We start from the raw sequence: 55422 nt of genomic DNA, 5'->3' as shown, positions 1-55422 counted from the left end.
TCGCGATGCGCCTGAAAGACCCGCTCCCGAAGGAACCCGGCCGCCCCTTCGACGTCACCGGAGCGGTGCTCTCCGCGCTCGGCCTGATCATCTTCGTGCTCGGCATCCTTGCCGCCGACAACAACCTGCTCTGGTCGATCGGCCTGATGTTGATCGGCGCCGCGGTGATCGTCGTCTTCTTCCGCTGGGTGCGCAGGCTGGAACGGCGGGGTCGCGAGCCTCTGTTCTCCACCGCGCTGTTCCGCAACCGAGTCTCCAACCTCGCCCTCGTGACACAGAACTTCCAATGGCTGCTGCTGATGGGCACATCGATGCTCGTCGCCAGCCATCTGCAGGTGGTGCGTCAGTACGACGCGATCGAGACCGGCGTCATCTTCAGCGCCGCCACCCTCGGCATCCTCGTGTCCTCGCTGTCCGCGTCCTGGCTGGTCCGGCACTTCTCGCAGCGCGCGCTGATCATCTCGGGCTTCCTGGTCACGGGCGTCGGCCTGCTCCTCCTGCTCCTCGTCGGCGCCGTCCCGGGCGCCTGGCCGTTCGCGCCGGGCCTGCTGGCGATCGGGTTGGGCCTCGGCGCGACACTCACGCCGAGCGTCAACATCGTGCAGTCCGCGTTCCCGGAGGAGACGCAGGGCGAGATCTCCGGGCTCTCGCGGAGCGTCTCCAACCTCGGATCCAGCTTCGGCACCGCGATCGTCGGCACCCTCCTCGCGCTCACCGCGGTGGGGCCGGCCGACGGCTACCTGGTGGCGATGATTCCGCTGCTCGCGGTCGCGCTCGGCGGCGCCATCGTCGCCGGGTTCCTGCCCGGGCGCTCGAAATCCCCCTCGAACACAGGAGCATCAGCATGAACCGCTACCCCTCGATCGCCGATCACGGTCTGATCGGCGATCTGCAGACGACCGCTCTGATCGCAACAGACGGCACGATCGACTGGTTCTGCAGCCCGCGCTTCGACTCGCCGAGCATCTTCGCCTCACTGCTGGACCACAGTCGCGGCGGCCACTTCAGCGCACACCCGCACGACGCCGTCTTCGAGACGAAGCAGCTCTACATTCCCGACACCGCCGTGCTCGTCACCCGATTCCTCACCGAGAACGGCGTCGGCGAGCTGATCGACTTCATGCCCGTCAGCTCCGAGTCGCCCAGCACCCGGCACCGCCTCTTCCGAGTGCTGCGCTGTGTGCGCGGCACCATCGACTTCGACATCGAGATCGCACCCCGCTTCGACTACGGCAGGCAGCAGCACGAGCTGAAGGTCGCCGACCATGGCGTGACGTACACGGCCGGCAACAGCCGGATGTCGCTCAGCCTCATCCGCGAGCCGGATGACGAACGGCTGGCGCGCTGGCAGGAGACGAGCGACGGCGACCTGCACTTCTCGCTGAGCCTGGTGGAGGGCCACATGCGCGGGGTGGTGCTGGAGACGGGCAGCGAGGCGCCCCCGCAGGACGTGCCGGTCTCGACGGCCCAGCGGATCTTCGATGACACCGTGTCGTTCTGGCAGGACTGGATCAGCCGGTCCACGTACAAGGGCCGCTGGCGCGAGGAGATCGACCGCTCGGCGATCACCCTTAAGCTGCTCACCTACTCCCCCTCCGGCGGGCTCGTGGCCGCGCCGTCCGCTGGCCTGCCGGAGCAGCTCGGCGGCGAGCGCAATTGGGACTACCGCTACACCTGGGTGCGGGATGCCTCCTTCTCCATCAACACCCTGGTGCGGCTGGGATTCCTCGATGAGGCGGCAGCGTTCGGTCGCTGGCTGCGCGACCGCGTGGTGGAGCCGCTGGACAGTGACACCGGCCCGCTGAACATCATGTACCGGGTCGACGGCGACCCGGACCTGGTCGAGGAGATCATCGAGGGCTGGGAGGGGTACCGCGGCTCGTATCCGGCCCGCATCGGCAACGGGGCGGCCGAGCAGCTGCAACTCGACATCTATGGGGAGGCGATGGATGCCATCTGGAGCGCGCATCTCGCCGGGATCGAGTTCGGCCAGGCGGGGTGGCAGGCCATCTGCGATCTGCTCGACTGGCTGGCCGACAACTGGGACCAGCCGGAGGAGGGCATCTGGGAGACCCGCGGAGGGCGCAAGAACTTCACCTACGGGCGGCTGATGTGCTGGGTGGCCTTCGACCGCGCCATCCGGCTCGCCGCCGCGTACGGCCGACCGGCGCCCGTCGCACGCTGGACCGTGGAGCGCGACGCGATCTACACCCAGATCATGGAGAAGGGGTGGGACCCGACGCGGCGAGCGTTCGTGCAGCAGTACGGCGAGCCCGTGCTCGACGCATCGCTGTTGAAGATGCCGCAACTGGGCTTCATCGCGCCGCGCGACCCGATGTGGCTGGACACGCTGGCGGCCATGGAGACGGAACTCGTGTCGGACAGCCTCGTCTATCGCTACGACCCGAGTGCCTCCCCCGACGGCCTGCGCGGCTCGGAGGGCACGTTCTCGCTCTGCACCTTCCTCTATGTCGACGCGCTCGCCCGCAGCGGTCAGCTCGCCAAGGCACGCATCACCTTCGAGAAGATGCTGAGCTACGCGAACCACCTCGGCCTGTACTCGGAGGAGATCGCGCTGACCGGCGAGCAGATCGGCAACTTCCCGCAGGCGTTCACGCACCTGGCGCTCATCGACGCCGCCATCACTCTGAACGACCGCCTCGATGAGGCGGCGGCTCGGGGCCGGCACTGACCCGCCCGCCTGCTCGGGCAGGCTGTGGTCATGACGTTCCGGAATCGCCTGAGGGATGCGCTGCTGCGGGCGATGAATCTCGCCCATCGCGGCGTGCTCGCGGCATCCGGCGGCCGTCTCGGGTGGACGATCGGGCCGATGCCCGCCGTCGAGCAGCACACGATCGGACGCCGCACCGGCAGGCGTCGCTCGACGATGCTGACGTCGCCGGTGCACGAGCACGGCCGGTACGTGCTCGTCGCGTCGAAGGGCGGCGACGACCGAAACCCCGAGTGGTACCGCAATCTGCAGGCGAATCCGGGCGTCGAGCTCACCGTGCGCGGCGAGGTCCTGCCGATGCGCGCCCGCACCGCGACCGCCGCAGAGAAGGCCGAGCTCTGGCCGCGGATCATCGCCGTGAACCCGGGCTATGCCGGCTACCAGCGGAAGACCACCCGCGACATTCCCGTGGTTATCTGCGAGCCGGGCTGACGCTTTCGCGCGATCGGCATGATGCGGTGCGGCGCGTTCGCGGATGCAATGGGCTTTCAGCGACGCTACCGCTCGCCTGACACCCACCGCAGAAGGTTGGAATTCTCATGACTGACAACACCGACGATGCCCCCGTCCTCGATTTGCTCGCCCGCATGACCGCTGACTCCGTGGAGTCCTCCAGCCTGGACCCACGGTCCCTGTTCATGGTTCGGGTCGCCGCGCTGGTCGCGATCGGGGCCTCGCCGGTGTCGTACGCACTGAACCTCGAGGTCGGCGAGGAGATGGGGCTGAGCGTGGAGGACATCCGCGGGGTGCTCACCGGCATCGCCCCCATCGTTGGCACGGCGCGGGTCGCAGCGGCGACCGGCAACATCGTCACGGCCCTCGCCGCCGAACTCGAGCTGCTCGACCTCGAGGTCGCCCTGCTCGACGACGAGGAGTAGCTTTCGCCATGGCGGGCGCCAGCGGGGCGGGCTTGCCCGATTGCGGGGCGCCCGCATGAGCGATCAGCTCACCGTCATCCTGGGCGGAATCTTTCTCGCACTGGACCTCGCGATTCGCATCGCCGCGCTCATCATCGTTCCGCGCGGGCGCAAACCGACGGCCGCGATGGCCTGGCTGCTGGCGATCTTCCTCATCCCGTACGTCGGCATCATCCTGTTCCTGCTCATCGGCAACGCCCGCCTGCCGAAGAAGCGTCGAGAGAGGCAGGCCGAGCTCAATCGGATGATCGCGGCCAGGGCCGGCACACTCGACCTCGCCGGGGACCGGTCGAGTTGGCCGGACTGGTTTGCCTCGCTCACCCGCCAGAACCAGGAGCTGGGGGCGCTGCCCGCCGTCGGGGGCAACACGGCGCTTCTCATCGACGACTACCGCGGGGGCATCGACGCGATGGCCGCCGAGATCGACGCCGCGTCCCGCTTCGTGCACGTCGAGTTCTACATCGTGTCGTTCGACAACACGACCCGGGGATTCTTCGCGGCGATGGAGCGGGCCGTGCAGCGGGGCGTGAAGGTGCGTCTGCTCGCCGACTATGTCGCCTCCCGGCGCACCGCCGGCCAGGAGGAGACCTTCGCCGAGCTGAGCCGCATCGGCGTGCAATGGAGCTGGATGCTGCCGGTGCGGCCGCTGAAGGGCGAGTACTCGCGCCCCGACCTGCGCAACCACCGCAAGCTCGTCGTCGTCGACGGGCTGGTCGCGTTCGTCGGGTCGCAGAATCTCATCGACCGCAGCTACAACTCGAAGAAGAACCTCGAGCGCGGACTGCAGTGGCAGGAGCTGATGAGCCGGGTGACCGGTCCGATCGTCAGCGCCGTCAACGTGGTCTTCCTCTCCGACTGGTACGTGGAGACCGGCGAGCTGCTCGGCGATGAGGAGCTCGTGCCCGCCACCGCGGTGGCCGCCGACAACTCGCCTGATGCCCTCGTCTGCCAGATCGTGCCGAGCGGGCCCGGCTACGAGGATGAGAACAACCTGCGCCAGTTCCTCACCCTCGTCACCTCCGCCCAGCGGAAGGTGATCATCACCAGCCCCTACTTCGTCCCGGACGAGGCGATGATGTACGCGATCACCTCGGCCTGCGCGCGCGGCCTGGACGTGCAGCTGTTCGTCTCCGAGATCGGCGACCAGGGCTCCGTCTGGCACGCGCAGCGCTCGTACTACGACAGCCTATTGCGAGCCGGTGTGCAGATCTGGCTCTACCCGGCCCCGTTCATCCTGCACTCCAAGCACCTGTCGATCGACGAGGACGTCGCCGTGATCGGCTCGAGCAACATGGACATCCGCTCCTTCGCGCTGAATGCGGAGGTGACAATGCTGGTGCGGGGCGAGGCCTTCGTCGCTCAGATGCGGGCGGTGGAGCAGCGCTACCGGGATGCCGGCCGGCGGCTCACTCGCGAGGAATGGCAGAAGGAGCCGGCATCCGCGACGTTCCTGGACGGCGTCGCCCGCCTGACCTCGGCGCTGCAGTAGCGCCGAGCGGATCAGCAGCGCCCCGCTGGAGCGACTCTCGCCCCACGCGACGGGCTGTCAGTACCGGTTCGGCGAGGACGAAACCTACTGAGCTTCCCGAAGCTCCATGTCGTGTTTCCGGAGCGCCGAGAGCACCGCCCCACGGATGATCGCCCACAGAATCAACAACGTGGCGATCCCAACGAGGAGCCCACCAGGCAACGCTCGCGATCATCATCGGCCAGAAGCGCGAGAGCGACCGCCGTTCCCGCGCCTGACCCGAGTACCACACGGGAACCCGCATTCCATGCCCCCACCGGGCGCCGTCTCATCGCGAGGCGGCGCCCGCTGGGGGCTTTTTTTGCGGTGCGTGCGGGCACCCACATGCCGATACCGGCATGCACCCCCAAACGGGGCACATCTCACCTAGAATGGGGGAAGGTTGCCCAGCTATCCTCGTCGGCCAATTCGCATCTGACTTGCGCGCAGACACTGCTCGGCCTTCTCGAAAGCCATTCGGCGCGAGGTTCAGGCGGCAGGGAGCGGGCATCATGGGGTCCATCATTTACGGCGGCGGCCGACGCATACAGTTCGACGATCGAACCCTCGCGCACTTGCAGCGGATTATCGTCGCCAAGCTGCGCCGGCAGGAGAGCTTTACTCTGTCCTGGCAGGCGGAGGATGGCAAACAAGGGCGATTCTCCCTCTGGATTCACCCATCGATCCCGCTGCAGTTCGAGTTCGACGAGGCTGAGCAACCCGACGTCAACCGGGAGTGGTTGACGAGGATGTTGGTGGACGCAACTGCATCCGGAGAAGTCCGACTCGCTCCTGAGCCCGTGGCCGTGTCGGCGTGACCCGCAACAAAGCGAGAGGCGCGTTCTTTCGCCCTGCGCCGGGCAAGCGGTTGCGTGACTCTCATGTGCGGACGCTTCCCGATGGACGACAAGGCGAACCGGCTGATCGAGGACTTCGTCGCCGATGACGGCGACCCGGCCGACTGGCTCAAGTCGTAGCAGTCGTCCTGGGATGTGAAGCCGACGCAGCAGATCCCCGTGCTGATCGAGTCCGCGAAAGGCACGGGTGAGCTGGCGTCCATCCACGACCGCACACCGGTGACGCTGCGCGCGGAACGGATCGGCTTCGGAAGGGGCCTGGTGGGCTTCTGGTGGCGGCGGAGCGCTCGGGGCGGCGCAGCAGCGAGGAGGGAGTCTACGCCGCCATGTGAAGGCAGACCCGCGGGCGTGGGCTTGTGAGGCGCGACGCCTGCAGCGGCTTTGCCGATTCGTTGAGTTTCCGTTGACTTCTCGACGGCGATCTCTTGAGCGACGGACCCCGCCACGTTCGATCCCATATTTCATATGGATCTTTGGTGCCCCTGGAGGGACTCGAACCCCCAACCCTTTCCTTAGGACGGAACTGCTCTTCCATTGAGCTACAGAGGCTGACCCAGAAAGTTTACCGGTTTCTCGATGGCCAGATCGGCACCCGCGGGAGCCCGGTGTGGCGGGCGCCCGCCGCCAACTGTTCGCGCATGCACTTGCCACGTCAGCTTGATGGATCTTTCGACCGAAGCCCCGAGCGGGCCTGCGGGTACAGAGCTTTCGCAAGTTTAGAAGGGCGGGGTGTCGGGGAAGCGAGCGGGCGGTTCGAGCGCGGATGCTGATTCGGCATCCGGTGGCCCTGCACGAGGTGGTGCATGTTGGATGCGGGACGGTACGGTCATGTACTCACGTCCGCCCGGTGAGGTCCATCTGAGGTTGCCTCTGCCGACCTGTTCCACCCGCCAGCGCGAGTTGTGCTTGAGCCGGTGGTGCTTCTTGCAGAGCACGGCCAGGTTGGCCTCGACGGTCAGCCCGCCGTTCTCCCAGGCCCGGGTGTGGTCGGTCTCGGAGCGCTCCGCCTTGCGGGTGCAGCCGGGGAACCGGCAGGTCTCGTCCCGGTAGAGGATCCAGCGCCGCAGCGACTTCGACATCCGGTACTGGGTCGGGTCCAGCTGCAGCGGGGTGCCGTCGAGCGGGTCGGTGAGGATGCGGTGCAGCGTGGGCGCCTGGGTGACGAGCCTCCGGGCGGTGTCGGCGTCGATCGGGCCGTAGCCGTGGAGCTCGGCCGGCTCCTCCGAGGTGCCGATGAGCGTGTCGATGCCGATGGTGAGTTTGGGGACGGCGACGAAGACCTCGGGGCGGGAGAACGCGAGCGTCGGGATGTGACTGCTCTCGCCGTCGGGTGAGCCAGCGGGCAGGCCGAGCAGCAGTTCGGCGGCGATGTCCGCCTCCAGCTGGGCGTGCGTGCCGCTTCCGAGGATGCCGTCCGCCGTCTCGCCCGTCACCTCTCCCGTCGCCTCGTCCGCCTCCGGCCCGGCGGCCTCGGCGGCCTCCTTCTGCGCCTCCGTGGCAAGGTCGCCCACCCGGGTGCTGATGGCGAGGGCCTTCTCGGCCTCGAGGTAGAGGTGCAGCCAGGCCATCCCGTCGGCGTCGGGCTCGAACACCAGCCGCCGGTCCGCCCGGGAGGTGGCGACCCGCTCGGCCAGGGCGTCCGGGTGCAGCCGGTCGCGGATCCGGGCCACGGCTTTGTGGAACGCGGAGACGTTCATGGTGCGGGCCTTGCCCAGCGCCTCCCGCTCGAACCGGACATGCAGGGCCGGCGGCAGGAAGACGGCCGCGGCGAGGATCTCGCGGGCGTGCCGCACGGTGATGGTGCCGCCGGATAGTTCGGCCAGGGTGTTGGTGAAGGTTCCGCAGAGCTGGCCGGCCTCGTAGATCAGTCCGACCATGGTCCGCTCATGCACCCGGAGGACCAGGGCCAGCTCGGCGGTGATGCTGCGCCTCGCGAACTGCTCGTCCAGGGAGGGTCGACCGCCCAGCGGGTCGGCGATCGCCACCGCCCGGCGCACGGCGGAATCGATCCGCCGGTAGCGCTCGGCCTGCAGCGCACACTCCGCGGAAGCCCCCGAAATCAGCTCGGCCAGGTCCGCGTCCAGCACCGGGTCGGACCCGGATTCTGAGGCCTGCGTCGGCTGCATTTCCATGACTGAAGCGTCTCACCGACCTCTGACACTCCAAGGCGAAAACAGGCCCGAATCGGGGCAATTGTGGACAACTTCGGCCGTCGTTACCTGATTGTGACCTTTGGGCGTCCGCGTGCGCGTCCGCAGCCGATCGTTGCGGGTTGGCTCCCGGGCTTCGCTCGTTCCTCGCTCAGCCGACGTGGGGAGGGGCGCTCTGCCGACGTGGGGAGGAACGAGGAACACCGAGAGCGGGACAAGGGGGCGGGTTGGCGAGGTCGGGTCGCCGGGTCTCGATACGGCGCTGGCGCGCCTACTCGACCAGCGGAGGTGTGCGCGGCATCCGGGCAAGCGAAGCGGCGCTATTGGCTTCGGTCGCAAGCTCCCTCGAGCCAACGGGATGCGATGTTGGCTTCGGTCGCAAGCTCCCTCGAGCCAACGGGATGCGATGCCGGCTTCGGTCGCAAGCTCCCTCTAGCCGACGGGTGCGGTCGCGCGCTCCCTCGGGCCAACGGGGCGCGGTCCAGGATTACGGCGGCGGGTAGAGGAAGAGGTCGACCTCGCCGATCGGCACGGTGCGCCGGTGGTACGAGTGGTCGTTGCCCCAGTTGTACTCCTCGAGCACGACGGTGCCGTCACCGGGCACGGACTGCACGTAGGCGACGTGGTTGGCGGTGAACCACGCGACGGCGCCCGTGATGGGCTCGTAGCTGGTGGTCCAGCCATTGCTGTTCCACGCATTGGCCCAGTTGTAGGCGTTGCCGCCGCTCGGGGTCAGTGTCGACCACACCCATTTGAACGGCCCGGTCGCACCGGCGTCGCGGTTCAGTCGCCAGGCGACGAAGTCCACACACTCGCGGTAGTAGTAGTTCATGGGCGAGAGGCCGCCGCCCTGGTCGTCGGTCGCCTCCCACGGCCACGGGTAGTCGTCGCCTTCCTGGCGCACGCCCGGGGTGGTGTTCGCGCCAGCCCGCACCCGAGCACTGGCAGCCTCGGCCGCGGCCAGCTCGGCGGCCTGCCGCTCCGCCTCGGCGGTGAGGCGCTGGATCTCCTCCGCGCTCACGGCGGTGAAGCCATCGTTGGTGACGCTGACCTCGGGCGAGAAGCTGGTGATCTTCACGCTCTGGGCGCCAGCCGTGCTCGCCTCGCGGGCGCTGCTCGCGCCAAAGCCCAGCCCGCCGTCTGCGCCGAGGGCATAGGCCGGCAGCGCCGCGGTCAGGAACAGCCCGGGTACGACGGCAAAAGTCACGAGCGAGCGCATGGCGCCACGACGGGCCTGCTGCGGGCGGCGCGGCGCGCTGAGCGCCCGCCGAAGTGGGGCGGATGCCGCGGCAGCCCGCTGCACGGAGTCGCGCACCGCGCGGCTGAGCTTCGGGTCCGCACGCGGGACCACGGGGTCGACGGGCGCGGCGGCGGCGACTTCCGGAGCGGAAACCACGGACTCGACCACCACGGGTTCAGCACCACTGGCGGCAGCCGCGGAGGCGGATTCTGCGGCGGCCTCGATCGCCCACTGCTCGCGCATCGCACGCCTGCTGGGCAGGGCGGCATCCGTGCTCGGCTCACCGTTGAGTCGGCTTGATGCGGGTTCCGTCACGCGTGGTCCTTTGCGGCACGCGAACCGCGACGGCGGGGCGCCGTATTGCGGTGCTGCTGTGCGTCGTGCTGGGGGCTTCGTACAGGTGGAGCCCGGGAGGACTCCAACCTCGCCCACATTACGGGAGCGTAACGGCCTTGTCACCCTTTATCTGGGCAACTCTCACCCGCCTGTTGAGGGTTTGCGGGCCCGTGCCTACTCGTAGGCGCGGCCCACTTCTTCGTCGAGCTCCTTGTCGTCCACGGCGAGATCCTTCACGGTCACCCTGGTGGCGTGCGTCAGCAGTTTCTGCACCCCGTCGCTCTCCGCCGGGTCGAGGACGAGCACGATCCCGGCGCTTCCGGCGTCCAGCGTCTCGCTGATCGCCTCGAGGTCCTTCGACGGCGTCTTGCGCGCGATGTGCCCGGCGATCGCGCCGACCCCGGCGCCGGATCCCCCCGCGACCAGGAGCGCCCCGCCCAGCGCGACGGCCGGGAACAGCGCGACGGCGAGGCCGCCGGCCAGCCCGATGCCGAGCCCCTTCCGCACCCCGTGGTGCTTGGCGCCGTCGTCGCGCTTCGGGATGGTGAGCTTGCCCTCCATGTCGCGGTTGATGACCGCGGCGTCGAACGAGCCGTGCTTGTCGGCCTCGGTGAAGTACTCATGGACCTTGTCGAAGTCGGCCACAGCCTCCTCCTCGCTCGCGTACTGCGCCGCAATCGCGATGTAGGTCTGGTCGGCCATGGCGAAGCTCCCGTCGTCCCCGGCCGGCGACGCGCGGAGGGCTCGCCGACCGCCAGTGTGAGTGGTCGTTGAGGCGACTCTAGGGTGGCCGCCCCGCGCCGCCATCACGCACATTGGATGACGCTGGCTACGCGGCAGGCTCCAGGAACTCGTCCCATTCGGGCAGCGTCCGCTCGGCCACGCGCAGCCGCCAGCCGCCCTCCCTGGGCACGTACGGCGCGAAGCGCAGCTGCCAGCCCATCTCGACGGGCGTCCTGTCGCTCTTGACGTTGTTGCAGCGCAGGCAGCAGGCCACCAGGTTCTCCCAGGTGTCGCGCCCGCCGCGCGATCGCGGCAGCACGTGGTCGATGGTGCTCGCCGAGCTGCCGCAGTACGCGCAGCGGTGCTCGTCCCGCCGCAGCACCCCGCGCCGGCTCACCGGCACCATTCGCCCCCGTGGGAGGCGCACGTAGCGGGTCAACAGAATCACCGACGGCCGATCCCACACTCCGGATGTCGCCCACACCGGGTGCCCCGTATCGATCTGCAGCACACGCGCCTTGTCGTTCATCACGAGCGCGAGCGCCCGCTTGAAGCTCACAACGGCGAGCGGTTCGTAGCCGGCATTCAATACGAGCGTATGCATGGTCTCCCTCTCGAAGCAGGCTGCACGGCTTGCAGCCATTCGACTCTCCGACGGCGGGGATGCCAGAGCGAGCATTCAAACAGAAAAGGACACCGTCATGATGACGGTGTCCTTCGATCCACGGCCGGAGCCGGGGCAAGTTTGACTGCTGTGCCTCAGGGCGAATAGGCGCTGGGCATCCGTGGTGTGGATGTTCCGTGCCCTGTCCATCGGCTCTCCGAGATTCCTCAACATGTCAGGGCTTCAGGCTAAACCACTTTTTCTGCAATGAGGCCCCGCAGCACGCCGCATTCTCCACTCGCTACCCAGAGTTCACCCGAGGGGCATGACAAAGGGGCGAACGGATGCCGCCGGCATCCACTCGCCCCTCCCCATCAGAGAGCCCTGACGGGCCTCGGCTAAATGCCGATGCGCACGATGTAGTAGTCGCTCGTCCAGATCGGCTGCACCCGCACTGAGGCGCCCTCGTACGGCGCGTGCAGGATGTTGCCGTTGCCGGCGTAGAAGCCGTCGTGGCCCTCCATGATCACGAGGTCGCCGGGCTGGGCGTCGTCGATCGAGATGCGGGTTCCCGCGGCACCCTGGCCGTTGGAGGAGTGCGGCAGCGAGATGCCGAACTGCGCGAAGACGTACATGACGAAGCCGGAGCAGTCGAAGCCGGCCGGGGTCGCGCCGCCGTAGACGTACGGAACACCCTGGTACTGCGAGGCCACGCTGTAGACGGAGCCCAAGTCGTAGCTCGGGTAGGCCGGGTTCGCGAGGAAGTCGCCGACCGAGGGGCCGGAGTACGACGCGGCATACGAGGTCATCTGAGCGGCAACCTCTGCGGCACGCTCGGACGCGGCCTGGGCTGCCGCGGCTGCCTCGATGTCGGCCTCGCTGACAGCGTCGTAGCCGTCGGCGGAGACGGTGATCTTGGCGGCATGCTTGTCGACCTTCACGTCCTGCGCCTCGGCCTGCTTGAGCGCGGTGGCAGCGGATGCCGCGAACTGCTGGTCTTCCGCGCCGGGCGCGAACGCGTAGGCGGGCAGCGCGATCGTGCCGATCATCCCAAAGGAGAGAGTGATGACGACTGCGTTGCGCAGGCCCTTGCTGCGGGGCTTGGAGCGCATCGCCTCCGGGGGCATGACCGCCCGGTTTGCGGCTGCAGTGCCGGCCGCGGGGACCACTGCACTGCCTGCTGAAGATCTTCTGACTCCTCGGGGGGAGCGCTTAGAACCTAATAGAGCCAAAGTTACCTCCGGCGCCCCAGCAGCACTAGGTAGCTGCCCCGTCCAATGCGCTTGCGCGTATTGTTTTCGATTGCAGAGACGGGTCTGGGGGACGTCTGCTCTCGAGTCCATCGACCGGCTTCTGGTCAGTGGGACTGAACCGAGGTTACCCGGTGACTGCCGCAAAGTCACATCCCGGAGTCGCTTTTCTAACAAGTAGATAACGCTTGTCCCGGCGAATACCGCGCGGTTACTGGGGTTGCGCGGTCACAAAAATGTGAATCGCGACCTCGTTCGGCAGCTCCAGTCCGTCGTCGAAACCGTCCACCTTCACCGATACGTAGGAGCCGGCTGCCGAGAATGTGCCCGTCGCACCGGGCATGACGCCGGACTGCTTGAGCTGCAGCAGCAGCTCCGGGTCGAACTGCACGGGCTCGCCGAGGCGGCGGAGCACGGCCTGAACCGGCTCGGGGTTGCGGCTGACCAGGTCGACGATGCTCTCGACATCCGTCATGAATGGGGCCGCGGGCGGCTGGCCGAGCTCTTCGAGCCCGGGAATCGGGGTGCCGTAGGGCGATTCGGTGGGGAAGTTGAGGATCTCGAGCAGCTTGCGCTCGACCTGCTCGCTCATCACGTGCTCCCAGCGGCAGGCCTCGTCGTGCACGAGTTCCCACTCGAGGCCGATGACCTCAGAGAGCAGCACCTCGGCGAGGCGGTGCTTGCGCATCACGTGCACTGCCTTGCTCCGGCCGGCCTCGGTCAGCTCGAGGTGTCGGTCGCCAGAGACGACGACGAGTCCGTCGCGCTCCATGCGGGCGATGGTCTGCGACACGGTGGGACCGGAGTGGCCGAGCCGCTCCGAGATGCGCGCACGCAGAGGAACGATGTTCTCCTCTTCCAGATCCAGGATCGTTCGGAGGTACATCTCCGTGGTGTCGATGAGATCCGTCATTCGCGCCTCCCCGTTTTTAACTCACGCAGGCGTGCGCGACAAGAAGACGCGCACGCAGGTAACAAGACTACCCGCCCGGCAGGGCGCACCTAGACTTGTTGCATGCCGCAGATCACGATTCCCGCTTCCCTCCTGCCCGCTGATGGTCGATTTGGATGCGGGCCGTCCAAGGTTCGCCGCGAACAGCTCGACTACCTGGCCGGCGCCGGGGCCTCCATCCTCGGAACGTCGCACCGCCAGGCACCGGTCAAGGACATGGTCGGCCGGGTGCGCTCTGGCCTCAGCGAACTGTTCCGCGCGCCGGAGGGCTACGAGGTCGTTCTCGGCAACGGCGGCTCGACCGCGTTCTGGGATGCGGCATCCTTCGGCCTCATCGAGCGCCGCAGCCAGAACCTGAGCTTCGGCGAATTCGGATCGAAGTTCGCCACCGCCGCCGGCGCCCCGTGGCTCGAGGCCCCGGACGTGCGCAAGGCCGAGGCCGGCAGCATCGCCAGCGCCGAGGCCGTCGAGGGCGTCGACGTCTACGCCTGGCCGCACAACGAGACCTCGACCGGCGCCGCGGCCCCGGTCACGCGCGTCGTCGGCGACGCGGGCGCGCTCACCGTGATCGACGCGACCAGCGCCGCGGGCGGAATCGACTTCGAGCTCTCCGAGACCGACGTCTACTACTTCGCGCCGCAGAAGAACTTCGCCTCCGACGGCGGACTCTGGTTCGCACTGTTCTCCCCCGCCGCCATCGAGCGGGTCGAGCGCCTGGCCGCATCCGACCGCTACATCCCCGAGTTCCTCAGCCTGAAGAACGCCGTCGACAACTCGCGCCTCAACCAGACGCTGAACACCCCGGCGCTCTCCACCCTGCTGCTGCTCGAGAACCAGGTCGACTGGATCAACTCCAACGGCGGCCTGAGCTGGGCCGGCGCACGCACCGCGGAGTCCTCCGGCGTGCTCTACGACTGGGCCGAGAGCGTCGACTACGCGACGCCGTTCGTGACGGATGCCGCGCACCGCTCCCCCGTGGTCGTCACCATCGACTTCGACGACTCGATCGATGCCGCGGCCGTGGCCAAGGCGCTGCGCGCCAACGGCATCGTCGACACCGAGCCGTACCGCAAGCTCGGCCGCAACCAGCTGCGCGTCGCGACGTTCACCGCCATCGAGCCCGACGACGTCCGTGCACTCGTCGTCTCGATCGAGTACGTGGTCGGCCAGCTGCGCTAGCCCGTCGAGCGGGCCGCGCCAACTTGACGGGCCCGGTCCGCTCGCCACAGACTGGCCGTGATGCGATTCTGGTTGAAAGACAGTGAGCGTCGGCCAGATCCCGCGCCGGCACGGGCCGATGCGCGCAAAGCCGTGCTCGCCGGAACAGGCCTCTGGCTGATCGCACTCGTGCTGTGCCTGGTCTTCCTGCCGCAGCTGGACGCCGCTGGCTTCGCCTGGTGGCTCGGCTGCGCCGGGTTCGGTGTCGCCCTGGGCGTCATCGGACTCGTCGTCGTGCAGCAGCGGCGGCGCTAGCCGGCATCACCCCCCTCGACTCAACAAAAAGTGTCCCAAGACTCTCGTCTTGGGACACTTTTTTGTGATTCGCCTACGCGGAGCGCGGGAGGACGTTACTTCTCCGAGTCGGACCGATCGTCGTCGTCATCGTCGTCGTCCGACTCATCATCGTCGTCGTCGTCGTCATCGTCGTCGTCCGACTCATCGTCGTCGTCGTCATCGTCGTCGTCCGACTCGTCATCGTCGTCGTCATCATCGTCGTCTGACTCGTCGTCGTCATCGTCCGACTCGTCGTCGTCATCATCATCGTCCGTGGCCGGGACGTCGAGGTGATCGATGTCCAGGCCGTCGATGTCGCCGGCGTGCCGCCGCTGCTGCAGATCGTCGGCGTAGTCGTCGTCGAAGCCGTCGTCGGTGTCGTCGTCACCCTCGGCGTCGTCGCCGAACTCGCCATCGAGCTCGTCGCCCTCGTCGTCGGAGTCGGTCTGCTCGTCGTCGTGCGACAGCTGCGCCGCCTGGTAGTCGGCCAGACGCTCAGACCACGGCACCCACTCGGGAGCGAGCAGCGCGTGCTCACCGGGCATGAGCTCGGACTCGAGGACGGTCGGCTTCGTCTCGTCGCCGATGCGCGAGAGCGTCACGGTCCAGTGCCAGCCCGGGTACCCCGCGAGGCGGCACTCGAACAGCAGGGAGAGCACGTGGTCTTCTTCGGCGACGTGGCCGATGACACGGCCGATCGTCGCCGGCGCGGTGAAGTCGAGCAGTGCGGCGCGGGCCATGTCGACGGCCGCGAGCAGCACGTCGTCGGCCACCGGTGCCGGGCGTTCCGCTTCGGGCTCGGCCTCAGGCTCGGCGGCGGGCTCGGCTTCGAGCTCCGCGGTCAGCTCGTCGCTCGTCGCAACGGCCTGCTCTTCCGTCCGTTCCTCGGTCCGCTCTGCGGCATCCGTCTCGCTGTGCATGTCGCCCACGCTATGCGTCGAGTTCGTCGGCAACACGGCGCAGCATGGCCGCCGTGGTGGTCGCCTTGTGCCCCTCGGGGTACTTGCCGCGACGCAGCTCGGAACCGATGCCGTCGAGCCACTTGATGAGGTCTTCGACGAGCACGGCCATATCGTCGGCCTTGCGGCGCGAGGCCTTGGCCAGGCTCACGGGGGCATCGAGCACGCGTACCGAGAGCGCCTGCGCGCCCTTCTTGCCGTCGGCGATGCCGAATTCCAGGCGCGTGCCCGGCTTGACAGTGACGCCAGCGGGCAGTGCCGAGGCGTGCAAGAAGACTTCTTGGCCGTCATCTGAGCTGATGAAGCCGAAGCCCTTCTCGTCGTCGTAGAACTTGACCTTGCCGGTAGGCATATTGAACCTCACTGAGTGAAAACGCGGGCACACCGAATCGCGGCGTCGTCCAGCTCTTAGCTTATTGGGTTGCGACGCCTCCTGCCCCGTATCCTAGAGATTGTGAGCCCGCAGACACCCGAACCATCTCAGCGCCTCGAGCGCGTATTCGCCTATATGGTCGCCGCTGTCGTCGGGGCCTCAATACTCGCCTTCATCGCCGTGATGATCGGCACAGCAGCCGGGGCCGGAGCCGATGACGGTTTCAGCCAGGGCGTCTGGCCGTTCGTGTTCATGTTCCCGCTCATCGGCCTGCCGATCGGTTTTGTCCTGATCATCGCCCTCATGGTGGTCTCCAGCCTTCGCCGCAGCCGTGCGGCTCGAGAGAACAAACGGTAGCGACCATGCTCTCCCTCGCCGCACGACTTCGCGCACTCACCGATGAGCAGTTGGCGGCGAGCCTCGCCCTGCGCGAGTTCCCCGTCACGGGGGTGCGTGACTACTTCGACCTCGCCGAGGCCCTGCTCGCCCCCGAGTCGGTCCACGCCGCCCTGGCCACGCTCGACCGCACCAGGCTGGCCGTGCTGGCGGTGGCGGGCGACCTCATCGCCGAGGCCATCCCGGCGACGGAAGCGGCCTCGAGCGCAGACACGGCCGGTGGCCTCCTGGTCGCCGCGGATGCCGCGGCATCCGCCTCGGCCATCGCCGCCCGCCTCTCCGAACTTGGCCACAGCGCCGTCGACGCCGCGGAGGTGCGCGCGCGGGCCGAACGCCTGCACGAACTGCTGCTCGGCACGTTGAGCGAGAGCGCCGACGGCGAGGTGCAGTTCGCGCCGTTCGCCGCGGTCAGCGAGCAGCTGCGTGTCTGGCCCGCATCCGGGCTGCCCGGCACCGCCGAGCTCGCTTCCCCGGCACCGGCCAACGCCGACGATTCCCTCGTCGCCGCGGCCAGCAAGCCGGGCGCCGAGACCGCACGCGACCGGCTCGCCGCCGAGCACGCATTCAGCTCCACCGCGGTCGTCGCCGAGCTCGTCGCCGCGCTCATCCTCGATCCGGCCCGTGAGCTCGCCCGCGGCGGGCTCTCACTGCCCGACGCCAAGCGCCTCGCCCTGGCGGCGGGGATCGCCTTCGAAGAGGTCCCGCGCTATCTCGGGCTCGCGGAGCGCGCGGCGCTGGTCGAGCGGGAGGGCGCCCTCTGGCAGCACAGCGATGCCGGCGAGGCCTGGTTGCACGGCAGCGCCGCACAGCGCTGGCGGACCCTGGCCGAGGCTTGGCTGGGCGGGCTCGCCACCGATGTGCGTGCCCTGCTGGCGGAGCGCGCGCACGGCCCGTGGGGCGACTCGTTGCAGACCGCGGTGAGCTGGATCTTCCCCGCCGCCGGCGACACGCTGCAGCAGCGCATCGATGACCGCACCGCCGAGGCGGAGCTGCTCGGCATCACCGCCGACGGCGAGCCGAGCGCGGCCGGCAGTGCCCTGCTCGAGCAGGACGGCGCCGCCGCCGAGCAGGTCGTGGCCGACCTGCTGCCGCCCGAGGTGGCCACCGTGTACCTGCAGCAAGACCTGACCGCGGTGGCTCCCGGCCCCCTGACGCAGAGCGTCGACGCGCGCCTGCGCACCATGGCCGAGGTTGAGAGCCGCGAGCTGGCCTCGAGCTATCGGGTCACCGCGTCATCCATCAACCGTGCCTTGGCCGCCGGCGAGACGGCCGAGAGCATCCTCGCCTTCCTCGCCTCGATCTCGCTCACCGGGATTCCGCAGCCGCTGGACTACCTCGTCACCGAGTCGGCGGCGCGCTATGGCCGGCTGCGGGTGGGCCCGGCCGACGACGAGCTGTTCCAGAGCGCGATCCGCTCCGAGGACGTCGCGCTGATTCACACGGTGGCCGTCGACCAGGCTCTCTCGGCCTTCGGGCTGCAGCAGGGCGGGCCGCACCGGCTGCTCAGCCGCTTCGCGCCCGAGCTGCTGTTCTGGGCTCTCAGCGACGCCCGCTACCCGGTCGCGCTCGAGGATGCCGCCGGCGAGGTCGTGCACCTCACCCGGCGCCGGCCGCCGCGCGCCGAGGTTCCGGCCCCCGTGGACCCCCTGCCCGGGCTGATCGCGGCGCTGCGCGACTCCGACGCCGACACGGCGCCGACCGGCCAGGCCTGGCTGGCCCGGCAGATCGACCTGGCCATCCGCTCCAAGCACGCCCTCGTGGTGAGTGTGCGGATGCCGGGCGGCGAGGTCTCCGACTACCTGCTCGAACCGGCCAGCGTCGCCAACGGGCGCCTCCGCGCCCGCGACCGGCGGGCCGACATCGAGCGCACCCTGCCCCTGTCCAGCATCGCCGCCATCACCACCGCCTGAGCGCGGTAGGCACGCACACTCAGCCGGGCCGCGTAGACTCGGCGGTTATGTCGGATGGCCCCCTGATCGTTCAAAGCGACCGCACAGTTCTGCTCGAAGTCGCGCACCCCCTCGCCGAAGACGCCCGGCACGACCTGGCGGTGTTCGCCGAGCTGGAGCGCGCGCCCGAACACATCCACAGCTACCGGATCACCCGGCTCGGCCTGTGGAACGCCCGCGCCGCCGGCCACGACGCCGAGGACATGCTTGCCACGCTCGAGCGGTACTCGAAGTTCCCCGTTCCGCAGACGGTCTCGATCGACATCGTGGAGACGGTCGGCCGCTACGGCCGCCTCGTCATCGAGCGCAACGCCGACGGCGAGCTGGTGCTGCGCTCCTCGGATGTCGCCGTGCTCACCGAGGTCGCGAACGCGAAGAAGATCGCCCCCCTCCTGATCGGCCACCCGAGCCCGGACACGTTCAACATCGAACCGTGGGCGCGCGGCGCCCTCAAGCAGGAGCTGGTCAAGCTCGGCTGGCCCGCGGAGGACCTCGCCGGCTACACGCCGGGAACGCCGCATCCGATCGACCTGGCCGAGGACGGCTGGGCGTTGCGCGACTACCAGCAGAAGGCGGTCGACAACTTCTTCGCCGGCGGCTCCGGCGTCGTCGTTCTGCCCTGCGGCGCGGGCAAGACGCTGGTCGGCGCCGGCGCCATGGCCACCGCCAAGACGAACACCCTGATCCTGGTCACCAACACCGTCAGCGCACGGCAGTGGCGCGACGAGCTGTTGCGGCGCACCTCGCTCACCCCCGAGGAGATCGGCGAGTACTCCGGGCAGGTGAAGGAGGTCAAGCCGGTCACCATCGCGACCTACCAGATCCTCACCGCCAAGCGGAAGGGCGAGTACGCCCACCTCGCGCTGCTCGACGCCATGGACTGGGGGCTCGTGGTCTACGACGAGGTGCACCTGCTGCCGGCCCCGGTGTTCAAGCTGACCGCCGAGTTGCAGGCCCGCCGCCGGCTCGGCCTGACTGCGACGCTGGTGCGCGAGGACGGCCGCGAGAGCGATGTGTTCTCGCTGATCGGCCCGAAGCGCTTCGACGCCCCGTGGAAGGAGATCGAGGCCCAGGGCTTCATCTCCCCCGCCAACTGCTACGAGGTGCGCATCGACCTGCCGCAGCACGAGCGGCTGAGCTACGCGGCGGCGGCGGATGACGAGCGCTACCGTCTGGCCTCGACGGCCCCGGCCAAGCTCGGCGTCGTCAAGCAGCTGGTCGCCAGGCACCCCGGCGAGCGCATCCTCGTGATCGGCCAGTACCTCGACCAGATCGACGAGCTCTCCGACGCCCTCCGGGCGCCGAAGATCACCGGGGCGACCCCGGTCGACGAGCGCGAGCAGCTGTTCCAGGCGTTCCGCGAGGGATCGATCGAGGTGCTCGTGGTCTCCAAGGTCGCCAACTTCTCGGTGGACCTGCCCGAGGCGACGGTGGCCATCCAGGTGTCCGGCTCGTTCGGCTCCCGGCAGGAGGAGGCCCAGCGCCTCGGCCGCCTGCTGCGACCGAAGGAGTCCGGCCTGACCGCGAGCTTCTACTCGCTGGTCGCGCGCGACACCGTCGACCAGGACTTCGCGCAGAACCGTCAGCGCTTCCTCGCCGAGCAGGGCTACAGCTACACGATCCTCGACGCGCACGCACTGGACGCAGCGGAGACCGACGCCGCATAGCGGACGCGGCCGCCGCTAGCTGGCGCGCTCGTAGCGCAGGAGCAGCAAGTCGTCGGCGGGGTAGGCGTGCAGCAGCCGCATCCGTCGTGGGGCCTCGACCACGCCCCGGGCGATGCGCCCGGCCTCCCCGCCGAGCAGCAGCGGGCTGAGGCTCAGGCAGAGCTCGTCGACGACGTCCGCGGCGATGAGTTCGCCGAAGAGGTGCGGCCCGCCCTCGCAGAGGATCTGCGGCATCCCCCGCTCCGCCAAGGCCTGCACGAGCAGCTCCGGCTCGACCGAGACCTCGCCGCAGTCGATCACCTCGGCGACCTCGGCGAGCGCCCGCCGCCGCTCGGCCGGGGCCGCCGCGTGGGTCAGCACCAGCGGGCGCACCACGGCCTCGGCGAAGAAGGGGTGCTCCGGCGGCAGATCGAGCGACGACGACACGACGGCAAGCGGCGGCTGCTCGCTCAGCCAGTTCTCCTCCCGCCAGGCGATGGCCTCCGCGGGGAGCTGCATGCCGCCGTAGCCCTCTGTCCTCACCGTGCCGGCTCCAACCACGATGACGTCGGCGAGCGTGCGCAGCACCGTCATCGCCGCCCGGTCTGCCGCATTGCCGAGTCCGCCGCTTCGCCCCCCGCGAGTCGCCGCCCCGTCCAGGCTCGCCACGAAGTTCACGCGCAGGCGCGGTGCCATCCGCTCCGGCAGCGCGTAGGCCTCGAAGAGCTGTCGGTTCGACGGCCCGGTCACGTTTCCTCAATCATGAACATTGAACTCCCCCAAGTTGTGCTTCAGATGGTGTGGCGCCCGTAGGCCCAGTATGGCCTCAGTCATCCGCACGGAGGCGACACTTTGGGTAACGTTATGCATCCGCACGATGCGGGCGCCGGCCAGGATGCAGGCGACCATCGCCGCGAGGGAGCCCTCCACCCGTTCCTCCCGCCGGGCGTTGATGCTCTCGCCGATGAAATCCTTGTTCGAGACGGCGACGAGAACCGGGTGTCCGAGTGCCGTCAGCTCGCCGAGCCGCCGGGTGATCTCCAGGCTCTGCAGCGTGTTCTTGTTCAGGTCGTGGCCGGGGTCGATGACGATGCGCTCCTCCGGCACCCCGAGGGAGATCGCCAGGTCGACGCGTCGCAGCAGGAAGTCGGCGACCTCGGTCATCACGTCGTCGTAGTGCGGGCGCGGGTACTGCGTGCGCGGGCTGGCCAGGCTGTGCGTGATCACCAGGGTGGCGTCGCTGTCGGCGACAACCTCGGCCAGCTTCGGGTGGTGCAGGCCCGTCGTGTCGTTGACCACCGTCGCCCCGGCCGCGATACCACGCCGGGCGACCTCGGGATGGAAGGTGTCGACGGAGATCACGCAGTCGGATGCCGCGCGGAGCGCCTGCACGACGGGCAGCACGCGCGCGCACTCCTCCTCGACGGGCAGTTCCGGCCCGGGCGAGAACGGCACCCCGCCGATGTCAACCCAGTCGGCGCCGGCCGCCACCGCCGCCAGGGCGGCCTGGACGGCGCTCTCCAGCGCGAAGGTCGCGCCCCGGTCGTAGAACGAATCCGGTGTGCGGTTCACCACCGCCATCACGGCCACCTGGCGCGAGAAGTCGAAACGCCGGTCGCCGATCTGCCGCAGCGGATGCCGCAGCGTCGGCTGCGGGAAGCCCGAGCCCGCCGGCGGGGCGGGGCGGACCCCCGGGAGGCTCACGCCGTGACCCCGGCGACGCCGGGCACCCCGGCCCGCAGCGAATCGAGCGGCACGGCGGGGTCGGCCAGCCGGACGGCGTCCACCTGCACCTCGTCGCGGATCAGCGCCTGAACGGTCTCGTTCACGTCCCACACGTTGACGTTCATGCCGGCCACCACCCGGCTCTCCCGCAGCCAGAAGGCCAGGAACTCCCGCTTCTCGAGGTCGCCGCGCAGCACCAGCTCAGCCCCATTCATCAATATGCCGTAGCCGGAATACTCCATGCCGAGGTCGAACTGGTCGGTGTAGAAGTACGGGATCTTCATGTACTCGACCCGCCTGCCCGCCATCGATCCGCCGGCGGCGAGGCCGGCGTCCCTGGCCGTGGCCCAGTGCTCGACCCGCAGCGAGCGTGCGATCACGGGGTGGAACACATTCGCGACGTCGCCGGCCGCGTACACGTCGGGGTGCGAGCTGCGGAAGCCCTCGTCGACGACGATGCCGTTCTCCACGGTGAGGCCTGCTGTCTCCGCGAGCTCGGCGTTCGGCAGCGAGCCGACCCCGACGACCACGACGTCTGCCGGGATCAGCTCGCCGCCCTCCAGCCGCACCCCGGTGGCCACCCCGTTGTTGCCCTCGATAGCCACCACCGAGCTGGAGTTGCGGAGATCGACGCCGTTGGCCCGGTGCAGCGCATCGAACACCATGCCGATCTCCGGCCCGATCGCGTACTGCAGCGGCACGGCTTCCCGCCCGAGCACCGTGACGTCGTTGCCGTAGCCGCGGGCAGCAGATGCCGTCTCCAGGCCGATCCAGCCGGAGCCGATGATCACCACCCGTCGGCCGCCGGGCGCGAGTGCCGCGGCGAGCGCCTCTGACTCGCCGACCGTGCGCAGGTAGTGCACGCCGGCCAGCTGCGCGCCCGGGCCGGGGAAGCGGCGGGAGCGGGCGCCGGTGGCGAAGAGCAGCTTGTCGAATCCCACGACGCCGCCACCATCGAGGGTGAGGCTGTGCGCCTCGATCGAGAGCCCGGTCGCCGCTTGCCCGCGCAGCACGCGGATGTCGTGCTCCTCGTACCAGCCGTCGTCGTGCACGAAGATGCTCGAGCGCTGGGCGCTGCCGATCAAGTACTCCTTCGAGAGCGGCGGGCGGATGTACGGGTACTCCGCTTCCCCGGCGATGATGCTCACGCGGCCGGTGAAGCCGGCATCCCGCATGCCCTCGGCGGCACTCGCGGCGGCCAGGCCCCCGCCGATGATCACGAAGTGGTCCCGCTCGCCGGAATCCAACATGCTCATGATCAGTTCCCTTCCTCCAGGGCGGCCCCGATGCCGCTCAACGTCAGAAACTCGGCCCTGGCCGTGCGGTCGCTGCGCAGCTCGCCGTGCCAGGCGCTCGTCGTGGTGCGGGTGCCGGAGACCCTGACGCCCCGTGCCGCCATGCACTGGTGCTCCGCCTGGAGCACAACGCCGACCCCGCGCGCGCCGAGCTCCTCCTGCAGCCAGTCCGCCACCTGCTGGGTGAGGCGCTCCTGCACCTGCAGCGCGTGGGAGAAGTACTCGAGGATTCGCGCGAGTTTGGAGAGGCCGATGATGCGCTCCCCCGGCAGATAGCCGATGTGCGCCGTGCCATGGAAGGGCAGCAGGTGGTGCTCGCAGAGGGAGGTGAATGGGATGTCGCGCACCAGCACAAGCGAGTCGTAGCCGGCCTCGTTCTCAAAGGTCGTCGCGGTGAACTCGCCCGGCGTGAGCATCTCGATGAGGGCGTCCGCCACCCGGCGCGGGGTGTCGGCGAGATGCGGGGCATCCGGGTCCCGGCCCAGCGCCTGCAGCAGTTGAGCCACCGCCGCTATCGCCAGTTCGCGATCCGGCGCGGGCCGGGCCGCGACCGCGTGCACCATGCCGCGCTCCGGCGAGTCCTCGTCATCGAACGCGGTGACGAGAGCGGCATTCTGTCTGGGCATCGTGTCCCTTTCCCTGCGTAGGGCCTCGGGGTGAGGCTAGATCGCTCGGTGGCACTCGTCAATGGCCCGCGCATGCTGCTGCCTGCCGACCACGGCGCACCCGCCGTCTATAACCGTCTGTCCCGAGAATAGATCGCCAAAAGTCTTGCGTCAAGATCTATTTGTTTTAGAATTGGGGCATGCCACCACCGCCCTCACCCCTGCCCGAGCGCATCAGCGCGGTCGCCGCGCTGGATGACCCGGCCCGCCGGGCGCTCTACGAGCTGGTCACCCAGGGCGCGCAGCCGATCGGCCGCGATGCCGCGGCCGCGGCGCTCGGCCTCAGCCGCAGCACGGCGGCCTTCCACCTGGACAGGCTGGCCGAGGCTGGCCTGCTCGCCGTCGAGTTCCGGCGCCTCAGCGGCAAGACGGGCCCGGGCTCCGGCCGCCCGGCCAAGTTGTACAGCCGCGCCCCCGGCGAGCTCAGCGTCAGCCTGCCGGCCCGCCACTACGACCTCGCCGGGGAGCTCATGGCGGCGGCCATCGGCGAGTCCAGCGCGAGCGGAGAGCCCGTGCTCGAGGCGCTGGCCCGCGTCGCCTCGCAGGCCGGGCGCGCGATCGGGGCGGCATCCGGCGACCTGGGCAGTGCGCTCGAAGCGAACGGATTCGAGCCACAGGAGCAGGGCGATGGCGGGATCGTGCTCGGCAACTGCCCGTTCCATCGGCTCGCCCAGGCCCACACCGCGGTGGTCTGCTCGCTGAACTACCAGCTGCTGTGCGGCGTTGCGGAGGGCGTCGGCGACGCGCGCCACACAATCATCGCCGACCCGGATGCCGGCGAGTGCTGCGTCCGCGCGGTCCCCGTCGCGGACTCCCCCTCAATAGACACACAGGAAAGCTACAGCTAACGCGCAGATACTGTGACCATGACCGATGGACCTCGCATTCTCATTGTTGACGACGAGCCCAACATCAGGGATCTCCTCACCACCAGCCTGCGCTTCGCCGGCTTCGCCGTGCGTGCCGTCGGCAACGGCGCCCAGGCGATCTCCGCGGTGCTGGAGGAAGAGCCGGACCTGATCATCCTCGACGTCATGCTGCCCGACATGAACGGGTTCGGCGTGACCAAGCGCCTCCGCTCGGCCGGATACACGGCCCCCATCCTCTTCCTCACCGCGAAGGACGACACGGAGGACAAGATCACCGGCCTCACCGTCGGTGGCGATGACTACGTGACCAAGCCGTTCAGCCTCGACGAGATCGTGGCCCGCATCAAAGCGATCCTGCGACGCACCATGCACGCGGAAGAGGACGCCATCATCCGCACCGGCGAGCTCACCATGGATCAGGACACGCATGAGGTCCTGGTCGGCGACGAGCCGATCGAGCTCTCCCCCACCGAATTCAAGCTGCTGCGCTACCTGATGCTGAACCCGAACCGCGTGCTCTCCAAGGCGCAGATCCTCGACCACGTCTGGGAATACGACTTCAACGGCGACGCCGGCATCGTGGAGAGCTACATCTCCTACCTGCGCCGCAAGCTGGACCAGCACTCCAGCGAGCCGCTGATCCAGACGAAGCGCGGCTTCGGCTACATGCTCAAGTCCAAGGGCTGAGACCTGCCCGGCCCGTTGCCCGCGCCGAGCGGCCTGAGGAGCAGCCCGGCTGTTGCTCAGGCTGTCTTCATAGACTGAAGGCCTCATGCACCAGTCACTCTCCGAACGTTGGAACCGCGTCTCGTTGCGCACCAAAATCACCGGTGTGACGGTCTTGATGCTCACACTCGGCCTGCTGGTTGCCGGCATCGGCACGATGACGATGCTGCGCGTCTACGTGCTCGCCCAGATGGATGCCCGGCTCGCCACGACCGCGGCGTCGCAGAGCACCATCGAACAGCTCGTCACGGTCAGCTGCGAGCCGACGCTCAACACCACGCGCGAGCGCATGTCCTCCGAGTACTTCGTCGCGATCTTCGACGACACCGGAAAGCTCTGCAACTACAACTGGAAGGACCGCCCGGCCGACGAGCTGCCGGTTCCCACCTTCCCGCTCGACCTGGCGACCATGATCAAGGCCGAGGGCCGGGTCTTCGACCTGACCGACAAGCTGGACAACACCACCTTCCACGCCGTCGCCGTGCCGGTGACCCTCAGCAACGGCCCAGACGGCACCATGGGGGTGGCCCTGGTCGCCGTCTCGCTCGCGGAGACCGAGAAGACCCTCGCCACGTACCTGTCGATCTTCTTGGGCTTCGGCGTCGGAGTCATCATCCTCGGCGCCCTCATCACCCGGATGCTGGTGACCAGCACCTTCGCGCCACTGCGCGAAGTGGAGCGCACCGCCGCCGCCATCGCCGACGGAGACTTCAGCCAGCGACTCGGCGGGGCCACCCCGAACACCGAGGTCGGCCGGCTGAACCGCTCGCTGAACACCATGCTCAACCGCATCGACCGGGCGTTCAAAGACCGCGCCCGCACCATCGACCAGATGCGTCGTTTCGTCGGCGACGCCAGCCACGAGTTGCGCACCCCGCTCGTGTCGGTGCGCGGCTACGCGGAGCTGTACCGGATGGGCGCACTGCAGACCCCGGAAGAGGTCGCGCAGGCTATGGAGCGCATCGAGAAGGAGGCCATCCGCATGGGCGGGCTGGTCGAGGACCTGCTCGAGCTTGCACGCCTGGACGAGACCAAGCCGCTGGCGCTGGCCCCCGTCGACCTCGTGCCGCTGGCCAGGGATGCGGCGCTGGACGCGATGGCGTCCTCGCCCGGCCGCACCATCACCGTGCTCACTCCCTCGCCGGCCGAGCGGGCCAACACCGGCGAGGTCGCCCCGGTGCTCACCCACCCCGCCGCGCCGGAGGGGGTCAGCAACGCCACCGGCCCGATCGCCTTCGCCGGCGCCACCCTGGCCAGGCTGCGCAGCCGCAGGCCCCGGCGCCCCGGCGCCGAGACCCCGCTCAGCGCGGCCATCACGGCGGGACCGATCGAGGACGAACGCTCCGTCATGGTTTTGGCCGAGGAGAACAAGATCCGCCAGGTCTTCACGAACCTGCTCGGCAACGCGATGCGCTTCACCCCGGTGGAGAGCCCCATCGAGATCAGCGTGAGCCTGGACCGCAACACCGAGCGCGCCTCGTTCGCGATCATCGACCACGGTGAGGGCATCCCGCCGCAGATCCGGGAGAAGATCTTCCAGCGCTTCTGGCGTGCCGACACCTCCCGCGCCCGGGAGACCGGGGGCAGTGGCCTCGGCCTGGCCATCGTGTCCTCGATCGTGGCGGCGCACAACGGCACCGTCGACGTCGTGGAGACGCCGGGCGGCGGCGCCACGTTCCGGGTCAACCTACCGTTGGCCGATTCGGCCGCCGCGCCGAAGACGGTCACCCCCGCCGAGACCCGCTAGCCCGGCCGCGCCGCTGCCGCGACCCGCGCCGCTGTGCACAGCGGCGCCAGCGGCGTCCGTTCTGCACAGCGCCCGCTGCGGGCACCCGGCACCCCCTGCGCCCGCCTAGCCTCGCTGCAGGGCGGCCCTCCGGTGCCGCCAGGACAGGAGCAGAACATGTCGCAGTTCAGCGTCGACAGCGAGCAGATCATCGCCACCTCGAACGTGGTGCAGGCCGGCATCGAGCGGCTGCGGGCGGAGGCACACAGCCTCACAGCGCAGGTGACCAACCTCCAGGGCGCGTGGGCAGGGCAGGCCTCGAGCGCGTTCCAGGCCGCCGCGGGCGACTGGCGCACCATGAACCTGCAGGTCGACGCGACGCTCGCCGCCCTGGCCCAGTCGCTGGGCTCGGCCGGCGTGCAGTACGCCGAGATCGAGCAGGCCAACGCCCGGTTGTTCCTGCGCTAGCCCACCGTGCCGTTGAGGTTGGCGACGATGGCCGCCGCGAAATCGGCGATGTTGTCGCGGCCCACACGGATGTCAACACCGTCCGGATACATGATCTGCTCCGGCAGGTAGGCCGTGAGGCTCAGCTGCACCCAGTTTCCGCCGAACCGGATGTCGGCGGTGCAGGCCTCCTCTGGCACCCCGCAGCGAATGACTGCTGCGTCCCCCGCCCGCAGCCCGGGGACGGTGTCGGCCGTGATCGAGCCGGCGGCCTTCCACCTCTCGTTAAGCGCGTCGAACCCCCACCCGCCGCCCGGGAGGTAATCGAAATAGCCGATGCCGCTGTCGGAGTCCGCCATGTTGAGATGGCAGCGCTGCGCGCCGGTCTCGTTCATCCCGTGGTTGAACTGCCCGACGCGCGGCCCGTCCCAGAAGACGCCGACCGAGAAGGGCGCCGCCGCCGCGAACTCCTCCGCCTGGGCATCGCTGAGGAAGTCGGTGCACTGGTCGGGCAGCGGCAGTACCGTTGTCGGCACCGTCCAGCGCGGCGGAGCCTCGGGTTCGGCGGAGAGCGTCTGGACGAGGGCGTCCGTCAGCGGAGTGATGAGCTCGACCAGCTCGCCGTCATTCGACGTTTCAGCGGCCCCGACCCCGGTGATGGTGAGGTCGACCCACGCCGTGCCGACAAGGGCCTGGAAGAAGCAGGACTCGATTTCGGCGACACAGCGCGGCCCCAGCGCGTTCTCGCTGTGGGCAAACGGAATCTCCTGCCCGCCGCTGTACGTCTCCGCATAAGCCTGCCACGGGGTCTCGCCGTCCGGCACAACCGTCAGGTGCACACCGCGGTAACCCTTCACGCTGGCGGACTCCCACGGCTGCAGGGTCTGCTCATTCGCCCAGACGCAGTTCACGGAGCCCAGCTGCAACAGGGAGACGGCAACGGGACCGTTGGAACTGTGATCGAATCCGATCGGCCGCAGCGAGACCTCCTCGGCGAACACCGGTGCGAGGAGCGCGGGCGGCACCAGCTCGTCGCAGTCGGCCGCCAACCGGGCACTCGGCGCCGACTCGATCGGGGCCGCGGAGGGGGATTCGCTCGGCTGTGGCCGTTCGCTCGGCGGGGCGGTCGACCCAGGCGCCGGTTGTCCGGCGCAGGCTGACAGGAGCAGCGCGATCCCGAGCGCAGCACCCGACATCGACCAGCGCCCCACGCGCGTGTAAGCGCCATTCTGTGATCCAGCTGACTGCCTCATGCGCGAACTGTATCGTTCGCGCGCGACCGCCGCCAGTGTGTGCCCGAAACCGGCTGGAACGCAGAAGCCGGGCGCCTCCCGAAGGAGACGCCCGGCTCAGTTACTGCGAGGTTGTTGCGCGGGGACTTAGAAGTCCATGCCGCCCGACGGGTCACCCATCGGGGCCGGGTTCTTCTCCGGCTTGTCGGCAACGACGGCCTCGGTGGTGAGGAACAGACCAGCGATCGACGATGCGTTCAGCAGCGCGGAGCGGGTGACCTTCACCGGGTCGTTGATGCCAGCAGCGAGCATGTCAACGTACTCACCGGTTGCGGCGTTGAGGCCGTGACCGACGGGCAGGTTGCGCACCTTGTCCGCGACAACGCCCGGCTCGAGGCCGGCGTTGAGGGCGATCTGCTTGAGCGGGGCGTCGATTGCAACGCGCACGATCTGGGCACCGGTTGCCTCGTCACCCGTGAGGGCGGCGATGGCAGCGCCTTCGAAGGCGGTCTTGCCGGCCTGGATCAGGGCGACGCCACCACCGGCGACGATGCCCTCTTCGACGGCAGCCTTCGCGTTGCGAACGGCGTCCTCGATGCGGTGCTTGCGCTCCTTGAGCTCAACCTCCGTTGCGGCACCGGCCTTGATGACTGCAACGCCACCGGCCAGCTTGGCCAGGCGCTCCTGCAGCTTCTCGCGGTCGTAGTCGCTGTCGGTGTTCTCGATCTCGGCGCGGATCTGCGCGACGCGGCCAGCGATGGCCTCGACGTCGCCGGCACCCTCGACGATGGTCGTCTCGTCCTTGGTGATGACAACCTTGCGGGCCTTGCCCAGCAGGTCGAGGGTGGCGTTCTCGAGCTTGAGACCGACCTCCTCGGAAATGACCTGGCCACCGGTGAGGATGGCGATGTCCTGCAGCTGCGCCTTGCGGCGGTCGCCGAAGCCGGGGGCCTTGACGGCAACCGACTTGAAGATGCCGCGGATCTTGTTGACGACGAGCGTCGCGAGAGCTTCTCCGTCGACGTCCTCAGCAATGATGAGGAGTTGCTTGCCGGTCTGGATGACCTTGTCGACGATCGGCAGCAGGTCCTTGATGTTGCTGACCTTGCCGTTGACGATGAGGATGTAGGGGTCTTCGAAGACCGCTTCCTGACGGTCGGGGTCGGTCACGAAGTATGCCGACAGGAAGCCCTTGTCGAAGCGCATGCCCTCGGTGAGCTCGAGCTCGGTTCCGAAGGTGTTCGACTCCTCGACGGTGACAACACCCTCCTTGCCCACCTTGTCGATGGCCTCGGCGATGATGGCGCCGATCTCGGCGTCTCCGGCGGAGATGGAAGCGGTCGCGGCGATCTCTTCCTTCGTCTCGACCTCCTTGGCGTTGGCGACGAGCTCGGCGATGACCGCAGCGGTCGCCTTCTCGATGCCGCGCTTGAGGCTGATGGGGTCGGCGCCGGCTGCGACGTTGCGCAGGCCCTCGCGGACCAGGGCCTGTGCAAGCACGGTGGCGGTGGTGGTTCCGTCGCCGGCGACGTCATCGGTCTTCTTGGCGACCTCCTTGACGAGCTCCGCGCCGATCTTCTCGTACGGGTCGTCGAGCTCGATCTCCTTGGCGATGGAGACGCCGTCGTTGGTGATCGTGGGGGCGCCCCACTTCTTCTCCAGAACGACGTTGCGGCCGCGCGGGCCGAGGGTCACCTTGACGGTGTCGGCCAGAATGTTGAGGCCACGCTCAAGGCCGCGACGGGCCTCTTCGTTGAAAGCAATGATCTTTGCCATGTGTGATTCTCGTCCCTTCCCGGACGTTCCCAAGACTTTGGATTTAGCACTCAGGTGTTGCGAGTGCTAAGCCAATTCTGGCACTCGGATGCCGAGAGTGCAAGCGAGCCGGGGGCACTCCCGGCGACCGCTAGGGAATGATCTCCACGCCGCCGGAGCTCGGCACCAGCTCGACCCAGGTATTCCCGGGCGCCAGTGTGATCGGCGTGCCCAGATCGCTGACGAGCCGGATGCTCCCGGCCGGGGAATCCTTGCGCCAGACGCCGTGCACGGTGCTTCCGCCGCTGGACACCCAGGCCTCCCCCGCGCCGATCATCAGGGTGCGCGGGATGTCCTCGAAGCTGTACTCGTCGATCTCGACGAGCAGCGTCACGACGTTGCTCGCCCGCAGCTGTGCGCCGGCTGCGTCCAGGTCGGGCTCGCCCTCCTGCGAGCGCAGCCAGCTGGCGCCCGCGGCGTCCCAGCCCCAGCTCGGCCACCGGGCGTCCGAGAAGCGCAGCTGCACGACCGAGTTGGCGGTGCCCTCTGTCACGGATGTCGGCACGCCGGCGCCCTCTGCGTACTCGAACTGCGCCGCCGGCGGCGGGAGCAGGGCGTTGCGCCGCACCAGCTCCGCGGCGTGCACAATGACGTCGTGCGGCGACTCGTGCACGTCGTCGCGGTAGAACAGGCCCGTGTCGTCGAAGTCGAATACGGCGTTGACCACGGGGGTGTTCATCATCATGTCGACGAAGACCTCCTGGCCGCCGGAATAGGCGATGATGCCGCCGAAGGGCGTGACGATGTCGGGGTCCATCGGGCGCACCGAGCGCACCGGGCCGATCTCGTCGGGCAGATCGGAGTGCCAGATGGCGACGTAGCGGGTGAGGCCGCCCTCGACGAGCTCCTCGAACACGATGTCGGTGCGCTCGAGGCCCAGCTGCGGCCGCGCACCCTCGTGGTTGTCGATCTTCGCGGCCAGCGCCGGGCGCTCGTCGGCGCCCTCGGCCGCGATCGTGCCGCGCAGCGGGGCCAGCACGGCCGGTGGCGGCGTCGGCCGTGCGGTCTGAGTGGGCCGGGGCGTCGGGCCGGGCGCCGCGAGCTGTTCCTCGGCGGCGCAGCCAGCGGTGCCGAGCAGCAGGCCGGCGGCCAGGGTGGCGGCAGCCCAGCGTGCTGCGGTCGGCATCCGGAATAGCGTGGCGATACTCACCCTGCACAGACTAGGGCCGTGCAGCAGGGCGGCGCCGGACGCCAGGCCCGGTGTGTCGCCGGGCCGCTGCTACTCGGCCGGCTCGTCGATGGCCGGGTAGTTGGCGCCGATGACGACGACGAGCGAGGCCTCGCCGAGGTCGACGAAGTCCTGCGAGAGCGCGATGCCGGCGCCGGGGATCGACAGTGCGGCGCCGAGGGCCGCCCCCTCCAGTGACGGGTCGCTGTAGTAGACGGTCGACACGGCCACGTCTTCGGTTGCGGCGTTGGAGCGGGTCGTCACGTTCCAGCCGGCGGCGGCGAGGGTGTCGCCGGCCGCGGCGGCGAGCCCGGCCCGCTCGGTGCCGTTCAGCACGGTCACGGCCAGGGCGGGGTCGACGGTGGGCTGCACGGCGGGAACCTCGGACTCGACGGGTGCGGGCTCAGAGCTCTGCGGGGAGGCAGCGGGGCCGGTGCCGTTCGCGAGGTTGCCGTTCAGCACGAACAGCGCGACGACTCCGGCACCGACCAGGACGACGGTCGCCAGCGCCGCCCAGGCGAAGGCAACCCAGCCGCGGCCCCGCTTGCGCGGCACGCGGTGGGCGCCGACGCGCTGCAGGTTGCTGGGGATCTCGTCGAAGCGATCGTGTTGGAACGAAGTTGCCATAGTGAGTGTGCCTGGCCTGATCTCTCTGGGTTGCTTCCGTCTGGTGTGATTCGGTCTGGTGTGGTTCGGGGCCGCGCCGGAGCGGCTGGCCGGCCTGCGTGCTGCCGGGTTTTGCCCGCGCGTGCGCTGGCCGCTACACCGTGCCCTGCCCGCCGAGGGAGCGCCGGGCCCGGGCCTCGGCCCTGGCCGTGCGCATGCGCAGCAGGCGCTTGACGAGCATCGGATCGTGGGCGAGCGCCGCAGGGCGGTCGATGATGGAGCCGAGCACTTGATAGTACCGTGCCGCCGACAGGCCGAGCTCGGAGCGGATCGCCTGCTCCTTGGCGCCGGCATGCTTGAACCAGTGGCTCTCGAAGGCCAGGATGGCCAGTTCGCGCTCGCTCAGTGCCTCGCCGTCGGCACCCGGGTCCGAGGCGGCGTCGTGCGGGGCCGAGCCATCCGACTGATCCATCGCCGTGCCCCTCTCTGCCGCGCCTCGCGCGGTCAATCCGCCTCAAGCTTTGTCGGGCCCATCATAGGCAGTACAGATTGGAACTCCCGTTGAGGCGATGGGCGGTTCGTCATCCGGAATGTCGCAGCCCCGCAGGGTGTTGCATGGAGAGCGGATGACGGCGGACACCGGAGCGGGCGGTCCTGCCCGCTCGGGCACACTGCTTAAAATGTCCTCGGGGCCCCGCGGCCCCGCATGAACGAGGAGGAACGCCATGGGCTACGAAGTGAACAAGAGCGATGACGAGTGGCGGGCCGAGCTCGGCGAGGAGGAGTTCGCCGTGCTGCGCCAGGCAGCGACCGAGCGTCCCTGGACCGGCCAGCTGCTCGATGAGGAGCGCGCCGGCGTCTACACCTGCGGCGCGTGCAACGCCGAGCTGTTCCAGAGCGGAACCAAGTTCGACTCCGGCTGTGGCTGGCCGAGCTTCTACGAGTCGGTGCGCCCGGAGGCCGTCGAGCTGATCGAGGACGACACCCTGGGCATGAGCCGCACCGAGGTGCGCTGCGCCGCCTGCGGCTCCCACCTCGGCCACGTCTTCCCCGACGGCTTCGGCACCCCGACCGGCGACCGTTACTGCATGAACTCGATCGCCCTCAACTTCACCGCCGCCGACACTCCCCCCACCGCGTAGCTCCGCATGTCGAACTCGCTCGACTCCCCCGTTCCCCCGCCCGTGCTCGCTGCGGCCCAGGCCCGGCGTTCCCACTCCAAGGTCACCGAGGACGCGCCGAGCACGGCAGAGCTCGAGCGGTTGCTGGGCGCGGCCGGCCGCGTGGCCGACCACAGTGCGCTGCACCCGTGGCGCCTGATCGCGCTGCGCGGCGAGTCCAGGGCGCGTCTCGGGCGGGCGCTGGCCGACGCGGCGGGGCTGCACGGCTCGGGCGCCGCGTCGCTGGCGGCCAAGCCGATGCGTGCACCGCTGCTCATCGCCGTCGTGTCGAGCCCGCAGCCCAGCCACAAGGTGGCCGAGTGGGAGCAGGAGGCCGTCGCATCCGGGGTCGCCCACATGCTGAGCCTGCTGCTGCACGAGGCGGGCTGGGGCGTGATGTGGCGCACCGGGCCGCACACCCGCAGCAAGGCGGTGGCGGCCATGCACGGTCTCGCCCCGGGCGAGAAGCTGCTCGGCTGGCTCTACGTCGGCGGCATCCCGGACCGGCTGGGCAGCTCGCACGACAAGCGCGCGCCCCTTGAGCACCGGCTCAGCACGCTCGAGAGCTGAGCGGCGGCGACTGCGGCGGCGCAACCGCGGTCAGCGGCGGCGCGCGAAGCCCCCGCTGGCGATGACCACCGCGACGAGGGCGAGCGCGGTCCCGGCGATCGTCGAGAGTGCGACGTCCTGGCCGTGCAGCACCAGGTCGATCGCGAGTGCGGCGATGAGCTGGCCGGCGATGGTGGCCAGGCCGAGCAGCAGCACGCCGGTCACCCGCACCAGGGCCGCCTGCACGGCGATGAAGATGCAGCCGAGCGCCCCGCCGATGTACAGCCACGGCTCGCTCGGGTAGCTGCTCGGCCAGCCGGCCAGCACGTTGTGCACCAGCGCGATCGCGACGAGGGCGATGCTGCCGATGAGGAAGTTGATCAGGGTCGCCGACAGGGCGCTGCCGGCGACGGCCCGTACCCGGCCGTTGACGGCCTGCTGCCACCCGACGAAGACTCCGGCGACCAGCGGCATCAGGAGCATCCAGATCGGCACCTCGCCGCCCAGTTGCGCCGAGACCGCCCAGCCGACGGCGACGAGGGTGAGCACCGATCCGATCAGGCGGCTGAGCGTCAGCTGTTGCCGGCCACCCGGGCCAAGCCCGATCCGGTCCAGCACGAGGCCGCTGACGGTCTGCCCGGCGACGATGGCCACCGTGAACAGGGCGACGCCGAGCACGGCAGCGGTCAGCCCCTGCGAGGCGACGAGGAGCGCGCCGCCGAGACCGCCGAGCACCATCCAGGGGCGCAGCACCCGCTCGCCCTGCTCGTTCCGGCGGAGCGCCCGCACCACCCGCGCCAGGCCGACCCGGCCGGGGCGCCAGAAGCAGAGCACGACGAACATGATCAGGAAGCCGGAGCCGAACGAGATTGCCGCGGCCGTGAAACCGTCGTCGAGGCGGAGGCCGAGCTCGCCGTTGATGCGCGACTGCAGGGCGATCAGCGCGCCGCAGGCGGTGCCGACCAGCATGGCGAGCCAGGTGGGGACGTGGCGGTGCGTCGGGGCGCCGGAGTCGGGGCGGGCGGGGGCGCTGGAGGCGGATTCCGCAGTCGTCGGCATCCGGGAAGAACTCATCGCTCCAGCCTAGGCCGCGCCGGAGTCGGCACTAGACGCAGCAGACTTACGCCGCCTTGGCCCTCCGCCACGAGTTCAGCCAGCCGCTCGCGACCACGACGGCGATGAGGGCGACGAGCGTGCCGCCGATCGTGGAGAACGCGACCGCCTGGCCGGGCACGGCGAGGTCGAGAAGCAGCGCGGCGACGAGCTGGCCGGAGACCGTCGCCAGGCCGAGCAGCAGCACGCCCGTCACCTTGACGAGCACCGTCTGCACGGCGATGAGCAGGCAGCCGATCGCCCCGCCGATGTAGAGCCAGGGCTCGGTCGGGAACTCGGCCGGCCAGCCGACCACGGCGTTGCGCACCAGCGCGATGGCGATCAGTGCGGCGCTGCCGACGATGAAGTTGATCAGCGTGGCGCTCTGCGCGCTGGCCGCCACCGCCCGCACCTGGCCGTTGACGGCCTGCTGCCAAGCTGCGAGCGCGCCGGCGATGAGCGGCATGATGAGCATCCAGAACGGCACGTCGCCGCCCAGCTGCGCCGACACCGCCCAGACGACGGCGGCCAGTGCCAGCAGCGATCCGATCAGGCGGTCGGCGGTCAGCGGCCGGTGCCCGCCGGGCGCGAGGCCGACGCGGTCGAGCACGATTCCGCTGATCGTCTGGCCGGCCACGATCGCCACCGTGAAGAGGGCGACGCCGAGCACGGCAGCGGTCAGGCCCTGCGAGGCGACGAAGAAGGCGCCGGCGAGACCGCCGAGCAGCATCCACGGCTTCAGCTCCCGCTCCCCCCGCTCGTTCGGGCGCAGCGCCCGCGCGACGCGGCCGAGCCCGACCCGGCCCGGCTTCCAGAAGCAGAGCACGATCAAGAGGATCGCGAGGCCGGAGCCGAAGGAGATCGCCGCCGCGGTGTAGCCGTCATTGAGTTGCCGCCCGAGCTCGCCGTTGATGCGCGACTGCACCGCGAGCAGCGCGCCGCTCACCGTCGCGGCGACGATCGCCAGCCACATCGGGAAGCGCCGGCGGGCCCGACCCTCGGTGGACGAGCCGGGCTCGGAGGGGCCGGGCACGGGAACAGGCTCTGACGTCACCGCCCAAGCCTAGATCCGATCACCCGGAGGAGGCGTGAGGCATTCCCCGACACCTCGAGACGCCGCGACGGCGCGCACTACCTTTGTGCCATGAACGCGGGGTTCGGAGCGACCTGGCTCTCCATCGTCACGTGGGTGTTCACCGCCCTGCTGCTGGCGCTCGCGCTGGTGTCGACGCAGGCCGGGCTGCAGACGCCAGCACCCGGGGTAACGCGGCGCGGGCCTGCGCCGGGTCTGCCGATGTCGATCCATCGGCAGCTCTCACGAGTGCCGCATCGACGTGCAGAGCTCGATCAGTGCGGAGCGAGAAGGTTTCGAGGGTGGAATTGCGTACAGGGCCGGCTGCGGGACTTGAACCCGCAACCCCCGCTTTACAAGAGCGGTGCGCTACCAATTGCGCCAAGCCGGCGTGAGTGTTGTGCTCCAGCTGGAACACGACTCGGACTAACAATAACCGCTCGCCGCCCCGGGCAAAAATCTGCCGGGGCGGCGAGCGGTGACGGGCGGAGCGGCTGCGTGCCTAGCCGGCCGGGGCGGGCGTCGGAGTCGGCGTTGCGGTGGAGTAGGTCTCCCCCATCGCCTGCTGCACGAATGCTGCGAACTCCTTCGGGTCGTCCAGGGAGCCGGCGTACTGCTTGCCGTTGACGAGGACGGTCGGCGTGCCCTTGACCTTGGGCAGCTCGGTGTTCGGGAGCGGGCCGGTGAGGGCGCGGTCCGTGGCATCCAGCACCCACGCCTTGAACTGCTCGTCGTCGATGCACTTGTTGATCTCGGAGGTGTTGGCGACACCGGCATCCTTGATGCGCTGCTTGAGCTCGGTGTTGTTCAACGCCGGAGTGTTCTCCTGTGGCTGGTCGATGAACATGGCCGAGTTGAAGGCGAAGAAGTCGTTCGGCGAGAAGTTCGCCACGCAGCCGGCCGCGTTCGCCGCGCGCAGCGAGTACTTGGTCCCGGCCGACTTGCTCACCAGGGTGGCGATCGGGAAGGTCTCCAGCGTCGCGGCACCGGACTCGAGCCAGCCCTGGATCTGCGGCCCGTTGGTGCGCTCGAAGTCGCCGCAGTAGGGGCACAGGTAGTCGACCCAGACGCGGATGTTGGCGACGGAGCCGGTCTCGTCGGGCTGCGACGGGATGGGCACGGCGTTGGCGGGCAGCGCCGGGGTCTCCACCGCGACGAGGCCCTCGCCGATCAGGATGCCGTCGCTGGCCATGTTCTTGGGGCCGGGGCCCTCTGGGCGCACACTGTTGACGACGATGAGCAGGATCACGGCGACGACGGCGACGATGCCGAGCACGATGCCGCCCTGCAGCATCATCTTGTTGCGCCGGTCCTTCTTCTTCTGCTGCACGCGCAGCTCACGGGCCTTTTCGCGCGCGGCTTCGCGACGCTGGTTCTTCGTGGGCCGGGGCTCGGGGGATGCGCCGAAGGTCATGTAATCAGTACTCCGAAGTGTGAAGGGCGCGCAGTTCATGCAAACGCAGTCAAAATAGTAGGTCTGTTGCCTGTGAAATGACCAGAAGCGACGCGGCGACTCGAAAATCCGACGGATTCGTCCGCGCGCCGCGCGATGCCCGTCCGCCGCCGCGCTCGTGCCATACTGGATGCGGTCGTCGCTGACCAGCAGTGGCACCATCCATCACAACGGATCGTCCGGCACGTACCTGCCGGTGAAGGAGATATTTCCATGGCATCTGTAACTTTCGACAAGGCAACGCGCGTTTACCCCGGTGGTACCCGCCCGGCCGTCGATGCCCTCGACCTGCAGGTCGCTGACGGCGAGTTCCTCGTCCTCGTCGGCCCCTCCGGCTGCGGCAAGTCCACGTCGCTCCGCATGCTCGCCGGCCTCGAAGAGGTCAACGGCGGCAACATCTTCATCGGCGACCGCAACGTCACGGACGTTCCGCCGAAGGACCGCGACATCGCCATGGTCTTCCAGAACTACGCGCTGTACCCGCACATGACCGTCGCAGAGAACATGGGCTTCGCCCTGAAGATCGCCGGCGTCAACAAGGACGAGCGCGCCGCCCGCGTGCTCGAGGCCGCCAAGCTCCTCGACCTCGAGGCCTACCTCAGCCGCAAGCCGAAGGCCCTCTCTGGTGGTCAGCGTCAGCGTGTTGCCATGGGTCGCGCCATCGTGCGTCAGCCCCAGGTCTTCCTCATGGACGAGCCGCTGTCGAACCTCGACGCCAAGCTGCGCGTGCAGACCCGCACCCAGATCGCGTCGCTGCAGCGTCGTCTCGGTGTCACCACCGTCTACGTCACGCACGACCAGACCGAGGCGCTCACCATGGGTGACCGCATCGCCGTGCTGAAGGACGGCCTGCTCCAGCAGGTCGGAACCCCGCGCGAGCTGTACGCGTCCCCGAACAACGTCTTCGTCGCCGGCTTCATCGGCAGCCCCGCCATGAACCTGTTCAACACCGACATCGCCGACGGCGGCGTCAAGTTCGGCAGCGCGCTCGTCGCCGTCGAGCGTCAGGCGCTGGACTCCGCGACCGGCTCGAGCGTCACCATCGGTGTGCGCCCCGAGGACATCATCGTCTCCACCACCCCCGGCCAGGGCCTCGAGGTTGACGTTGACCTCGTCGAGGAGCTCGGCGCCGACGGCTACCTCTACGGCCACTCCACCCTCAACGGCAAGCGCACCGACGTCGTCGCTCGCGTTGACGGCCGCTCGCACCCGAACGCCGGCGAGAAGGTCTGGCTCATGCCGGCACCCGACCACGTGCACGTGTTCGACGCCGAGTCGGGCGAGCGCCTGCTTAACAAGGCGATCGCGATCTAAGTAGTTCGCACCGCTGTCATTCGCACAGTGGCAACGGCCGGCGGGGCAACCCGCCGGCCGTTGTTGTTTGTGCGGATGCCGGTGCAGCCGGCATCCGCACCCCGTCAGCTCCCACCCCAGACGACTAGGCTCACAAATCATGAGTGGCTCCCTCAACATCACCTCGGCGATGGCCGACCCCGCCCTGCTCGACCTGCCCTGGCACCTGCCGCTGGACGCCTGGCCGAACGAGAACATCGCCTCGCTGCCCAAGGGCATCTCGCGCCACCTGGTGCGCTTCGCCCACCTCGGCGGGCACGTCGTGGCGATCAAGGAGACGACGGCCGAGATGGCCAAGGGCGAGTACGAGATGCTGCGCACGCTGCAGCGCATGGAGATCCCGTGTGTGGAGCCCATCGCCGTCATCACCAACCGCAGCGACGGCGAGGGCGAGATGCTCAAGCCGGTGCTGGTGACCCGCCACCTCAAGTTCTCGATGCCGTACCGGGCCCTGTTCTCGCAGTCGCTGCGGCCGGACACGGCGACGCGCCTCGTCGACGCCCTCGCCGTGCTGCTCGTGCGCCTGCACATCGCCGGCTTCTTCTGGGGCGACGTCTCCCTCTCCAACACGCTGTTCCGCCGCGACGCGGGCGCCTTCGCCGCCTACCTGGTGGATGCCGAGACCGGCCAGCTGTACACGGGCGGCCTCTCCAACGGCCAGCGCGAGAACGACCTGGAGATCGCCCGGGTCAACATCGCCGGCGAGCTGATGGACTTGGAAGCCGGCGGCCGCGTGGCCGACGAGCTCGACCCGATCCGCATCTCCAACGGCATCGTCGACGCCTACCGCAACCTCTGGAAGGAGCTCACCGGCTCCGAGTCGTTCCACTCCTCCGAGCGCTGGCGCATCAGCGAGCGCGTCGACCGCCTGAACAGCCTCGGCTTCGACATCGAGGAGCTCGCCATTAAGACCGACGACACGGGCGCCACCGTGCGCATCCAGCCCAAGGTGGTGGATGCCGGGCACCACCAGCGCCGCCTGCTGCGCCTGACCGGACTCGACGCCGAGGAGAACCAGGCCCGCCGCCTGCTCAACGACCTGGACTCGTACCGGGCCAGCTACGGCAAGACAGAGTTCGACGAGGACATGGTCGCCCACGAGTGGCTGATGCGCGTGTTCGAGCCCGTGGTCCGCGCCATCCCGCTCGACCTCAAGGGCAAGCTGGAGCCGGCCGAGGTGTTCCACCAGCTGCTCGAGCACCGTTGGTTCATGGCGCAGAAGCAGGGACACGACATCCCGCTGGCCGAGGCGCTCAGCTCGTACATCAACGACGTGCTGCGGCACCGACGCGACGAGGCGACGATGATCGCCCCGGACACCGGCCTCATCACGATGGCAATCGGCACGGTGCCCGACGACGAGGAAGAAACCGACTGGCGCCTCAAGGTCTAGCCCCACCGGTTCTCCCTGAGCCGAGAGTGCAGAAAATGCGCAGGAATCGCCGATTCCTGCGCATTTTCTGCACTCTCGGGCGCTGCCGGGCGCGGAACTGGCGCGGTGCTCAGCGCGCCAGTTCCGCGCGCCGCGCCGTCAGAATCGTGCGAACGCGCTCGATGAACGCGTCCAGTTCTTCGCCGAGGTCATCGGCGGTGACCCGGATCACGCGCCAGCCGGCAGCCTCGAACTTCTCGCGTCGGCGGATGTCGGCCCGGAAGCGCCGTTTGCTCTCGCGGTGTTCGTCGCCCTCGTATTCGAGGACAAGCCGCAGATTGGGCCACGCGAGGTCGGGATGCAGCAGCAGCGTGCCGTGGTCCACCAGCACCGGGAGCCCGATCACCGGTTCGGCGAAGCCGTGCGCCACCAGCGTCAGACGCAGCCGGGTCTCTTGCGGGGAATCGACGCCGCCCCGCACGTGTTCCAGCGCCCAGCGCAGTGCCGTCGCCCCACGACCGGCACTATGGCGGGATGTCGCAGCACGGAGCTGCTCGAGCGTCGCCAGCGAGCCGCTCCGGCCGCCGCCAGACTCGCGCCTGCCAGAGAGGATGAAGTCACCCGCAGCCGTGAGCTCCTCGCGGCTGAGCACTGTCGCGAGCTGACACCAGGTGCTCGCTGCATCCGTCACGGTGAAGCCACCGATCGACTCCACGCACGGTGTGTCTGTCGGCAGCCGGTGACCGACGACACCCGCACGTCGCGGTCCTTGGCCGCCCAGCGCACCCACGTGGAGCCGAGTGTCAGCACGGACGGGCAGGGGCAACGGCAAGCCGAGAAGTGCCGCCGCCGTCTGGGCGCAGAAGACATGGTTGCGGGCGAGCAGCGGTTCGTAGCTGAGGCAACGATCGAAGACGTTGTCAGCCCGAATGCCGAGGGTGCGCACACCGTGGAACGGTGCGTCGAGTTCCCGCGAACGCAGCCTCCCGGGTGTCAGCCCGTGGTGCCCGATCGCCGCCGTGCGGAAGGCCGCACCGCGCAGGTATGGCTGAAACGGCCACTGCTCCGGCATGCACACCATGCTGCCGCATTCGCCGACCAGCCATCAGAAGTTATCCACAGCACCTCGAGAGTGCAAAAATTGCGCAGGATCCGGGGATTCCTGCGCAATTCCTGCACTCTCGACGGGCGGATGCCGCGGCATCCGCCCCGCGAGCTACTTCTGGAGAGCGCGCAGGCGCGAGATCTCGTAGAGGGTGACGGATGCCGCGATGCCGGCGTTCAGCGACTCGGTCGCCGCGCTGATCGGGATCGACACGACGGCGTCGCACGTCTCGGTGACGAGGCGGGACAAGCCCTTGCCCTCGCTGCCGACGACGACGACGACCGGGCGGTCGGCGAGCTCGAGGCCGGGCAGGGAGACGTCGCCGCCGCCGTCCAGGCCGAGCACGAAGACGCCAGCCGCCTTGAACGCCTTGAGCGTCTGCGTGAGGTTCGTGGCCATGGCGACGGGCGTGCGCGCCGCGGCGCCGGCCGAGGTCTTCCAGGCGGAGGCGGTCAGGCCGACCGAGCGACGCTGCGGCACGATCACGCCCTGGCCACCGAAAGCGGCCGTCGAGCGGATGATGGCGCCGAGGTTGCGCGGGTCGGTGATGCCGTCCAGCGCGACGAAGAGCGGGGTCTCGCCGCGGGCGATGACCTGCTCCAGCAGCTCGGTCGGGTGCGCGTACTCGTACGGCGGCACCTTGAGCGCGAGGCCCTGGTGCACGCTGTCGCGGCCGGCGAGGCGGTCGAGCTCCGGGCGCATGACCTCGAGGATCGGGATGCCGTTGCTGGTGGCCAGCTTGAGGGCCTCCTTGACGCGGTCGTCCATCTCGACGCGGGTGGCCACGTAGAGCGCGCTGGCGGGGATCTTGGCGCGCAGCGCCTCGACCACCGAGTTGCGGCCGGTGACGATCTCGATCTCGTCGGCCGACTTCGGCTTGCGTCCACCGGCCGGGCGGCCGGAGACGGCGACGTTGCGCGGGGCGCCGTCGGGGCGACCGGCGTCGCGGGGGCGACCGCCATCACGGCCGCCGTCGCGGGGTCCCGCAACACGGCGCTTGCCGCCGCTGGCCGCCTCGTAGCGCTCGTTGGCCGCCTTGCGCTTGCCGGCGGGGTGGTACGGACGGTCTTCGGCCTTGGGGGTGGGCTTCTTGCCCTCCAGCGCCTGACGGCCCTGGCCGCCGGAGCCTACCTGTGGGCCGCGGGCACCCTTTCGGACGGCGCCGGCGCGGGGCTTTCCAGCTGTGTTCTTCATGATTCCAGACTCCAATGTGCACCCGTCTGGGTGTCTTCGAGGGTGATTCCCGCCGCCGTCAGTTCGGCGCGGATGCGGTCTGCTGCCGCATAGTCTTTGTTGTCGCGCGCGGTGGCGCGATCGTCGATCAGCCGGGTGACGAGCGCATCGAGGGCGGCGCGGGCCGCGGTGTCCTCGTTCGACGCCCACTCCGGCGAGAGCGGGTTGATGCCGAGCACCTCGGTCATCGCGACGACCTCGGCCCGGGCGGATGCCGCGGTCTGCAGGTCTTCGGCGTCGAGCGCTGCGTTGCCGGCCCGCACGGTCTCGTGCAGCACGGCGAGGGCCTGCGGAACCGCCAGGTCGTCGTCGAGTGCGCTGGCGAAGGCATCCGGAACCTGCGCCAGGCCGCTGCCGGCGAAACGGGTGCCGGCCAGGCGCCGGTCGACCCGGGAGAGGAAGCTTTCGATGCGCTCGAGCGCCGCCTCCGCCTCGGGCAGCGAACCGGCCGAGTAGTCGATGGTGGAGCGGTAGTGCGCCGCCGCCAGGTAGTAGCGCAGCACGAGCGGCCGCGCCTGCTCGAACAGCTCGGCCGCGTAGACCGAGTTGCCGAGCGACTTGGACATCTTCTGGCCGCCGGTGTTGACCAGGCCGTTGTGCACCCAGTAGCCGGCGAAGGCGTGGCCGGCCGCACGCGACTGGGCCAGCTCGTTCTCGTGGTGCGGGAAGCGCAGGTCGAGGCCGCCGCCGTGGATGTCGAACTGGGTGCCGAGGTAGCGCTCGGCCATGGCCGAGCACTCGATGTGCCAGCCGGGGCGGCCGGGCCCCCACGGGCTGTCCCAGCTGGCCGAGGCGGGCTCGCCCGCCTTCTGCCCCTTCCAGAGGGCGAAGTCGCGCGGGTCGCGCTTGCCGCGGGGGTCGGCGTCGGCCGCCGCCTCCATGTTGTCGCGGTTCTGCCGGGTGAGGGCGCCGTATTCGGGCCAGCTGGCGGTGTCGAAGTACACGTCGTGGCTGGCATCCGCCGCCGGGTAGGCGTGCCCGCGCTCGATCAGCGAGGCGATGATCGCCTGCATCTGCATGATGCTGGCGGTCGCCCGCGGCTCATAGGTGGGCGGCAGGATGCCGAGGCGGTTGTACCCGGCGGTGAACTCGAGTTCGATCCGGTAGGCCAGGGCCCACCACGGCTCGTGCGCGCTCGCATTGGCGAGCACCTTGTCGTCGATGTCGGTGACGTTGCGCACGAAGGTGACGGCGTGGCCGCGGTAGTTCAGCCAGCGGCGCAGCAGGTCGTAGACGAGCGCGCTGCGCAGGTGGCCGATGTGCGGGCTGGACTGCACCGTGGGTCCACAGACGTACATGCTGACCTGCCCCGGTGTGAGGGGGATGAAGTCGCGCAGGGCCTGGGCCTGGGAGTCGTAAAGTCGCACTGTCACCCGACGAGTCTACCGGCGCGGGGCTGTACCCTACCTCAGCGCCCGGCTCGGGCCCGCCGCCGCTCAGGCGGGCAGCAGCAGCGCCGTCGCGATGGCGGCGACGCCCTCGCCCCGGCCGGTGAAGCCGAGGCCGTCGGTGGTGGTGGCGGCGATGCTGACGGGGGCGCCGAGGATGCCGCTGAGCAGCGTCTCCGCCTCCGCCCGGCGCGGCGCGAGCTTCGGCCGGTTGCCGAGCAGCTGCACGGAGACGTTGCCGATGCCGAAGCCGGCCCGCTCGACGAGACGCTTCGTCTCACGGAGGAACACCTCGCCGTGCGCGCCGGCCAGCCGCGGGTCGTCGGTGCCGAAGATGCCGCCGATGTCGCCGAGGCCGGCGGCGGCCAGCAGCGCGTCACAGACGGCGTGCACGGCAACGTCGCCGTCGCTGTGGCCGGAGAGCCCGCGCTGGCCCGGCCAGAGCAGGCCGGCGATCCACAGCTCGGGCGCGGCATCCGCCGCATCGTCGCCCTCCGGGGAGAAGGCGTGCACGTCGACGCCGGTGCCGACCCGCGGGGCGGATGCCGCCGATGGCATGTGCGCGCCGGATGCCGTCTCGGCGAGCAGCCGCTCGGCCCGGGCCAGGTCCCACGGGGTCGTGATCTTGAAGGCGCGCTCGTCGCCGGCGACCGTGCCGACGGTGTGGCCGAAGGACGCCAGCAGCGCGGCGTCGTCGGTGAAGTCGGCGGCCGGATCGGCGTAGGCCTCGTCGAGCTCGGCGCGCACGAAGCCCTGCGGCGTCTGCACCGCGGCCAGCTCGGAGCGGTCCACCGTCTCCTGAACGGCCCCGGCCGCGTCGACCCGCTTGATGGTGTCGACCACGGGCAGCGCCGGGATCACCGCGGCCCCGGTCCGGCGCACGGCGGCGATCACGGCGGCGAACAGGGCGGTCGGGGTCAGCGCGCGGGCCGCGTCGTGCACGAGCACGGTGCCGACGCCGGGCGCGACCGCCGCGAGGCCGGCCGCCACCGACTGCTGCCGGGTCGCTCCCCCGGCCACGACGCTGGTGTATCCGAGCGCGGGGCCGGCGGATGCCGCGACGATCGCGCGGGCCTGCTCCAGCTCAGCCGCCGGCGCCACCACGATCAGGTGCACGGGCTCGGCCAGCGCGAGGATGCCGTCGAGGGCATGTGAGAGCATCGGCCGCCCGGCCAGCGGGGCGAAGGCCTTCGGCTCCGGCCGGCCGAGCCGGCTGCCGCTGCCGGCGGCCACCACGATCACCGCCGCCTGGACCGACTCCGCCGCGCTGTGCTCGCCCGAAATGTTCATGCTCCGAGGCTATCGCGGGCGCCGCCCAGCCGACGCCTGCGACAATGAGAGGCGTGTAACTGAGCGCCTTTGCGGATGTGTGTCTGCGCACCCTGATGCTGCTCGGGTCGCGCCAGGGCGAGCAGCTCACCACTCGGGAGATCGCCGAGCAGATCGGCGTGCCGTACAACCACGTCGCCAAGGCCGTGCTGGAACTGCGCAACCGCCGGGCGATCGATGTGGCCAGGGGGCGGCACGGCGGCTCGCAGATCACCGCCACGGGGCTGCAGCTGAGCGTCGGCACCCTGCTGCGCGAGCTCGACGTGCGCGATGACGTCGTGGACTGCGTCTCCGAGGCGGGCGTCGCCTGCCCGCTGCTCGCGCAGTGCCGCCTGCGCTCCGCCCTCCGGCGCGCGCGCGAGGCGTTCTACGCCGAGCTGGACCAGCTCCGCGTCGAGGATCTCGGCGGGCCGGCGGCCTCCACGCTGCTGCCGTTCCCCGTGCTGCGCTGAGCCCGGCGGGTCGATTTGCGCCCGAGTTCTACACGGCGTAGAACTTAAGCGTCAATCTTGCATATTCTCCTGCGCTCGCAGGCCATCGACGCCGGCATCCCGGCGACACACATCCACTACGAGGTGTTCGGCCCCGACCTCTGGCTCGCCGCCTAGGCCGCCCCGGGCGGGATGCACGAAAGCCCCGGCCATGGGGCCGGGGCTTTCGGATGATGCGGGTGGCGCGAGGGCGGCCTAGGAGGCCAGAACCTCGTCGAGCACGGTGGAGGCCTTCTCCTCGTCGGTCTTCTCTGCGAGCGCGAGCTCGGAGATCAGGATCTGACGGGCCTTGGCCAGCATGCGCTTCTCGCCAGCGGAGAGTCCGCGGTCCTGGTCACGGCGCCACAGGTCGCGGACGACCTCGGACACCTTGATGACATCGCCGGACGCCAGCTTCTCCAGGTTCGCCTTGTAACGACGCGACCAGTTGGTGGGCTCCTCGGTGAACGGCGCGCGCAGCACCTCGAACACCTTGTCGAGCCCCTCACGGCCGATGACGTCGCGAACGCCGACGAGATCGACGTTCTCGGCGGGGACCTCAATGGTCAAGTCACCCTGGGTGACGTTGAGCTTGAGGTAGAGCTTCTCTTCACCCTTGATGACACGGGTCTTGATTTCGATGATCGTTGCAGCACCGTGGTGCGGGTAAACGACGGTTTCGCCAACCTCAAAAAGCATGAATTGATATCCCTTCAGCAACCTCTATGATACCACAGCCGCAATAGTGGTAAGGTTCGCCTTGCTTCCGCGCCGGTCCCGCAGCGATAGGCTAAACTCTGGAGCGATATTTCGCACGCGTTCCCCCGCTCACCAGCCGTTCGGCCGGTGAGGGAGCGCAATTTTTTTGGAGGTCTTGTGAAGGCGCGTATTGCGGCATCCGTTCTCTTGGCTGCCGGCCTTCTGGTCGGCACCGCTGGTTGCAACCTGGTGGCCCCGCAGGCCACGACCAAGCACTATGACGCGAGCGATGGCGTGAGCGCCAACCTCGACGGTGTCGATGTGCGCAACGCGCTCGTGATCACCGAGGACGGCGAGCTGGGCAACCTGGTCGTGACCTTCGTGAACACCACCGCCGAGAGCGCCAAGGTCACCGTGCAGTACGAGTCTGACGGCAGCAAGGAGACCGAGACGGTCACCCTCGAGCCGTCCTCGAGCACCCCCTTCGGACTGCCCGACGGCGAGCAGATCACCCTGGTCGACATGGGCACGCAGCCCGGCGCACTGCTGCCGGTCTACTTCCAGTCGGGTCAGAGCGAGGGCAAGCAGCTGCTCGTGCCCGTGCTCGACGCCTCGCTGCCGGAGTACGCCGACCTGGTGCCGACCGCACCGAGCAAGTAACACTCAGCCAGCACCACACGAAGAGGCGCACCCGCGGGTGCGCCTCTTCTGCGTTGTCCGGGCGGATGCCGCCGGCTCAGGCCTCGAAGCGGTAGCCGAGCCCGCGCACCGTCAGCAGCATCGCCGGCTCCGACGGCACCGCCTCGATCCGCGAGCGGATCCGCTTGATGTGCACGTCGAGGGTCTTGGTGTCGCCGAAGTAGTCGGTTCCCCAGATCCGGTCGATCAGCTGGCCGCGGGTGAGCACCCGGCCGGCGTTGCGCATGAGGTACTCGAGCAGCTCGAATTCCTTCAGCGGCATGGGCGTGAGCTCGCCGTTCACGCTCACCGTGTGGCGCTCCACGTCCATCCGCACGCTGCCGGCCTCGATGACGCTGTCGTCCGGGGCATCCGCCTCGACGTGGCGGCGCAGCACGGCGCGCACGCGGGCCAGCAGCTCCCTGGTCGAGTACGGCTTGGTCATGTAGTCGTCGGCGCCGAGCTCAAGCCCCACGACGATGTCGACCTCGGAGTCCTTCGCGGTGAGCATGATGATCGGAACGCTGGAACGCTGCCGGATCTCGCGGCAGACCTCGGTGCCCGGGATGCCCGGCAGCATGAGGTCGAGCAGCAGCAGGTCGGCGCCGGCCCGGTCGAATTCCCGGAGCGCGCTCGGGCCGTCGGCGGCCACCGTCACCTCGTACCCCTCGCGCTCGAGCAGGAAGCTGAGCGGCTCGCTGAGGGCCGGCTCGTCTTCGATCAGCAGAATTCGTGTCACGCGGTGTCTCCCAGTGGTTCGGTGGCTGGTGCCGCCTTCGCATCGGGAAGGCGGATGGTGAAAGAGGAGCCGAGGCCGGGCTGCGACCAGACCCGGATGTCGCCGCCGTGGTTCTGCACGGCGTGCTTGACGATGGCGAGGCCCAGGCCGGTGCCGCCGGTGTTGCGGGCGCGGGCCTGGTCGACGCGGAAGAAGCGCTCGAAGACGCGGTCCTGGTCTTCCTCCGGGATGCCGACGCCCTGGTCGGTCACGACGATCTCGACGGTGCCGGCACCGGTCTTGACGCCGACGCCGACCCGGGAGCCGGGCGGCGAGTAGTTCACGGCGTTGGCGACCAGGTTGTTCACGGCAGTGACCAGCAGCGACTCGTCGCCGAGCACCTGCGCGCCGGAGCGTTTGCCGAGCGCGATCTCGATGTCGTTGCCCTCGGCGATGACCCGGTTCTGCTCGACGGCGGTCGCGACCACGGCGTCGATGTCGACGGGGTGCGCCTCGGCGACGGCATCCTGCGACTGCAACCGGGAGAGCTCGATGATCTCCTGGGTGAGCCGGGCCAGCCGGGTGGACTCACTGCTCAAGCGGTTCGCGAAGCGCCGCACCTGCGCCGGTTCGTCGGCGGCCGCGTCCAGCGCCTCCGCCAGGAGCCCGACCGACGCGATCGGCGTCTTCAGCTCGTGGCTGACGTTGGCCACGAAGTCGCGGCGCACGTCGTCGAGTCGGTGCGACTCGGTGCGGTCGTCGGCCAACAGCAGCACGAAGCGGGTGCCGAGCCGGGCCACGCGCACGCTGAGGTACATGCTGGCGTCGCCGAACGGCCCGCGCTTCAGCACCAGCTCGCGGCTGATCGGCTCCCCGGTGCGGCGCACCTCGTCCGCGAGGGCCAGCAGCTCCGGGTGCACGAGGGTGCCGTTCCAGACCAGGCCCATCGCGTGGGCGCCCGGCGAGGCCTTCATCACGTTGTGCGAGGGGTCGAGCACCACGCCGGCCGATTCCAGCGCTTCGAGCACTTGGTCGATGCCGTCGGGGATGCGTGGGCTGACGACGCCGGCCGCCGAGGTGCCGCGGCGTTCGGCGACGTGCAGCAAGGTGACAAAGCCCGCGCCGACGGCTAGGCCGAGTGCCAGGGCGAGCAGCACCAACCAGGTGGAGTCCATGCCCACTAGAGTAGTGAACCCACCAGGTGGCCACCCCCCGTTCCACTGCAGAACGCCGCTCCTTTGCCGAGTGTTCAGCGGTGCGGCACCGTTTGTTCACCTAACGGGGGCATCATCGAGCAGGGGGCCACTCGGGTCTTCGGATGCCGTGGTCGCCCGTCGGCAGGAAGGATCAGATTAGCCGTGCGTGAAGTGTTTCAGCAGGAGCTCCGCGAGGTGCAGGATCGGCTCGTCGAGCTCAGCGGGCTCGTCGCCGTCTCCATCGACAAGGCCACCCGCGCCTTCAACGATTCAGACGTCACCCTCGCCGAGGAGGTGATCGCCGACGACGACAAGATCGACGGCCTCACCGTCGCCCTCGACGAGCTCGCCATCATGATTTTGGCCCGGCAGCAGCCCGTCGCCCGCGACCTCCGCATCGTCGTCAGCGCCCTGCGCATCAGCGCCTCGCTGGAGCGGATGGGTGATATGTCGACGCACATCGCCCAGCTGGCCCGCTACCGCTTCCCGGACAAGGTGGTGCCCAAGTCGCTGCGCGGAACCTTCGCCGAGATGGGCCGCCTCGACGTGGAGATCGCGCAGAAGCTCACCGAGCTGCTCCGCAGCCAGGACGTGCAGCTGGCCGAGACCATCCGCAACGACGACGACGAGATCGACGCGCTGCACCTCAAGGTGTTCGACAAGGTGCTGGGCGAGACGTGGAAGGGGCAGGCAGCCGACACCGTCGACGCCACCCTGGCCAGCCGCTACCACGAGCGCTTCGCCGACCACGCGGTGTCCATCGCCAAGAAGGTGCTCTACCTGGCCACTGGCGACTGGGACCCGGACGCCCCGAGCGCCTAAGCCCTGAACGAACGAGACTCCGGATGCCGTGGCATCCGGAGTCTCGTTCGTTAACCCTGCGTGGCTACTTCTTGCCCTGGGCGGCGACCGCGGCGGCGCCGGCGGCGGCGGCCTCGGGGTCGAGGTACTCGCCCGGGCCGAGCGGCATGAGGTCTTCGCCGAGCTTGTAGACCAGCGGGATGCCGGTGGGGATGTTCAGCTCGGCGATGTCGTCGTCGCTGATGCCGTCGAGGTGCTTGACCAGGGCGCGCAGCGAGTTGCCGTGCGCGGTGACGAGCACGGTCTTGCCGGCGCGCAGGTCGACGGTGATGTCGCTCTCCCAGTACGGCAGCATGCGCTCGATGACGTCCTTGAGGCACTCCGTGCGCGGCATCTGCTCGTCGCTGAGGTTCGCGTAGCGGGGGTCGCCCACCTGCGAGTACTCGGCGTCGTCGGCCAGAACGGGCGGCGGCACGTCGAAGCTGCGGCGCCACAGCTGGAACTGCTCTGGACCGTACTTCTCCAGCGTCTCGGCCTTGTCCAGGCCCTGCAGCGCGCCGTAGTGGCGCTCGTTCAGGCGCCAGCTGCGGCGCACGTCGATCCAGGCGCGGTCGGCCTTGTCGAGGGCGATGTTCGCGGTCTGGATGGCGCGGGTGAGCACCGAGGTGTGCAGCACGTCCGGCAGCAGGCCGGACTCGGCCAGCAGCTCGCCGGCGCGGGCCGCCTCGGCCTCGCCCTGCTCGCTCAGCCGGACGTCGACCCAGCCGGTGAAGAGGTTGGCCTGGTTCCAGGTGCTGTTGCCGTGGCGCAGCAGGATGAGTGTGTAAGGCGCAGTCATGCATTCCACTCTAGCGATCCAGCCCCGTGGTAATACTGAACAAGGCTCAGGTGGCAGAATTGTACGAATGCCGGTTGGAACAATCACACGTGGAACGACGAACACAAACCGGCTCCGCCGCATCGACCGTTGGACTCAGACCCTCCCGATCCTGCGCAGCAGCGCCGACCCCCTCGTGGTCGACCTCGGCTACGGGGCGAGCGCCGTGACCAGCCTGGAGCTGCACCAGCGCCTGGCGAAGACGCGCTCCGATGTCGAGGTGCTCGGCCTCGAGATCGACCCGGAGCGGGTGCGCGGGGCGAACGCGCAGCTGGAAGCTGTGCGGGCCGGGCTGACCGGTTTCGCCCCGAATGCCGCGGTGCGCTTCGCCCTGGGCGGCTTCGAGGCTCCGCTGCCGGACGGGCGCCGGGCCGCCGTCATCCGGGCCCTCAACGTGCTGCGCCAGTACGACGAGCACGAGGTGCTGCCCGCCTGGCGGATGCTGGCACCCCGGCTGCAGCCGGGCGGGGTGCTGATCGACGGCACCTGCGACGAGATCGGCCGGATCGCGGCCTGGGTCGCGGTCGGGCCCTCCGGCCCGGCGACGTTCTCGATCGCGCTGCGGCTGGACGAGCTGGAGCGGCCGTCGGTCGTGGCCGAGCGGCTGCCCAAGGTGCTGATCCACCGCAACGTCGAGGGCGAGGGGGTGCACGCACTGCTCGGCCTGCTCGACCGGCACTGGCAGTACAACGCGGCGCTGGCCGCCTACGGCCCGGTGCAGCGCTGGCAGGCGACCGTGGAGGGCGTGCGCGCCGCCGGCTGGCCGGTGCAGGGTCGCCGCAGCCGCTGGCGGCTCGGCGAGCTGACCGTGCCGTGGGCCTCGGTCGCCCCGAACGGCTTCCGCTGGGGGTAGCGGCCGCCGCCGAGCTCCCGCAGAGGGCTAGACGCCGCGGGCGCCGAGGCGCGGCAGCCGCGGGATGTTGGCGGCCGCCCCGGCATCCGTCGGCACGATGGCCTGCTGGGCCGCGGCGACCTTCTCGCCGTGTGCGTGCACCTCGAGCGGGATGTCGGTCGGCACGGCGCGCTTGACCACGGCGAGCGCGATCGGGCCCAGCTCGTGGTGGAGCGCCGCGCTCGTGATCTGGCCGACGGTCTTCCACTCGGCCTCGGTCTCCGGCCGCACCTTCTCGGCCAGCACCTCGTCGCCGTGCACCGGGAGGATCGTGTCCGAGCCGTCCAGGTGCAGCATCACGAGGCGCCGCGGCGGGTGGCCGAGGTTGTGCACCTTGGCGACCGTCTCCTGCCCGCGGTAGCAGCCCTTGCTCAGGTGCACCGCGCTGCGCAGCCAGTCCAGCTCGTGCGGGATCGTCCGATCGTCGCCGTCCAGGGCCAGCCGCGGCCGCCAGGCTGCGATGCGCAGCGCCTCGAGGGCGAGGGTGCCGGCCGCGGCGGGCTCGCCGGCTGCAACCCGCTCGGCGAGCGCGCCGAGCGCGGAGCGCGGCACGAGCAGCTCGTGCCAGTGCCAGGCGGATGCCGGGTGCTCGTCGGCGGCGGCGTACTGCCAGCCGCCGGGCGCGACGGTCGTCCACGGGTCGGTCCAGGCCAGCGGCACGCCGTTGGGCGCGGCCACCGGCAGCGCCAGGGCGGCGAGCGCCGCGGCATCCGGGGCCATCGACCCGATCGTGGCGTAGTTCTCTGTCTCGTCGGCGACCTCGACGCGCAGCATGAACCGCATGCGCTCCAGCCAGGCCTTCAGGCCGGGCAGCTCGGCCGCCTCGAGCAGCAGCCAGGTGGTGACGCCGTCGTCGATCACGCGCGCGTCGTACTCGACCCGGCCGTTGCTGTCGAGCACGAGGGTCTCGCTGGACTCCCCCGGGGCCAGCCGGTCGAGCGCCTGCGAGGTCATCGAGTTGAGCCAGCTGAGCCGGTCGGGGCCGGTGACGCTCAGCACGCCGCGGTGCGAGAGGTCGACGATCGCGGTGCCGGCCAGCAACTGGCGCTGCTCGACCATCGGGTTGCCGTAGTGGGCGGCGACGCCTGCGTCGAGGCCGTCGGCGGGCACGGCGGCGGGCAGGCCGAGGAACGGGGAGCTGGTCATGGTGTCAGTCAACCTTCGCGAGGCGGCCGGAGGCGTGCGTGCGCAGCGTCTGGCCGAGCGCTGCGATGTCCCAGGCCCAGAGCAGGTGGTTGTCGACGAGGCCGTAGAGCCGGGTCGCCGCGGCGTAGTGCTTGGCCGTCTCGGTGCGCACGACGGCATCCGTCGCCAGGTCGATGCGCGGGCCGAGCACCTGGCCGAGGTAGAGCTCGCTCACGCCGTTGGGGTGCACCAGCGAGACCTCGATGTCGAAGCCGCCGGCGGCGTTGCGCAGCGTCTCGACCGACTCGGCGTCGGGGTAGCGCGGGGCGGCCGTGCCGGGCAGCAGGCCGGGGCCGGCATCGGCGTCGCCGAGCGGCCGGGAGAGCCGCCAATAGCCGGTCTCGGTGACGAGGGGCGTCGGTTCGCCGCCCTCCTCCTCCGGCAGCAGCCAGCTGTACGAGTGGTAACTCAGGTACGGCAGGCCGTCGTGGGCGAAGCTCACGCGCTGGCCGAACTCGCGGGTGACCTTCGTCGGCTCCGCCGTTGCCGGGGAGCCGGCCGGAGGGTCGATCGAGTAGTCGAGCACGCCGGAGCCCTCCCAGACGCCCAGCAGCCAGGACAGCGGTACGAGCTCGGCGGGCAGGCCCAGCGGGATCTCAATCATGCGGTGTTACCGCTGGCCCCGCCACAGCTTGTAGACGACGACGCCGGAGATCCACACAATGGCCAGACTGGCGAGGCCGAGCAGGCCGATGAAGAGCAGTTCAAGAGCAAGGGGTGACATGCCTCGATTCTACCCATGCCGCCGGCGTTCACCGCAGCGGCATGCCCGAGTGCGCGGCCCTAGCGGTGCAGCAGCTGGATTCCGTTGGCGGATGCCGCGAACGCGAACACCACGGTGGCGAGCGCGAGGATCACGGCGCTGCCGACGAGGCTCGCGGTCACCCGGCTGACGAAGCCCTCCTTGCGGCCAGTGGCCAGCTGCACGGCGAGGGCGCAGATGGTGCTGACGGCCAGCGTGAGGCTGACGCCGCCGAGGGCGAGCTCCGGCGGGGCGACGACGCCGGTGAGGATCGCGCCGACGAGCGCCACCAGCCAGATCGGGGCGATGCTCTGCCAGGTACGGCGCACACCCCTCTGCCCTTCCCACTCCGGGTCGGTGGGGATCTGCTGCTGAGCGGCTGCCATGCCCCTATTCTGCCTCGTGCCGCCGCGCCCCGCGAACACCCCGTGCCGCGGATGCCGCAGGCTGCGGTCTCTGCTGAGTCACTCGGGGCTTCGGGCACAGCGCCAACGCCCTCCTCGTGAAATGCGCGCGGATCGAGTGCGCGAGCAGGATATGCTGAGCGCCACGATAAAGCTGGAGGATGCGCGTGGCGCAGTTGTTGATCCTGACGTCGGCAGTGAACAATGATGTACTTCCCGCGCTCGCCCTGCTCTCTCACCGCGTGCGCACGCTGCCCCCGCAACTGGACCAGCTGCTCGCAGCGCCCGAGGCCGATCTGATCCTGATCGATGCCCGGGTCAACCTCGTGCAGGCGAAGAGCCTCTGCTCGATGCTGCGCACCGCCGGCCTCTCGGTTCCGGTCGTGCTCGTGCTCACCGAGGGCGGCCTCGCCGCGGTCAGCCCGGACTGGGGCATCGACGACGTCGTGCTCGAGACGGCCGGGCCGGCCGAGATCGACGCGCGCATCCGGCTGGCATCCGCCCGGTCGCTGCCGGTCACCCCGCCGACGATCAAGACCTCCGGCGTCGTCATCGACGAGGCCAGCTACTCGGCGAAGATGCGCGGCAAGACACTCGACCTCACCTACAAGGAATTCGAGCTGCTGCGCTTCCTGGCCGGCAACCCCAGCCGGGTGTTCACCCGTGAGCAGCTGCTCAGCGAGGTGTGGGGCTACGACTACTTCGGCGGCACCCGCACCGTCGACGTGCACGTGCGGCGGCTGCGCGCCAAGCTCGGCGATCTCGAGACGGTCATCGGCACGGTGCGCAACGTCGGCTACCGCTTCAACGAGAGCGACGAGGACGAGCGCACGCCCTAGGCTGCGTCATCCCGCATTTACCTTCACGCCACCGCGCACGCGGCGCGGGGTGCCATGATGTTGGGATGGATGTCGACAACCTGCTGGACTCCGGCCTCGGCCGTGACTTCGACGACGACTTTGAGCCCTTCGACACGGCCGGCGATGCCGACCTGCCCGAGGAGCGCTTCCTCGACCGCGAGCTGAGCTGGCTGGCCTTCAACCAGCGGGTGCTCGAACTTGCAGAGGACCCGGCGACGCCGGTGCTGGAGCGCACCAACTTCCTCGCCATCTTCGCCAGCAACCTCGACGAGTTCTTCATGGTGCGGGTGGCCGGCTTGAAGCGCCGCATCCTCACCGGGCTCGCCCTGCCGAGCAACATCGGCCGCGCCCCGCACGACGTGCTCGACGACATCTCGCGGCGCGCCCACGAGCTGCAGGAACGCCACGCCGCCGTCTACCAAAGCCTGGTCAGCCC

The 55422-nt window shown here is 69.6% G+C and carries 55 protein-coding genes, 2 tRNA genes and 1 pseudogene (1 of these 58 only partly in view); 25 read left to right on the top strand and 33 right to left on the bottom strand.

Features of this window, described 5'->3' with window-relative positions; translation table 11 throughout:
- From GY24_RS04570 to GY24_RS04545, 6 genes are all read left to right on the top strand, one after another.
- Positions 1-848, top strand: partial view of an MFS transporter gene (locus GY24_RS04570; RefSeq protein ID WP_233279194.1) — the 3' portion only. Its footprint begins 559 nt before the window's first position; the window shows 848 of its 1407 coding nt (coding positions 560-1407); its start codon lies off the left edge, out of view; its stop codon occupies positions 846-848.
- Positions 845-2692 carry a glycoside hydrolase family 15 protein gene (locus GY24_RS04565; RefSeq protein WP_104474561.1) on the top strand — a complete coding sequence of 616 codons (1848 nt, stop codon included), beginning with the start codon at positions 845-847 and terminating at the stop codon, positions 2690-2692. The genes GY24_RS04570 and GY24_RS04565 overlap by 4 nt, the downstream gene beginning before the upstream one ends.
- A gap of 30 nt (positions 2693-2722) precedes the next feature.
- Positions 2723-3163: a nitroreductase/quinone reductase family protein gene (locus GY24_RS04560; protein WP_104474560.1), complete on the top strand. Its 441-nt coding sequence runs from the start codon at positions 2723-2725 to the stop codon at positions 3161-3163.
- A gap of 107 nt (positions 3164-3270) precedes the next feature.
- Positions 3271-3609 carry a carboxymuconolactone decarboxylase family protein gene (locus tag GY24_RS04555; protein WP_104474559.1) on the top strand — a complete coding sequence of 113 codons (339 nt, stop codon included), beginning with the start codon at positions 3271-3273 and terminating at the stop codon, positions 3607-3609.
- A 55-nt stretch (positions 3610-3664) separates the two neighbouring features.
- Positions 3665-5137, top strand: a complete 1473-nt coding sequence (gene cls, locus GY24_RS04550) for a cardiolipin synthase (RefSeq protein ID WP_104474558.1) — start codon at positions 3665-3667, stop codon at positions 5135-5137.
- A gap of 530 nt (positions 5138-5667) precedes the next feature.
- On the top strand, positions 5668-5973 hold the full coding sequence (locus GY24_RS04545) for a DUF7882 family protein (RefSeq protein ID WP_104474557.1): 306 nt from the start codon (positions 5668-5670) through the stop codon (positions 5971-5973).
- 513 nt (positions 5974-6486) lie between these two features.
- Here GY24_RS04545 and GY24_RS04540 read toward each other — a convergent pair.
- The 7 genes from GY24_RS04540 to GY24_RS04510 form a co-directional block, all read right to left on the bottom strand.
- Positions 6487-6561 (bottom strand) — tRNA-Arg (locus GY24_RS04540).
- Positions 6562-6728: 167 nt separating this feature from the next.
- Positions 6729-8144, bottom strand: coding sequence for an HNH endonuclease signature motif containing protein (locus GY24_RS04535; protein ID WP_104474556.1), 1416 nt, complete (start codon positions 8142-8144; stop codon positions 6729-6731).
- A 505-nt stretch (positions 8145-8649) separates the two neighbouring features.
- Positions 8650-9717 (bottom strand): CHAP domain-containing protein, encoded by a 1068-nt coding sequence (locus GY24_RS04530; RefSeq protein ID WP_133161111.1) that lies wholly within the window; start codon positions 9715-9717, stop codon positions 8650-8652.
- A 195-nt stretch (positions 9718-9912) separates the two neighbouring features.
- A complete protein-coding gene (locus tag GY24_RS04525; protein WP_104474554.1) occupies positions 9913-10440 on the bottom strand; it encodes a hypothetical protein in 528 nt (175 codons plus the stop codon).
- A gap of 127 nt (positions 10441-10567) precedes the next feature.
- The gene (locus tag GY24_RS04520; protein WP_083365520.1) at positions 10568-11065 is read right to left on the bottom strand and encodes an HNH endonuclease; all 498 of its coding nucleotides are present in this window, start codon (positions 11063-11065) and stop codon (positions 10568-10570) included.
- Positions 11066-11463: 398 nt separating this feature from the next.
- Complete coding sequence (locus tag GY24_RS04515) at positions 11464-12192, bottom strand: C40 family peptidase (protein WP_104474585.1); 729 nt, start codon at positions 12190-12192, stop codon at positions 11464-11466.
- Positions 12193-12526: 334 nt separating this feature from the next.
- The gene (locus tag GY24_RS04510) at positions 12527-13228 is read right to left on the bottom strand and encodes a metal-dependent transcriptional regulator (RefSeq protein ID WP_104474553.1); all 702 of its coding nucleotides are present in this window, start codon (positions 13226-13228) and stop codon (positions 12527-12529) included.
- A gap of 102 nt (positions 13229-13330) precedes the next feature.
- Here GY24_RS04510 and serC point away from each other — a divergent pair, with 102 nt between their 5' ends.
- Entirely contained in the window at positions 13331-14446 is a 1116-nt protein-coding gene (gene serC, locus GY24_RS04505) for a phosphoserine transaminase (RefSeq protein ID WP_104474552.1), read from the top strand.
- A 60-nt stretch (positions 14447-14506) separates the two neighbouring features.
- Entirely contained in the window at positions 14507-14740 is a 234-nt protein-coding gene (locus GY24_RS04500) for a DUF2530 domain-containing protein (protein WP_083364832.1), read from the top strand.
- A 95-nt stretch (positions 14741-14835) separates the two neighbouring features.
- Here the strand turns inward: GY24_RS04500 and GY24_RS04495 are convergent, their stop codons facing one another.
- A complete protein-coding gene (locus GY24_RS04495; RefSeq protein ID WP_104474584.1) occupies positions 14836-15681 on the bottom strand; it encodes a DUF3027 domain-containing protein in 846 nt (281 codons plus the stop codon).
- 10 nt (positions 15682-15691) lie between these two features.
- The gene (locus GY24_RS04490) at positions 15692-16072 is read right to left on the bottom strand and encodes a cold-shock protein (protein ID WP_104474551.1); all 381 of its coding nucleotides are present in this window, start codon (positions 16070-16072) and stop codon (positions 15692-15694) included.
- A 102-nt stretch (positions 16073-16174) separates the two neighbouring features.
- On the opposite strand from GY24_RS04490, the gene GY24_RS04485 reads away from it, so the two are divergent.
- From GY24_RS04485 to GY24_RS04475, 3 genes are read left to right on the top strand one after another with little or no spacing between them, the layout of a single operon-like run.
- Positions 16175-16450, top strand: coding sequence for a hypothetical protein (locus tag GY24_RS04485; protein WP_233279192.1), 276 nt, complete (start codon positions 16175-16177; stop codon positions 16448-16450).
- Between the two features lie 5 nt (positions 16451-16455).
- Complete coding sequence (locus GY24_RS04480; protein ID WP_104474550.1) at positions 16456-18399, top strand: helicase-associated domain-containing protein; 1944 nt, start codon at positions 16456-16458, stop codon at positions 18397-18399.
- A gap of 47 nt (positions 18400-18446) precedes the next feature.
- Positions 18447-20105 carry a DNA repair helicase XPB gene (locus GY24_RS04475; RefSeq protein ID WP_104474549.1) on the top strand — a complete coding sequence of 553 codons (1659 nt, stop codon included), beginning with the start codon at positions 18447-18449 and terminating at the stop codon, positions 20103-20105.
- A 15-nt stretch (positions 20106-20120) separates the two neighbouring features.
- On the opposite strand, the gene GY24_RS04470 is transcribed toward GY24_RS04475, so the two are convergent.
- Genes GY24_RS04470 through folE form a run of 4 tightly spaced genes read right to left on the bottom strand, consistent with a single transcriptional unit; the run spans position 20121 to position 23667 of the window.
- Entirely contained in the window at positions 20121-20834 is a 714-nt protein-coding gene (locus GY24_RS04470) for a pyrimidine reductase family protein (protein WP_233279191.1), read from the bottom strand.
- 6 nt (positions 20835-20840) lie between these two features.
- Positions 20841-21788, bottom strand: a complete 948-nt coding sequence (gene folP, locus GY24_RS04465) for a dihydropteroate synthase (protein WP_104474548.1) — start codon at positions 21786-21788, stop codon at positions 20841-20843.
- Positions 21785-23065, bottom strand: a complete 1281-nt coding sequence (locus tag GY24_RS04460; RefSeq protein WP_233279190.1) for an NAD(P)/FAD-dependent oxidoreductase — start codon at positions 23063-23065, stop codon at positions 21785-21787. Before GY24_RS04460 ends, folP begins: the two co-directional genes overlap by 4 nt.
- A gap of 2 nt (positions 23066-23067) precedes the next feature.
- Complete coding sequence (gene folE, locus GY24_RS04455) at positions 23068-23667, bottom strand: GTP cyclohydrolase I FolE (protein ID WP_104474581.1); 600 nt, start codon at positions 23665-23667, stop codon at positions 23068-23070.
- Positions 23668-23909: 242 nt separating this feature from the next.
- On the opposite strand from folE, the gene GY24_RS04450 reads away from it, so the two are divergent.
- From GY24_RS04450 to GY24_RS04435, 4 genes are all read left to right on the top strand, one after another.
- Entirely contained in the window at positions 23910-24617 is a 708-nt protein-coding gene (locus GY24_RS04450) for a helix-turn-helix transcriptional regulator (RefSeq protein WP_104474547.1), read from the top strand.
- Positions 24618-24635: 18 nt separating this feature from the next.
- A complete protein-coding gene (locus GY24_RS04445) occupies positions 24636-25325 on the top strand; it encodes a response regulator transcription factor (RefSeq protein ID WP_047411850.1) in 690 nt (229 codons plus the stop codon).
- A gap of 85 nt (positions 25326-25410) precedes the next feature.
- Positions 25411-27111, top strand: a complete 1701-nt coding sequence (locus GY24_RS04440; RefSeq protein WP_104474546.1) for a sensor histidine kinase — start codon at positions 25411-25413, stop codon at positions 27109-27111.
- Between the two features lie 156 nt (positions 27112-27267).
- On the top strand, positions 27268-27558 hold the full coding sequence (locus tag GY24_RS04435) for a WXG100 family type VII secretion target (protein WP_104474545.1): 291 nt from the start codon (positions 27268-27270) through the stop codon (positions 27556-27558).
- Here GY24_RS04435 and GY24_RS04430 read toward each other — a convergent pair.
- The 5 genes from GY24_RS04430 to GY24_RS04410 all read right to left on the bottom strand — a co-directional run bounded on the left by GY24_RS04430 (position 27555) and on the right by GY24_RS04410 (position 32830).
- Positions 27555-28538, bottom strand: coding sequence for a hypothetical protein (locus GY24_RS04430; RefSeq protein ID WP_133161110.1), 984 nt, complete (start codon positions 28536-28538; stop codon positions 27555-27557). The two genes, GY24_RS04435 and GY24_RS04430, sit on opposite strands and share 4 nt — an antisense overlap.
- Before the next feature lie 378 nt (positions 28539-28916).
- Positions 28917-30545: a chaperonin GroEL gene (gene groL, locus GY24_RS04425; protein WP_104474543.1), complete on the bottom strand. Its 1629-nt coding sequence runs from the start codon at positions 30543-30545 to the stop codon at positions 28917-28919.
- A 130-nt stretch (positions 30546-30675) separates the two neighbouring features.
- Positions 30676-31734: a DUF3048 domain-containing protein gene (locus tag GY24_RS04420; protein WP_133161109.1), complete on the bottom strand. Its 1059-nt coding sequence runs from the start codon at positions 31732-31734 to the stop codon at positions 30676-30678.
- A gap of 69 nt (positions 31735-31803) precedes the next feature.
- On the bottom strand, positions 31804-32379 hold the full coding sequence (locus GY24_RS04415) for a LytR C-terminal domain-containing protein (protein ID WP_104474541.1): 576 nt from the start codon (positions 32377-32379) through the stop codon (positions 31804-31806).
- Positions 32380-32512: 133 nt separating this feature from the next.
- Complete coding sequence (locus GY24_RS04410) at positions 32513-32830, bottom strand: DUF3263 domain-containing protein (RefSeq protein ID WP_083364845.1); 318 nt, start codon at positions 32828-32830, stop codon at positions 32513-32515.
- 253 nt (positions 32831-33083) lie between these two features.
- Between GY24_RS04410 and msrB the strand changes: the two genes are divergently transcribed.
- Both msrB and GY24_RS04400 read left to right on the top strand, forming a co-directional pair.
- The gene (gene msrB / locus GY24_RS04405) at positions 33084-33500 is read left to right on the top strand and encodes a peptide-methionine (R)-S-oxide reductase MsrB (RefSeq protein WP_104474540.1); all 417 of its coding nucleotides are present in this window, start codon (positions 33084-33086) and stop codon (positions 33498-33500) included.
- A 6-nt stretch (positions 33501-33506) separates the two neighbouring features.
- A complete protein-coding gene (locus GY24_RS04400) occupies positions 33507-34088 on the top strand; it encodes a nitroreductase family protein (protein WP_104474539.1) in 582 nt (193 codons plus the stop codon).
- 30 nt (positions 34089-34118) lie between these two features.
- Here the strand turns inward: GY24_RS04400 and GY24_RS04395 are convergent, their stop codons facing one another.
- The 4 genes from GY24_RS04395 to GY24_RS04380 form a co-directional block, all read right to left on the bottom strand.
- Positions 34119-35141, bottom strand: coding sequence for a DMT family transporter (locus tag GY24_RS04395; protein ID WP_233279188.1), 1023 nt, complete (start codon positions 35139-35141; stop codon positions 34119-34121).
- A gap of 46 nt (positions 35142-35187) precedes the next feature.
- Positions 35188-36213, bottom strand: coding sequence for a DMT family transporter (locus GY24_RS04390; RefSeq protein WP_233279187.1), 1026 nt, complete (start codon positions 36211-36213; stop codon positions 35188-35190).
- 336 nt (positions 36214-36549) lie between these two features.
- Positions 36550-36622: transfer RNA gene (locus GY24_RS04385), tRNA-Thr, on the bottom strand.
- Positions 36623-36733: 111 nt separating this feature from the next.
- The gene (locus GY24_RS04380) at positions 36734-37645 is read right to left on the bottom strand and encodes a DsbA family protein (protein ID WP_083364875.1); all 912 of its coding nucleotides are present in this window, start codon (positions 37643-37645) and stop codon (positions 36734-36736) included.
- A gap of 252 nt (positions 37646-37897) precedes the next feature.
- On the opposite strand from GY24_RS04380, the gene GY24_RS04375 reads away from it, so the two are divergent.
- Entirely contained in the window at positions 37898-38998 is a 1101-nt protein-coding gene (locus GY24_RS04375) for an ABC transporter ATP-binding protein (RefSeq protein WP_083364876.1), read from the top strand.
- Positions 38999-39137: 139 nt separating this feature from the next.
- Positions 39138-40430: a DUF4032 domain-containing protein gene (locus tag GY24_RS04370; RefSeq protein WP_104474536.1), complete on the top strand. Its 1293-nt coding sequence runs from the start codon at positions 39138-39140 to the stop codon at positions 40428-40430.
- Between the two features lie 109 nt (positions 40431-40539).
- Here the strand turns inward: GY24_RS04370 and GY24_RS17365 are convergent, their stop codons facing one another.
- The 4 genes from GY24_RS17365 to ispD all read right to left on the bottom strand — a co-directional run bounded on the left by GY24_RS17365 (position 40540) and on the right by ispD (position 45425).
- Positions 40540-41481 (bottom strand): DUF559 domain-containing protein, encoded by a 942-nt coding sequence (locus GY24_RS17365; RefSeq protein ID WP_161498682.1) that lies wholly within the window; start codon positions 41479-41481, stop codon positions 40540-40542.
- A gap of 144 nt (positions 41482-41625) precedes the next feature.
- The gene (gene rlmB / locus GY24_RS04360) at positions 41626-42708 is read right to left on the bottom strand and encodes a 23S rRNA (guanosine(2251)-2'-O)-methyltransferase RlmB (protein ID WP_104474534.1); all 1083 of its coding nucleotides are present in this window, start codon (positions 42706-42708) and stop codon (positions 41626-41628) included.
- Positions 42705-44120, bottom strand: a complete 1416-nt coding sequence (gene cysS / locus GY24_RS04355; protein WP_104474533.1) for a cysteine--tRNA ligase — start codon at positions 44118-44120, stop codon at positions 42705-42707. The genes rlmB and cysS overlap by 4 nt, the downstream gene beginning before the upstream one ends.
- 63 nt (positions 44121-44183) lie before the next feature.
- Positions 44184-45425, bottom strand: coding sequence for a 2-C-methyl-D-erythritol 4-phosphate cytidylyltransferase (ispD, locus tag GY24_RS04350; RefSeq protein ID WP_104474532.1), 1242 nt, complete (start codon positions 45423-45425; stop codon positions 44184-44186).
- 59 nt (positions 45426-45484) lie between these two features.
- Between ispD and GY24_RS04345 the strand changes: the two genes are divergently transcribed.
- Positions 45485-45916, top strand: a complete 432-nt coding sequence (locus GY24_RS04345; protein WP_267892603.1) for an RrF2 family transcriptional regulator — start codon at positions 45485-45487, stop codon at positions 45914-45916.
- A gap of 234 nt (positions 45917-46150) precedes the next feature.
- Here the strand turns inward: GY24_RS04345 and GY24_RS04340 are convergent, their stop codons facing one another.
- The gene (locus GY24_RS04340; RefSeq protein ID WP_083364884.1) at positions 46151-46633 is read right to left on the bottom strand and encodes a CarD family transcriptional regulator; all 483 of its coding nucleotides are present in this window, start codon (positions 46631-46633) and stop codon (positions 46151-46153) included.
- A gap of 177 nt (positions 46634-46810) precedes the next feature.
- Between GY24_RS04340 and GY24_RS04335 the strand changes: the two genes are divergently transcribed.
- Positions 46811-47293 carry a hypothetical protein gene (locus GY24_RS04335; protein WP_104474531.1) on the top strand — a complete coding sequence of 161 codons (483 nt, stop codon included), beginning with the start codon at positions 46811-46813 and terminating at the stop codon, positions 47291-47293.
- Between the two features lie 76 nt (positions 47294-47369).
- On the opposite strand, the gene GY24_RS04330 is transcribed toward GY24_RS04335, so the two are convergent.
- On the bottom strand, positions 47370-48050 hold the full coding sequence (locus tag GY24_RS04330; protein ID WP_083364886.1) for a response regulator transcription factor: 681 nt from the start codon (positions 48048-48050) through the stop codon (positions 47370-47372).
- Positions 48047-49204, bottom strand: a complete 1158-nt coding sequence (locus tag GY24_RS04325) for a sensor histidine kinase (RefSeq protein WP_083365525.1) — start codon at positions 49202-49204, stop codon at positions 48047-48049. Before GY24_RS04325 ends, GY24_RS04330 begins: the two co-directional genes overlap by 4 nt.
- 183 nt (positions 49205-49387) lie before the next feature.
- Here GY24_RS04325 and phoU point away from each other — a divergent pair, with 183 nt between their 5' ends.
- Positions 49388-50047: a phosphate signaling complex protein PhoU gene (gene phoU, locus GY24_RS04320; protein ID WP_104474530.1), complete on the top strand. Its 660-nt coding sequence runs from the start codon at positions 49388-49390 to the stop codon at positions 50045-50047.
- A gap of 64 nt (positions 50048-50111) precedes the next feature.
- Here phoU and GY24_RS04315 read toward each other — a convergent pair whose 3' ends face one another.
- Entirely contained in the window at positions 50112-50864 is a 753-nt protein-coding gene (locus tag GY24_RS04315; protein ID WP_083364888.1) for a phosphoglyceromutase, read from the bottom strand.
- 67 nt (positions 50865-50931) lie between these two features.
- Between GY24_RS04315 and GY24_RS04310 the strand changes: the two genes are divergently transcribed.
- Positions 50932-51756, top strand: a complete 825-nt coding sequence (locus tag GY24_RS04310) for an SAM-dependent methyltransferase (RefSeq protein WP_104474529.1) — start codon at positions 50932-50934, stop codon at positions 51754-51756.
- Positions 51757-51783: 27 nt separating this feature from the next.
- Here GY24_RS04310 and ygfZ read toward each other — a convergent pair whose 3' ends face one another.
- The 3 genes from ygfZ to GY24_RS04295 form a co-directional block, all read right to left on the bottom strand.
- Complete coding sequence (gene ygfZ, locus GY24_RS04305) at positions 51784-52941, bottom strand: CAF17-like 4Fe-4S cluster assembly/insertion protein YgfZ (protein ID WP_104474528.1); 1158 nt, start codon at positions 52939-52941, stop codon at positions 51784-51786.
- 4 nt (positions 52942-52945) lie between these two features.
- Positions 52946-53584: an FABP family protein gene (locus GY24_RS04300; RefSeq protein WP_104474527.1), complete on the bottom strand. Its 639-nt coding sequence runs from the start codon at positions 53582-53584 to the stop codon at positions 52946-52948.
- A 179-nt stretch (positions 53585-53763) separates the two neighbouring features.
- Complete coding sequence (locus GY24_RS04295) at positions 53764-54108, bottom strand: hypothetical protein (protein WP_104474526.1); 345 nt, start codon at positions 54106-54108, stop codon at positions 53764-53766.
- A 185-nt stretch (positions 54109-54293) separates the two neighbouring features.
- On the opposite strand from GY24_RS04295, the gene GY24_RS04290 reads away from it, so the two are divergent.
- Complete coding sequence (locus GY24_RS04290) at positions 54294-54965, top strand: winged helix-turn-helix transcriptional regulator (protein ID WP_104474580.1); 672 nt, start codon at positions 54294-54296, stop codon at positions 54963-54965.
- Between the two features lie 65 nt (positions 54966-55030).
- Positions 55031-55422, top strand: a pseudogene (locus tag GY24_RS04285) (RNA degradosome polyphosphate kinase); the annotation flags it as partial.

Origin of the sequence: Microterricola pindariensis (assembly GCF_002936985.1) — a bacterium.
GTDB classification, from domain to species: Bacteria; Actinomycetota; Actinomycetes; order Actinomycetales; family Microbacteriaceae; genus Microterricola; species Microterricola pindariensis.
This window is presented reverse-complemented; position numbering and strand designations above follow the sequence as displayed.

Coding starts and splice junctions, on each gene's coding strand:
- GY24_RS04565 (WP_104474561.1), top strand. CDS start 845: ATGAACCGCTACCCCTCGATCGCCGATCACGGTCTGATCGGCGATCTG.
- GY24_RS04560 (WP_104474560.1), top strand. CDS start 2,723: ATGACGTTCCGGAATCGCCTGAGGGATGCGCTGCTGCGGGCGATGAAT.
- GY24_RS04555 (WP_104474559.1), top strand. CDS start 3,271: ATGACTGACAACACCGACGATGCCCCCGTCCTCGATTTGCTCGCCCGC.
- cls (WP_104474558.1), top strand. CDS start 3,665: ATGAGCGATCAGCTCACCGTCATCCTGGGCGGAATCTTTCTCGCACTG.
- GY24_RS04545 (WP_104474557.1), top strand. CDS start 5,668: ATGGGGTCCATCATTTACGGCGGCGGCCGACGCATACAGTTCGACGAT.
- GY24_RS04535 (WP_104474556.1), bottom strand. CDS start 8,144: ATGGAAATGCAGCCGACGCAGGCCTCAGAATCCGGGTCCGACCCGGTG.
- GY24_RS04525 (WP_104474554.1), bottom strand. CDS start 10,440: ATGGCCGACCAGACCTACATCGCGATTGCGGCGCAGTACGCGAGCGAG.
- GY24_RS04520 (WP_083365520.1), bottom strand. CDS start 11,065: ATGCATACGCTCGTATTGAATGCCGGCTACGAACCGCTCGCCGTTGTG.
- GY24_RS04515 (WP_104474585.1), bottom strand. CDS start 12,192: ATGCCCCCGGAGGCGATGCGCTCCAAGCCCCGCAGCAAGGGCCTGCGC.
- GY24_RS04510 (WP_104474553.1), bottom strand. CDS start 13,228: ATGACGGATCTCATCGACACCACGGAGATGTACCTCCGAACGATCCTG.
- serC (WP_104474552.1), top strand. CDS start 13,331: ATGCCGCAGATCACGATTCCCGCTTCCCTCCTGCCCGCTGATGGTCGA.
- GY24_RS04500 (WP_083364832.1), top strand. CDS start 14,507: ATGCGATTCTGGTTGAAAGACAGTGAGCGTCGGCCAGATCCCGCGCCG.
- GY24_RS04495 (WP_104474584.1), bottom strand. CDS start 15,681: ATGCACAGCGAGACGGATGCCGCAGAGCGGACCGAGGAACGGACGGAA.
- GY24_RS04490 (WP_104474551.1), bottom strand. CDS start 16,072: ATGCCTACCGGCAAGGTCAAGTTCTACGACGACGAGAAGGGCTTCGGC.
- GY24_RS04480 (WP_104474550.1), top strand. CDS start 16,456: ATGCTCTCCCTCGCCGCACGACTTCGCGCACTCACCGATGAGCAGTTG.
- GY24_RS04475 (WP_104474549.1), top strand. CDS start 18,447: ATGTCGGATGGCCCCCTGATCGTTCAAAGCGACCGCACAGTTCTGCTC.
- GY24_RS04460 (WP_233279190.1), bottom strand. CDS start 23,065: ATGAGCATGTTGGATTCCGGCGAGCGGGACCACTTCGTGATCATCGGC.
- folE (WP_104474581.1), bottom strand. CDS start 23,667: ATGGTGCACGCGGTCGCGGCCCGGCCCGCGCCGGATCGCGAACTGGCG.
- GY24_RS04450 (WP_104474547.1), top strand. CDS start 23,910: ATGCCACCACCGCCCTCACCCCTGCCCGAGCGCATCAGCGCGGTCGCC.
- GY24_RS04445 (WP_047411850.1), top strand. CDS start 24,636: ATGACCGATGGACCTCGCATTCTCATTGTTGACGACGAGCCCAACATC.
- GY24_RS04440 (WP_104474546.1), top strand. CDS start 25,411: ATGCACCAGTCACTCTCCGAACGTTGGAACCGCGTCTCGTTGCGCACC.
- GY24_RS04435 (WP_104474545.1), top strand. CDS start 27,268: ATGTCGCAGTTCAGCGTCGACAGCGAGCAGATCATCGCCACCTCGAAC.
- groL (WP_104474543.1), bottom strand. CDS start 30,545: ATGGCAAAGATCATTGCTTTCAACGAAGAGGCCCGTCGCGGCCTTGAG.
- GY24_RS04415 (WP_104474541.1), bottom strand. CDS start 32,379: ATGGCAACTTCGTTCCAACACGATCGCTTCGACGAGATCCCCAGCAAC.
- GY24_RS04410 (WP_083364845.1), bottom strand. CDS start 32,830: ATGGATCAGTCGGATGGCTCGGCCCCGCACGACGCCGCCTCGGACCCG.
- msrB (WP_104474540.1), top strand. CDS start 33,084: ATGGGCTACGAAGTGAACAAGAGCGATGACGAGTGGCGGGCCGAGCTC.
- GY24_RS04400 (WP_104474539.1), top strand. CDS start 33,507: ATGTCGAACTCGCTCGACTCCCCCGTTCCCCCGCCCGTGCTCGCTGCG.
- GY24_RS04395 (WP_233279188.1), bottom strand. CDS start 35,141: ATGAGTTCTTCCCGGATGCCGACGACTGCGGAATCCGCCTCCAGCGCC.
- GY24_RS04380 (WP_083364875.1), bottom strand. CDS start 37,645: ATGACCTTCGGCGCATCCCCCGAGCCCCGGCCCACGAAGAACCAGCGT.
- GY24_RS04375 (WP_083364876.1), top strand. CDS start 37,898: ATGGCATCTGTAACTTTCGACAAGGCAACGCGCGTTTACCCCGGTGGT.
- GY24_RS04370 (WP_104474536.1), top strand. CDS start 39,138: ATGAGTGGCTCCCTCAACATCACCTCGGCGATGGCCGACCCCGCCCTG.
- GY24_RS17365 (WP_161498682.1), bottom strand. CDS start 41,481: ATGCCGGAGCAGTGGCCGTTTCAGCCATACCTGCGCGGTGCGGCCTTC.
- rlmB (WP_104474534.1), bottom strand. CDS start 42,708: ATGAAGAACACAGCTGGAAAGCCCCGCGCCGGCGCCGTCCGAAAGGGT.
- ispD (WP_104474532.1), bottom strand. CDS start 45,425: ATGAACATTTCGGGCGAGCACAGCGCGGCGGAGTCGGTCCAGGCGGCG.
- GY24_RS04340 (WP_083364884.1), bottom strand. CDS start 46,633: ATGCTTTTTGAGGTTGGCGAAACCGTCGTTTACCCGCACCACGGTGCT.
- GY24_RS04325 (WP_083365525.1), bottom strand. CDS start 49,204: ATGGACTCCACCTGGTTGGTGCTGCTCGCCCTGGCACTCGGCCTAGCC.
- GY24_RS04315 (WP_083364888.1), bottom strand. CDS start 50,864: ATGACTGCGCCTTACACACTCATCCTGCTGCGCCACGGCAACAGCACC.
- GY24_RS04310 (WP_104474529.1), top strand. CDS start 50,932: ATGCCGGTTGGAACAATCACACGTGGAACGACGAACACAAACCGGCTC.
- ygfZ (WP_104474528.1), bottom strand. CDS start 52,941: ATGACCAGCTCCCCGTTCCTCGGCCTGCCCGCCGCCGTGCCCGCCGAC.
- GY24_RS04300 (WP_104474527.1), bottom strand. CDS start 53,584: ATGATTGAGATCCCGCTGGGCCTGCCCGCCGAGCTCGTACCGCTGTCC.
- GY24_RS04295 (WP_104474526.1), bottom strand. CDS start 54,108: ATGGCAGCCGCTCAGCAGCAGATCCCCACCGACCCGGAGTGGGAAGGG.